At 69.2% G+C, this 57671-nt stretch carries 34 protein-coding genes and 4 pseudogenes (1 of these 38 running past the window's edge); 22 read left to right on the top strand and 16 right to left on the bottom strand.

What is annotated here, in order from left to right:
• A protein-coding gene (locus ACWDYJ_RS14740; RefSeq protein ID WP_451565899.1) for a tetratricopeptide repeat protein crosses the window boundary here: on the top strand, window positions 1-3270 show its 3' portion. 801 nt of this gene lie to the left of the window's left edge; 3270 of the gene's 4071 nt are visible here — the last part of the coding sequence; its start codon lies off the left edge, out of view; the stop codon is at window positions 3268-3270.
• A 47-nt stretch (window positions 3271-3317) separates the two neighbouring features.
• Here ACWDYJ_RS14740 and ACWDYJ_RS14735 read toward each other — a convergent pair whose 3' ends face one another.
• The 3 genes from ACWDYJ_RS14735 to ACWDYJ_RS14725 all read right to left on the bottom strand — a co-directional run bounded on the left by ACWDYJ_RS14735 (window position 3318) and on the right by ACWDYJ_RS14725 (window position 8292).
• Window positions 3318-5030: a protein kinase domain-containing protein gene (locus ACWDYJ_RS14735; protein ID WP_451565898.1), complete on the bottom strand. Its 1713-nt coding sequence runs from the start codon at window positions 5028-5030 to the stop codon at window positions 3318-3320.
• Between the two features lie 781 nt (window positions 5031-5811).
• Window positions 5812-6213 carry a hypothetical protein gene (locus tag ACWDYJ_RS14730; RefSeq protein WP_451565897.1) on the bottom strand — a complete coding sequence of 134 codons (402 nt, stop codon included), beginning with the start codon at window positions 6211-6213 and terminating at the stop codon, window positions 5812-5814.
• 309 nt (window positions 6214-6522) lie between these two features.
• Window positions 6523-8292, bottom strand: coding sequence for a hypothetical protein (locus tag ACWDYJ_RS14725; RefSeq protein ID WP_451565896.1), 1770 nt, complete (start codon window positions 8290-8292; stop codon window positions 6523-6525).
• Between the two features lie 156 nt (window positions 8293-8448).
• Between ACWDYJ_RS14725 and ACWDYJ_RS14720 the strand changes: the two are divergent.
• Window positions 8449-9012 (top strand): annotated as a pseudogene (locus ACWDYJ_RS14720) (CE1759 family FMN reductase); the annotation flags it as partial.
• Between the two features lie 486 nt (window positions 9013-9498).
• On the opposite strand, the pseudogene ACWDYJ_RS14715 reads toward ACWDYJ_RS14720, so the two are convergent.
• Window positions 9499-9684, bottom strand: a pseudogene (locus ACWDYJ_RS14715) (CorA family divalent cation transporter); the annotation flags it as partial.
• A 1426-nt stretch (window positions 9685-11110) separates the two neighbouring features.
• Between ACWDYJ_RS14715 and ACWDYJ_RS14710 the strand changes: the two are divergent.
• The 13 genes from ACWDYJ_RS14710 to ACWDYJ_RS14650 all read left to right on the top strand — a co-directional run bounded on the left by ACWDYJ_RS14710 (window position 11111) and on the right by ACWDYJ_RS14650 (window position 24235).
• Window positions 11111-12184, top strand: a complete 1074-nt coding sequence (locus ACWDYJ_RS14710; protein ID WP_451565895.1) for a lytic transglycosylase domain-containing protein — start codon at window positions 11111-11113, stop codon at window positions 12182-12184.
• A 59-nt stretch (window positions 12185-12243) separates the two neighbouring features.
• A complete protein-coding gene (locus tag ACWDYJ_RS14705) occupies window positions 12244-13254 on the top strand; it encodes a sigma-70 family RNA polymerase sigma factor (protein WP_451565894.1) in 1011 nt (336 codons plus the stop codon).
• 85 nt (window positions 13255-13339) lie between these two features.
• Window positions 13340-14452 carry an ABC transporter ATP-binding protein gene (locus ACWDYJ_RS14700; protein ID WP_451565893.1) on the top strand — a complete coding sequence of 371 codons (1113 nt, stop codon included), beginning with the start codon at window positions 13340-13342 and terminating at the stop codon, window positions 14450-14452.
• The gene (locus tag ACWDYJ_RS14695; RefSeq protein ID WP_451565892.1) at window positions 14449-15219 is read left to right on the top strand and encodes an MlaE family ABC transporter permease; all 771 of its coding nucleotides are present in this window, start codon (window positions 14449-14451) and stop codon (window positions 15217-15219) included. Before ACWDYJ_RS14700 ends, ACWDYJ_RS14695 begins: the two co-directional genes overlap by 4 nt.
• A gap of 2 nt (window positions 15220-15221) precedes the next feature.
• Entirely contained in the window at window positions 15222-16064 is an 843-nt protein-coding gene (locus ACWDYJ_RS14690) for an MlaE family ABC transporter permease (RefSeq protein ID WP_451565891.1), read from the top strand.
• Window positions 16065-16068: 4 nt separating this feature from the next.
• Window positions 16069-17328 carry an MCE family protein gene (locus ACWDYJ_RS14685; protein ID WP_451565890.1) on the top strand — a complete coding sequence of 420 codons (1260 nt, stop codon included), beginning with the start codon at window positions 16069-16071 and terminating at the stop codon, window positions 17326-17328.
• Window positions 17325-18380 (top strand): MCE family protein, encoded by a 1056-nt coding sequence (locus ACWDYJ_RS14680; RefSeq protein ID WP_451565889.1) that lies wholly within the window; start codon window positions 17325-17327, stop codon window positions 18378-18380. The genes ACWDYJ_RS14685 and ACWDYJ_RS14680 overlap by 4 nt, the downstream gene beginning before the upstream one ends.
• Window positions 18377-19360, top strand: coding sequence for an MCE family protein (locus ACWDYJ_RS14675; RefSeq protein ID WP_451565888.1), 984 nt, complete (start codon window positions 18377-18379; stop codon window positions 19358-19360). Before ACWDYJ_RS14680 ends, ACWDYJ_RS14675 begins: the two co-directional genes overlap by 4 nt.
• Window positions 19361-19368: 8 nt before the next feature.
• The gene (locus ACWDYJ_RS14670) at window positions 19369-20580 is read left to right on the top strand and encodes an MCE family protein (RefSeq protein WP_451565887.1); all 1212 of its coding nucleotides are present in this window, start codon (window positions 19369-19371) and stop codon (window positions 20578-20580) included.
• A 5-nt stretch (window positions 20581-20585) separates the two neighbouring features.
• Window positions 20586-21923 carry an MCE family protein gene (locus tag ACWDYJ_RS14665; protein ID WP_451565923.1) on the top strand — a complete coding sequence of 446 codons (1338 nt, stop codon included), beginning with the start codon at window positions 20586-20588 and terminating at the stop codon, window positions 21921-21923.
• On the top strand, window positions 21920-23107 hold the full coding sequence (locus ACWDYJ_RS14660; RefSeq protein WP_451565886.1) for an MCE family protein: 1188 nt from the start codon (window positions 21920-21922) through the stop codon (window positions 23105-23107). The genes ACWDYJ_RS14665 and ACWDYJ_RS14660 overlap by 4 nt, the downstream gene beginning before the upstream one ends.
• Complete coding sequence (locus tag ACWDYJ_RS14655) at window positions 23104-23568, top strand: hypothetical protein (protein ID WP_451565885.1); 465 nt, start codon at window positions 23104-23106, stop codon at window positions 23566-23568. The genes ACWDYJ_RS14660 and ACWDYJ_RS14655 overlap by 4 nt, the downstream gene beginning before the upstream one ends.
• Before the next feature lie 13 nt (window positions 23569-23581).
• A complete protein-coding gene (locus tag ACWDYJ_RS14650; protein WP_451565884.1) occupies window positions 23582-24235 on the top strand; it encodes a hypothetical protein in 654 nt (217 codons plus the stop codon).
• A gap of 251 nt (window positions 24236-24486) precedes the next feature.
• Here the strand turns inward: ACWDYJ_RS14650 and ACWDYJ_RS14645 are convergent.
• From ACWDYJ_RS14645 to ACWDYJ_RS14625, 5 genes and pseudogenes are all read right to left on the bottom strand, one after another.
• A pseudogene (locus ACWDYJ_RS14645) lies at window positions 24487-24672 on the bottom strand (CorA family divalent cation transporter); the annotation flags it as partial.
• A 526-nt stretch (window positions 24673-25198) separates the two neighbouring features.
• Window positions 25199-28219, bottom strand: coding sequence for a pPIWI_RE module domain-containing protein (locus ACWDYJ_RS14640; protein ID WP_451565883.1), 3021 nt, complete (start codon window positions 28217-28219; stop codon window positions 25199-25201).
• Between the two features lie 82 nt (window positions 28220-28301).
• Complete coding sequence (locus tag ACWDYJ_RS14635; protein ID WP_451565882.1) at window positions 28302-31973, bottom strand: pPIWI_RE_Z domain-containing protein; 3672 nt, start codon at window positions 31971-31973, stop codon at window positions 28302-28304.
• The gene (locus ACWDYJ_RS14630) at window positions 31966-33195 is read right to left on the bottom strand and encodes a pPIWI_RE_Y domain-containing protein (RefSeq protein ID WP_451565881.1); all 1230 of its coding nucleotides are present in this window, start codon (window positions 33193-33195) and stop codon (window positions 31966-31968) included. Before ACWDYJ_RS14630 ends, ACWDYJ_RS14635 begins: the two co-directional genes overlap by 8 nt.
• Window positions 33192-34844: a PD-(D/E)XK nuclease family protein gene (locus ACWDYJ_RS14625; protein ID WP_451565880.1), complete on the bottom strand. Its 1653-nt coding sequence runs from the start codon at window positions 34842-34844 to the stop codon at window positions 33192-33194. The genes ACWDYJ_RS14630 and ACWDYJ_RS14625 overlap by 4 nt, the downstream gene beginning before the upstream one ends.
• 160 nt (window positions 34845-35004) lie before the next feature.
• Here ACWDYJ_RS14625 and ACWDYJ_RS14620 point away from each other — a divergent pair, with 160 nt between their 5' ends.
• Complete coding sequence (locus ACWDYJ_RS14620; protein WP_451565879.1) at window positions 35005-36552, top strand: serine/threonine protein kinase; 1548 nt, start codon at window positions 35005-35007, stop codon at window positions 36550-36552.
• An 8-nt stretch (window positions 36553-36560) separates the two neighbouring features.
• Here the strand turns inward: ACWDYJ_RS14620 and ACWDYJ_RS14615 are convergent, their stop codons facing one another.
• A complete protein-coding gene (locus tag ACWDYJ_RS14615; RefSeq protein ID WP_451565878.1) occupies window positions 36561-38642 on the bottom strand; it encodes an N-6 DNA methylase in 2082 nt (693 codons plus the stop codon).
• A 760-nt stretch (window positions 38643-39402) separates the two neighbouring features.
• Here ACWDYJ_RS14615 and ACWDYJ_RS14610 point away from each other — a divergent pair.
• Window positions 39403-40539: a hypothetical protein gene (locus tag ACWDYJ_RS14610; RefSeq protein ID WP_451565877.1), complete on the top strand. Its 1137-nt coding sequence runs from the start codon at window positions 39403-39405 to the stop codon at window positions 40537-40539.
• Window positions 40540-40623: 84 nt separating this feature from the next.
• Here the strand turns inward: ACWDYJ_RS14610 and ACWDYJ_RS14605 are convergent, their stop codons facing one another.
• Window positions 40624-41103, bottom strand: coding sequence for a very short patch repair endonuclease (locus ACWDYJ_RS14605; protein ID WP_451565876.1), 480 nt, complete (start codon window positions 41101-41103; stop codon window positions 40624-40626).
• A gap of 517 nt (window positions 41104-41620) precedes the next feature.
• Here ACWDYJ_RS14605 and ACWDYJ_RS14600 point away from each other — a divergent pair.
• Window positions 41621-43828 (top strand): hypothetical protein, encoded by a 2208-nt coding sequence (locus tag ACWDYJ_RS14600; protein WP_451565875.1) that lies wholly within the window; start codon window positions 41621-41623, stop codon window positions 43826-43828.
• 113 nt (window positions 43829-43941) lie between these two features.
• Window positions 43942-50106, top strand: coding sequence for a hypothetical protein (locus ACWDYJ_RS14595; protein WP_451565874.1), 6165 nt, complete (start codon window positions 43942-43944; stop codon window positions 50104-50106).
• A 182-nt stretch (window positions 50107-50288) separates the two neighbouring features.
• On the opposite strand, the pseudogene ACWDYJ_RS14590 reads toward ACWDYJ_RS14595, so the two are convergent.
• From ACWDYJ_RS14590 to ACWDYJ_RS14570, 5 genes and pseudogenes are all read right to left on the bottom strand, one after another.
• Window positions 50289-51349: pseudogene (locus tag ACWDYJ_RS14590) on the bottom strand (serine hydrolase domain-containing protein).
• Between the two features lie 87 nt (window positions 51350-51436).
• Entirely contained in the window at window positions 51437-52534 is a 1098-nt protein-coding gene (locus ACWDYJ_RS14585) for a glycosyltransferase family 4 protein (RefSeq protein ID WP_451565873.1), read from the bottom strand.
• Window positions 52531-53067 carry a dCTP deaminase gene (locus tag ACWDYJ_RS14580; protein WP_451565872.1) on the bottom strand — a complete coding sequence of 179 codons (537 nt, stop codon included), beginning with the start codon at window positions 53065-53067 and terminating at the stop codon, window positions 52531-52533. Before ACWDYJ_RS14580 ends, ACWDYJ_RS14585 begins: the two co-directional genes overlap by 4 nt.
• Window positions 53064-53600 carry a dCTP deaminase gene (gene dcd, locus ACWDYJ_RS14575; protein WP_451565871.1) on the bottom strand — a complete coding sequence of 179 codons (537 nt, stop codon included), beginning with the start codon at window positions 53598-53600 and terminating at the stop codon, window positions 53064-53066. Before dcd ends, ACWDYJ_RS14580 begins: the two co-directional genes overlap by 4 nt.
• Window positions 53597-53905, bottom strand: a complete 309-nt coding sequence (locus ACWDYJ_RS14570; RefSeq protein WP_451565870.1) for a hypothetical protein — start codon at window positions 53903-53905, stop codon at window positions 53597-53599. Before ACWDYJ_RS14570 ends, dcd begins: the two co-directional genes overlap by 4 nt.
• Window positions 53906-54185: 280 nt before the next feature.
• Between ACWDYJ_RS14570 and ACWDYJ_RS14565 the strand changes: the two genes are divergently transcribed.
• The 3 genes from ACWDYJ_RS14565 (at window position 54186) to istB (ending at window position 57452) form a co-directional block, all read left to right on the top strand.
• The gene (locus ACWDYJ_RS14565; RefSeq protein WP_451565869.1) at window positions 54186-54839 is read left to right on the top strand and encodes a hypothetical protein; all 654 of its coding nucleotides are present in this window, start codon (window positions 54186-54188) and stop codon (window positions 54837-54839) included.
• 127 nt (window positions 54840-54966) lie between these two features.
• Window positions 54967-56616 carry an IS21 family transposase gene (gene istA, locus ACWDYJ_RS14560; RefSeq protein ID WP_451565868.1) on the top strand — a complete coding sequence of 550 codons (1650 nt, stop codon included), beginning with the start codon at window positions 54967-54969 and terminating at the stop codon, window positions 56614-56616.
• The gene (istB, locus tag ACWDYJ_RS14555) at window positions 56613-57452 is read left to right on the top strand and encodes an IS21-like element helper ATPase IstB (RefSeq protein ID WP_451565867.1); all 840 of its coding nucleotides are present in this window, start codon (window positions 56613-56615) and stop codon (window positions 57450-57452) included. Before istA ends, istB begins: the two co-directional genes overlap by 4 nt.
• Window positions 57453-57671 lie beyond the last annotated feature (219 nt).

The raw sequence follows: 57671 nt of genomic DNA, 5'->3' as shown, positions 1-57671 counted from the left end.
GAGATGGCCCTCACCCTGCACATGACCGCTCTCGCCGACCTGCTGGATGCCGCCCGCGACGCGGCGGCACCGCCCGGGGCCGGACGTACCGGAACCGGAACCGGCACAGGCACAGGAACCGGAACAGGAACCGGCACAGGAACCGGCACAGGAACCGGAACCGTGGAGGAACGGCTGCTCAGCCACGAGCGCGTCTACTGGCGGGCCGTCGGCGAGAGGCTTGGCCTGAAGCGGGCGAAGGCCATCGACGACGCGCTGGCCGCCGCGTTCCTCTGCGGTGCCGCCGACGCTGACCAGGCCGATGCCCTCCTGGCCCGTGTGCCAGGCCTCGAGGACCAGAGCGCCGACACCCGGGGCGCGTTGGCCGGCTGGATCGCCACCCTCTACCCCCCGCCCGATGACGCGCAGGTCTGGGGCAGCCTGCATCCGGACCGGTTCGCCGAGTTCTTCGTCGGGGAGCACCTGCGCAACCGTCCCCGCCTCCCCGACCGGCTGCTGGACGGAGCGACCGAGGCGCAGGCCACACGCCTGCTGACCCTTGTCACCCGCGCCGCCGCCCACCCCGCCCACCGTGACCGTCTCGACGCGCTCTTGACCGACCTCTGCGTCCGTCACCCGCGCGTTCTGGGCCCGCTCGCCGTCGATGTCGCCACCCAGGTGGAGCGGCCGGAGCCGTTGGTGGCGGCCCTGTACCGACTCACTGATGACCCCGCCATGGAGTTCGTGGACCTCACGCGGCTGGCCGACCGGCTTCCCCGGACGACCCACCACCTTGCCGCCTGGGCCCTGCACGTGACCCAACGGCTGACCGGCCTCCACCGTGCCCGAGTCCAGGAGGACCCGGCCTCTGCCCACGTGGCCGACCTGGCCAAGATGCTGCGCCAACTCTGCCTCCGGCTCGGCGGTATGGGGAAGAAGCAGCAGGTCTACGCCGTCTCGGCCGAGGCCGTACGGATGCTGAGGCCCCTGGCGCGGACCGAACCCGACACGTTCCTGCCGCACCTCGCCGCCTGCCTGCACAACCTGTCCATGGGACTCGATGACCTGGGGCGGTGGCAGGAAGCGGTGGGAGCCGCCCACGAGGCCGTCGCGCTCTACCGTCGGATCACCTCCGGGCCGGCCCGCGGTACGTACCTGCCCGAACTGGCGTACAGCCTGAGCAGGGTCGCGCAGGCCGAGGGGCAACTGGGCCGGGCCGAAAGGGCACTCACGCCGCTCGAGGAAGCCGTCACCATCCGGCGCGATCTGGTGGCGGACCGGGGCGAAGCCCACCGACCGGAGCTGGCGGACGGCTTGAACAACCTGGCCTTGTGGCGGAGGGAGTGCGGACGGCTCCGGGAAGCGCTGGAGGCGAGCCGGGAGGCGGTAGGGCTCTACCGGACCCTGGCCGAGGAGCGCCCGGATGCCTTCCGCCCCGGCCTGGCCATGGTTCTGAGTACCCACTCCTCCTGTCTGGGGAGAACCGGACGGCGCCTGGAAGCACTCCGGGCGATCGAGGAGGCCGTCCACATCCGACGCGACCTGGTCCGCAAACGTCCTGACCTGTTCCGCCCCGACCTGGCCAGGTGTCTGAACTCCCTCGCGATCGCCCTGGGAGGGCTGGGAGCGCTGGGACGGCACCAGGACGCCCTGGCCGCCGTCGCCGAGGCCGTGGAGCTCTACCGGTCGCTGTACGACGAGGACAACGCGGCCTTCCGGGACGAGCTGGCCATGACGCTGAACACCTACGCGAACGACCTCCAGGAAGCCGGACGCACACCGGAGGCGCTGGAAGCCGCCCGCGAATCCGTCGGTCTCTACGGAGGCCTGGCCGATGAGTATCCCGAGGCGTTCACGGCAGACCACGCCATGAGCCTGCTGACCTATGCCAGCCAGCTTTCAGAAGCCGGACGGGAGAGCGAGGCCCTGGAAACCAACCGGCGAGCGGTCGCCCTCTACCGGCCACTCGCCGAGGCCAGGCCGGACGTGTTCCTTCCTGCCCTGGCCAGGAGTCTGAACAACCTCTCCGGGCCCTTGAGGAAGGAGGGACTGATCGATGAATCCCTTGAGGCCCTGGACGAGGCCGTCACCGTCAACCGCCGGATCCTGGCCGCCGACCCCGATGCTCCCGTGCGGCATGACCTGGCCATGAACCTGATGAACAGAGCCGTGGCACTGAACGAGGCGGGCCGGCCGGACGAGGCGGTGGACGCACGTGGGCAGGCGGTGGACATCCTGCGGGAGCTCGTGCGGTCGAGCCCGGAGGGCGCGACCGTGTACGCGCCGCAGTTGGGCGCGGTCCTCGTCGTTCTCGGCGAGCAGCTCACTGTGGCCGGACGACCGGATGAGGCGGCGGACGCCGTGCTGGAGGCCGTGGTCATCACCCGGCAGTTGCGAGCGGATGATCCCGGCGCGCACCTCGGGGACATGGGCTTTCGTCTGGCCTGCCTCTGCGAGTGCATGCTGCGGGCAGGGCGCCGCCGTGAGGCTCCGGCCCTCTTCGAAGAGCTGATCGCCCTCCTGGAGGGGCCACTTCAGCAAGACGGCTTCCAACCACCGATGCTGGCCCAGTCGTTGGCCGTGCTCGGTACCCTGCGGCACACCGGAGGGCACCCGGACGCCCGGAGCATCCTGCGACGTGCCGTCGAGGCGGCCCACGACGCGATCCGCGAAGACCCCGCGCACGAGCCCTCCCTGGTGTGGGCACTGCACGCCCAGGGCATCGAACTGGCCGAGACCGGAGAGCACGACCAGGGTGTTTCCGCCGTCGCCCGGGCCGTCGGTATCGCCCGTCGACTGGCGGGCGGCGATCCCGCGCACGAACCCGTCCTGGCCCAGACGCTCGACTCCCTCGGCCGGTACCTCGCGGAAGACGCCGCACGCCATGACGAGGCCCTCGAAGCCACCGCGGAAGCCGTCACCCGCACGCGCCGTCTCGCGGATGCCGACCAGGCGTCTGAAGGCAACCTGGGCATGGTGCTGGCCAACCACGGCCTGCGGCTCGCCGAGGCCGGAGGCTTCGAGGAGGCCCTGAGCGCCACGGAGGAGGCACTGATCCTCTGCCGCCGCCAGGCCGACGTACACCTCGCGGCGAACGAGCCGGGCCTCGCGTACGCGCTGTACGCGTACGCCAAGGTACGGCTGCTCGCGGACGCCGAACTGCCCCTGGCGCGGGAGTGCATCACGCGAGCCCTCGAGATCTGCTACGACCTCGGCCGCCACGAACCCGGTCTCGTCGCCTATGGCCTCCGTGATGCGGAGAGGACTCACAGCCTTCTCCGCATCCCCTGACGGCACCGCCACCACCGCCAACCCGGCGCATCATCGCCGTCAGAGCACTAGCAGCGGACCAGTGTGCCGCTCTCCCGGGTGAGGTGGTTGCTGGACATCCAGCCTTCGGTGTCCGTGCCCTCGATACGGGCGTAGATCCACTTGTTGCCGTAGGCATTGGTGACGTAGCAGTGGTAGAAGAGCTTCCCGCCGGACTTGGCCAGGGTCACGTAGGAGCACTCCTTGTACGGCCCGGTGAAGAGGTGGTAGTCGCCGGCCAGGTAACCGTAGCCGTTGCTGCGGTTCTGGTGACCCCAGCCGGTGCACGCCGTCGACACCGGCGTGGGCTCCTTCACCGTGGAACTGGGCTTGGCGTCCGGCGAGCCGGGCGGGGCCGCGGCCGGCGTGCCACCGCCGTTGTCGGGCGTCTTCGTGGGACGCACCTCTGTCTTCGCGGGAGACGGCTGCGAGGACGCGCCGCTTGAACCGGCGGACGACGGGGTGCTGCCTCCATTCGGCTGGTGGCGGCCCGCCGGGGAGCTGACGCCGGGCGGCGTCCCCTGCGCGCCGTCCGTGGTCGTGCCGCCCCGCTGGGCGGTCAGGGCATACGTGATGCCGCCTGCGGCGAGGAGCACGACGGCGGTCGCTGATGCGATGAGGGTGGTGCGGCTTCGGTGCCGTGCGCGACGGGCTGCCGATCGGCTCGTTTCGGGAGCGGGGATTCCGGCGGGGCCCGCGACCGGCGCGCCGGGCTGCGGAAGCGTCGGCGGCAGGTTGGGCTGCGCATAACCGGCATGCGGAGGCTGAGGCTGAGGCTGGGGGAACAGCGGGGGGCCGAACCCGGTGGGCGGTGCGACGGTGGCCGCAGCGCCGGGAACCACCGTGGGAGGGGAAGGCGGGCCGGCGGACGCGGGGTGCACCGTCCGACCCGAGGCGACGCGCTCCAGCATGCCGCGCGCCTGGTCCGCGGTGGGCCGGTCCTGCGGTTCCTTCGCCATCAGCGCCTGGAGCACCGGCGTGAGCGGTCCGGCCCGGCGGGGCTCCGGCAGTGGATCGGTGACGATGGCCGACAACGTGGACCACGCGGAAGTGCGGCGGAACGGCGAAGTGCCCTCCACGGCCGCGTACAGCGTCATGCCGAGCGACCAGATGTCCGACGCGGGACCGGGCTCCCTGCCCTGCGCGCGCTCCGGTGGCAGGTAGTCGAGAGAGCCGACGATGGCACCGCTGCGGGTCAGCTTGGCCATGGCGTCGTCGCCGGAGTCTTCCATGGTGGCGATGCCGAAATCGGTGAGAACGACCCTCCCGCCGTGCTCCATCAGCACGTTCGCGGGCTTGACGTCCCGATGCAGTACGCCGGCCCGGTGCGCGGCGTCGAGCGCGTCCATCAGCTTGGCGCCGATCGCCGCGGCCTCGTGCGGCTCCAGGGTGCCGCGCTCCGTCAGCACGTCGTCGAGCGAGGGCCCGTCGACGAGTTCCATGACGATGACCGGCAGGCCCTGCTCCTCGGTCACGTCGTGCACGGTGACCACACCGCCGTGCCGGATACGGGCGGCGGCCTGCGCCTCCCGCTGCATCCGGGTCCGCAGATCGGCCAGTTCGGCTGCGGAGGCGTCGGTGAAGGCTCGCAGAACCTTGACGGCGACCTCTCGGTTCAGCAGTTCGTCCACCGCTCGGGCGACCACTCCCATGCCGCCGCGCCCGACGATGGCGGTCACCCGGTAACGCCCCCCGAGTACCTTGCCTATCAGCTCTCCGCCATTCGCTTCCCCCGCGGTCACCGCATGCTCCGTTCCATCGCTGTTCGTCGTCCATCAACCGGCGGCCTCAAGAGTAGAGGCAGGAGCGTGGGGCAGAGCGGCGGCCGGACTCAGCGACCCTGGATGCCGCGTGCGCCATGGCATCGGCCTCTCACCGCGGCATCGGCGAAGGCCGCGCGCGGGTATGCGGCTGCCTGCCCGATGGCCGGCCGCCTGCGTCGAGGGCTCCCGCCATGACGAAGAAGCAGTGGTGCGCGCCTGGTTGGCAGCGGCGGGACGCCATGTCCGCGAGATGGCCCGCGTTGGAGGTGGACGAGCAACTGGGCCGGCATCGGGAACCGCCCGCACCCCGGGGCGCAGACCCGCGAAACAGTCAAGGTCCTGCTTGTCGCCGACAGCCAGTCGCGCTTCTTGAAGGTGACGTACAGGCTGACGCGGACCACTGCCATCAGCAGGATCGCGAAAGGTACCCGTCCGCCGACAAGCTCCGCCGACTCTTGGTTCTGGAGGACAAGGAACACATGGAGCAGCCCCTCCGCGAGCCAGGCGTTTCGCTTGGTGTCACGGAAGAGGACCTCCTCCGGAGTCACGAAGGAGTCAGTGACTCAGATCAATTCGGCAACATCGCACGTCAGTTGTGTCCGATCGTCGATCCCATCCGCGAGAAGTGCGACCGCAAGAGCGACGTTGCACTCCACCGCTCCAACGAGCAGACCGACGAGCACCCTGCCCAAACTCCTGGTTACCTTCGGCGACTCGATTCCGGACGCCCACGACGGTGTTTTCTCGCTCGAATGTCCGATCAGGGGCGTGGGCGCGAGTACCGCTCTTTCAGCTGGCGGAGCTGGTCGACCCAGAACTCCTCCTTCCGCTCGCGGGACGCCTTCACGGACAGCAAGCCCAATTCCTGGGCCAGTCCGAAGAAGCCGGGTCCGGCCTCGTTGCTGTTGAGGTAGAAGACCAGGGCGGAGAGCATCAGGCCGGATTCCGGGCGGTTGCGCTCGACGATCAACCACAGCAGGTGGCCCATCGCCGCCCGCTCGTCGGCCCGGGAGAAGTCGAACCCGGACGCGCCGACGCGCTGGACAAGGGTCGTGTTGAGCTCTGTGTAGGAGGTCGGCCTGTTCAGCCTGGCCCGCTCGATAAGGAACTCCAGGCCGGCTTCGGTGAGCTTGGCCCACTCCTCTTCGCTGCGTCCGTACACCGAACCCTCCCCTTGTACGTATCAGTTACCCGAAGTCTATGCCGACCTACCTCGTGGGACGGGGCATCGGGGCAGCAACGAGGACCACGGCGACGGTTGTCTGCCCGTGCCTCGTCGGGAGGAGGCGCACCGTCCGAGGTCGCCAGCCGCTCGAGTCGGGCGGTGGGCGACTCGGTGTCCAGCGTGACTGCCGCCCGGCGGAACTCGGTCAGATTCGCCAGTACGTCGAACAGCGTGAGCTCGGCGAGATGGGAGGCCGGACTCGCTGCGAAGTTGGTCCAGGCGTAGGCAGTCCTGGCCCTTTGCGCTTCAGCTGTCCGAATCAGCTGTTTCTGGTACGAGCACGGTGACCATCTTGGCTGCGATCCATCTGCCCGAGGTGGTCTGTTCCGCCCCGACGCTGACCGGGTGGAGCAGCATCTCTGTGGCCGCCAGGACGGATAGTGCCGCGTTGCGGGTGCCGATGGCCGATGTCAGGCGCTGGTACAGATCCAAAAGTTTGGCCGCTTCCCTGGCCAGAATCCTCCCTTCGAACCAGTCCTCGTCGTTGCGTGCCTGCTTGAGGCCGTCTAGGACCTTGAGGACGTCCTCAGGGTCCCAGGTCTCAGCCGTCGATAGCCACACAAGTAGCTGCGCGAGTGGGTCATCGGCCGCCGCCTTCGAGGGCGGCGAGTTCACGCCCTGGGCGGACACTCCATGACGGGGTTCCGGCAGGTTTTCTTCCAGCTCCACCAGGCTGGTCTCAACGGGATGCACGCTCAGTACGTTGTAGAACAGCGTTCGAGTCATCGCTGCCAGGCCTAGCCCTTGGATCTCGCCGAAGGGTTTGATCTCCCACTCCGGCTCGTCCACCGCCCGCTGGACATGCCCTTCGAACTGGTTGAGGGCGTGGGTGCTCAAGTTGGCGCGCGGTGCCTGAGGGTTCTTCTGCGCAGCTTCTGCCGCGGCTCGAGTCACCCGCCACACGAGGTTGTAGACCTCTCCAAGGGGCCGACATTCAGCTACCTTTCCCATCGCTGTCCTGAGTCGGGCCATGTGATTCTCTGGTACCGGCGGCAGGCGTACCTCCTCAAGCCGATGGGTGAAGTAGCGCATCCCTTCGGCAACCAGCAGTTCGTGGGCAACCGTCAGAAGCTCGCCCTGCCCGTCCGCCGTCATGTCCATTGGGGCCAGCGAAGCGGCGAGATGCCCGTCGAGACCCTCCACGGCCTTGCCCATACTCGTTCCGATGGGCGCGAAGTAGTGAGCCAGTGTGGGATAGAACTGGTGCGTCAGCTTGGGCTGTGGGATTTCGCCGAGGTCACCCTCAGCCTCACGCACGGCATCCTCGAAGGAAGTCGGCTGCCACACCACCGCACTCGCAGGGGTGGACGGATGAATGGCGATGAGGGATGCCCGCACCAACGACCCGAGGAGCTTGGAGATCTCTTCACTGTCCGGGTGCAGCGGCACTGGCCACGAGCCCACACTCCTGATCGGATCCGATGCAGGCGCGTATCGTAGGAGCGCGAGAGCCCCAACCATCTCTCGGATCCCACTCACCGGCAGTTCCTGTGAAACGGAAGGGAACGTGACCGGATACTCGGCGGCCATCTCGTCCAACTGCTGCTGATGCCACCGGGATCGAGCCTCAGCGATGACACGCTGTGCTGCCTCCGCCTCGCGCTGCTTCTCCCGCTTCTCCTTACGCGCCGGATTCAGCACCACCTTCACAGCTGCCAGCAAAGACTCATTGCAGTCGACACATACCTGCTCCTCGCCGTCGAGCAACTGCTGGAAAGCAGTACGCGAAGTAAGGCTCAGTGGCCTTCCACACTTCGCACAGGCCACTCCTTCCACCACGGCTCGCACACCCGCAGCGGCGACAGCATAGATCTGCCGACCCCAACCGGATGTGCCGATCTGCGCCGTCTTCTCACACCACACCGCCGTCCCGAGCTCAGCGTGAAACCCGGCCAAGGCCCAGTAGCGCTCGCCAATTGAGACAAGCTCAGTATCAGCACCTGCTACAGGCACCACGGTGGGAATGAGCGCAGCATGCGCGTCGGTCGCCGACCGCACGTCGTGGGAATCAGTCACGACACTCACCCTATGCAGCCGTGGGTCAGCTCGTCTCCGGATCAGCCTGCCCCGAGCCACCCGACTGCCGGACGCCAGCCAGCCCGCATCGTCCACGCAGCCGATCGAACACGAGCAGTTCATCCACAAGCGGCGGCAGAAGGAAACGGCTGACCCCGGGGGCTCGCCGCCCGGTTGGCCGAGGCGGCCCGCGACGATCTCGCCGACCAGGGCCACACCGTGTCGATCGAGGTCGTCGAGTTGCGCGCACTCGCCGGCGACGTCGCCAACCATTTCGTGACCGGTTTCGCACCGCCGCGACTGGCGGCTGCCATCGACGCGATGACGGGAGCCGACGGGCTGATCGCCGTGACTCCGGTGTTCACGGCTTCCTGCAGCGGGCTGTTCAAGTCCTTCTTCGACGTGATCGCCCCGGACGCTCTCACCGGGCAGGCGGTCCTGGTCGCGGCGACGGGCGGTACCGCTCGCCACTCCCTGGTCCTGGAGCACGCACTGCGCCCGCTCTTCGCTTATCTGCGCGCCGCCGTCGTTCCCACCGCGGTGTACGCGGCGTCCGAGGACGCGTCAGGGGGAGACGAGTACACCGACGGCCTGCCCGGGCGGATCCGGCGGGCAGGCGGCGAGCTGGCCGCGCTCATGGCGGCCCGCCCGCCCCGCGCCGAGCCCGCGGACGACATCACCGCGCTCGAACGGCAACTCGCCGACCTGCGCTTCGACTGAGGCCGCGGGGTCCGCACCTGAGCGAACGCGCCGTGCTTGAACGTGAACGGATGGACGACAAGGCCCCATCCCGAGGATTCCCGCGGACCGGCGCGAGGGCGCCGGTCCGCGGGAGGGACGGAAGCGGGCCCGCTGTCCAGACGGTGACACGGGGATTCGCCGAGGCCAGACGCGGCACGGTGACGCGGAGGACACCCAAGGAGGAGGCCGCCCATGAAGATCAGCCTGTGGACGGCGGAGGGCGCCCCGCCTTTTCACCCCGCCGCGGTGGTCGAGGCAACGACGTGGATCTGGCCGTTTCGTGCGGGAGGTACAGAAGCAAACCATGCGCGCTGTGCCGTGGGGGCCCAGCCGCCTCCTATAGCCAATAGGCCGTGTCTTTGGGTCAGGCGGGCCAGGTCTGATCCGAAGGCACGGTTTAGCTGAAGCGGCCTTGACGAGGGTAGCGTCGATGCGAAGCCGAGGCCTGTATGAGCATGCCGAGGCTTAGAGCCAGTCGCGCTTCTTGAAGATGACGTACAGGCTCACGCAGACCACCGCCATCAGCAGGATCGCGAAGGGGTAGCCGACGGCCCACTTCAGCTCGGGCATGTCCTCGAAGTTCATGCCGTAGATGGTTCCCACGAGTGTGGGTGCAAACAAGATGGCGGCCCACGAGGAGATCTTCTTGAAGTCGTCACCCTCACGCCGCTGACCTGCAGAAATCGACTGGAGAGGCGCTCTGACCTGCGGCGATCCGTCTTTCCGGCCCTTTCACGATGCTGCCCGTTTGTGCGGCCGATCCTCCCCAGCCGCTCCCCAACCGGGCTTCATTCTCCCCAGCCGAGGCTGCTTCCGAGGTATCTCCGCTGGCCGGGACAGTGATCCGCGTGTCATGACAGGCTACGCGACGTAGTGGCAGCAGGGCAGGAGCCGGCGGCCGCTGTTTGCTTGGCGGTGCTCGTGGTTGGGTGCAACGGCTCGTTCACAGGGAAAACAACCCCTCCTGGATACCCCCGGGACCACCGATCGTTCGGGGTGGAAGAGGCCGAGCAGCATGAAGGTCCTGGGGTGGGCGGCGATGTTGCCGCCGAAGAGGTGTACGGCGCGGTTCGGGGTGACCATGCGCTGGTACCAGCGCTCGCGGACGTCGGCCTCGCCGTACTTGCGCAGGAACTTCCGGTAGGACTGCGGAGGTCCTGGTCCAGAAGGTCCATCTGATCGGCCATGGCGGCTTTGGAGGCGGGCCAACGCTCAGCGGGGGCGAGCCGGAAGCCCGTGATCTTAGCCGGACGGAAGACGCCGAGCGAGGTCCGGTTCGTCTCCTGGTCACGCTTGATGGCGCACAGCGAGGGGGCGACCAGCGGCTCCACGTGTGCGTACCGCTGCCGCCAGCCGTCGGAGGGCGGTATCCGGTCGGCACCTTGAGGGTGTCGAGGTTCGGACGCAGGCTCTCCGGGCGCCTGTCGCCCTGATGGCCGTTGGCCGAGGAGCCCAGTTCGCCAAGTACTCAGTCGTCGAGGTCGACGTCCGGACGCCCGGAAGAGGGCAGGGAAGAGCCGTACGTGCTCACCCAAGGGAGCGGCGCGTCGACAGAGCCCGTCCCGGTTCCCTGCAACGTCATCCCGTTCCGACCACTCACCAGCTGAGCCGCGGCCTGCGGGCCGGGACCCGACGCCAGACGTCGTCTTCGCCTACGTCGTAACAGAACTGATCCGACATCCGGTCCGGTGGCCGGAAACCGTCTGGTTCCAGCAGGGCATTGGCGGGCCGTGCAACGGGCGTGACGTCTCGCGGCGAGCGCCTCGCGTGTCCCGTGAGTCGGTGTGCGGTGCCGTCGTGCGAGACGCGCCGGACGACGAGTTCCTCGGCCCCTCCGCCCTTCCGCGCCAGGACGGTGCGTCCTGTCAGTACGCCCTCCAGGTCGAACAACTAGCTGGCGGACACCACTGGGCGTCGGTGGCCTTGAGTGTGACGAGGTGGCGCCCCTCGGGCCGACGGTCACAGCGACGTGACGGCCTCTGGAGAAATCTCCGTGACTCGCGCGACGGACTCGCCCCCCGGCCCCGTAGAGCAGGTGAAGAAGCCGGAGAAGTGCGATGAGGGAGGGGTCTGACGTATGGCGGGTCGGTTGCCGGTGCGGATGGGCAAAGGCATGCGGGGCACGGCGGTCGCGGCGGCGGCCATGGCGGCGCTGACCGGTTCACAGGCGCCCGGCCTCGCGGCGTCGGCGTCCTCCCCCGTGGAGGCCGCCATGCCACTGAATCAGGGTACTTCGGGCGATACCCACTACTTTCGCGAGCTGCCCCCACGCGCGTCGCACGGCCCGTCCGCAGAGCAGCCGTCCGCGGCCGGCGCCGCCTTCGTGGCCGGCCGTGCGGCGCTGCCCGCCACGGTCCTCGCCGCGTACCGGAACGCGGAGTCGGCGCTCGCGCGGAGCACCCCGCGCTGCGGTCTGCGCTGGCAGCTGCTCGCAGCGATCGGCCAGGTGGAGTCCGGCCAGGCGCGGGGCGGGAGGGTGGACGCGGACGGTACGACGTACGCGCCGATCATCGGCCCGCAGCTCAACGGGCAGGGGTTCGCCCTGATCCGGGACACCGACGGCGGCGCGTACGACGGCGACCCGTCCTACGACCACGCGGTCGGCCCGATGCAGTTCATCCCCTCTACCTGGGCCCGATGGGGCGCCGACGGCAACGGCGACGGCAGGACCGACCCCCATAACGTCCACGACGCGGCGCTCGCTGCGGGCCGCTACCTGTGCGCGGCCGGACACGACCTCTCCCGGCCGCGGGACCTCGACCGCGCGATCCTCTCCTACAACCATTCCCGGGAGTACCTGGGCGTCGTCCTGTCCTGGTACGCCTACTTCAGGGACGGCCACCGGGTGGTTCCGGACCAGGGCGGCGCGGGTTCCGGTACGGAGGCCGGCCCGCCCGGCACCGGGCGGACCGAGCCGGCCGGCCCGCAGCCGGGTACCGAGACCCCGCCCGCCTCCCCGGCGCCCACGCCCCCGCCCGGGCCGAAGCCCGCGCCGACGCCCGCCCCGTCACCGGCCGCCGACCCGCCGGACGACGGTGCGAAGCCCAGGCCGCCCCTGGTCACGGCACCGAGTCCCGCTCCCGGCAAAGGCATTGACGTGCCCGGCGACGGTGTCCTTCCGGATACCGGCAAGCTCCCCGGCAACGGTTAGGACTCACTCGCGCATCCCCCCTCCACAACACCGTGTACCCGGCGGTAACCTCCCGGGTCATGGCGACGGACAGGCATCCTCCGCACCCGGCCGAACCGGGTGACGACTCGGCCCACCTGCGGTGGCAGCGCATGTGGAGCCATCGCGAGCAGCTGCTCAAGGTGGCGCGCCGCAGGTCCATGAGCGCCGAGGACGCCGAGGACGCGGTGCAGGAGGCGATGCTGCGCGGCGCGCAGCACACCCACCTCGACGAGGCGCGGCTGGGCGCATGGCTGACGACCGTGACCATGCGCCTGTGCGTCGACCGGTACCGGCAGGTCCACCGCGAGGCCCAGCTGAGCGGTGCGCCCAAGCTCACCGCCCCCGGCCCGGTCCCCGTCGATGAGGCGGTGTGCGACCGGGCGGAGGCCAGGTGGCTCGCCTTCCGGAGCAGGGAGCTGCCCGCCCGCCAGGCGGAGGCACTCCGCCTGAAGTCGCAGGAGCAGGACGTCGGGCAGATCGCCCGCGAGATGGGGCTGAGCTACGAGGCGGTCGAGTCCCTGCTGGCCAGGGCCCGGCGTACGCTGCGCAACTCGCTGGCCGGGACGCTGGCGCTCGGCCTGTGGCTGATCGGGCGCGGCCGGGACCAGGCGGGTCAGGCGGGTGCGCATGCCCCCGCCCTGGCCGCGGCCTCGGCGGCCGCGACGCTGGCCATGGTGGGACTGGCCCTGCCGTTCGCGTACGAGCCGAGTGCGCCGGTGCCGCCCGCGCCGCGGATGGCGGTGGTGGGGGAGGAGCCGGGCGCGGCCGGTGACCGCATACCGGCTGCGTCGTCCGTACGACCGGACGCCCCTGGCTCCGTACGCCCGACCGGAACGGTGTCGCCCACGGCCCTCCCCGGCGCCCTCGCGGCGATGGTTCCGGAGGTGGCGGCGACCCTGCCGGCCGCACCGGACCTGCCCACCCCGGCTCTGACCGCCCCGGTCCTCCCCGCGCCCGTGTCCGCGCCGCCGCTGCCGTCCACGCCACCGCTCCCCGACAGCACGACCGTGCCGGACCTCCCCGGCGCCCTCTCTACCCGCCTGCCGTAAAAAATCTTGGTCTCGCCGCGACGGACCCGCCGCCCTTCCCCGTAGAGCAGATGTCGGAGCTGCTCCCCGTTGAAGGGTGAACCGGATGGGTGTCGAGATCTGCGTGGAAGGGTTGACCAAATCCTTCGGCCACCAGGTCATCTGGCAGGACGTGTCGCTGACGCTGCCCGCCGGGGAGGTGTCCGTCATGCTCGGCCCCTCGGGTACGGGCAAGTCGGTGTTCCTCAAGACACTCGTGGGCCTGCTCAAGCCGGACCGGGGATCTATACGGATCGCCGGTACGGACATCACCAAGCTCCGCGAGCACGACCTGTACGAGGTGCGCAAGCTCTTCGGCGTGCTGTTCCAGGACGGCGCCCTGTTCGGGTCGATGAACCTGTACGACAACATCGCCTTCCCGCTGCGCGAGCACACGCGTAAACGGGAGAGCGAGATCAGACAGATCGTCCTGGAGAAGATGGACATGGTCGGTCTGATCGGTGCCGAGGAGAAGCTGCCCGGCGAGATATCCGGCGGGATGCGCAAGCGGGCGGGCCTGGCGCGGGCGCTGGTGCTCGACCCGGAGATCATCCTGTTCGACGAGCCGGACTCGGGGCTCGACCCGGTGCGGGTGGCGTATCTCAATCAGTTGATCGTGGACCTGAACGCGCAGATCGACGCGACCTTCCTGATCGTCACTCACGACATCGCCTCGGCCCGCCAGGTCCCGGACAACATCGGGCTGCTGTTCCGGCGCGAACTGGTGATGTTCGGCCCCCGCGAGGAGCTGCTGACCAGCGACGAGCCGGTCGTACGGCAGTTCCTCAACGGCCGTATGCAGGGGCCGATCGGCATGGCGGAGGAGAAGGACGCCGCCCAGGTCGAGCAGGAGCTGGCAGGCCTAGCCGGCGGGGACGACGCCATTCCCGAAATGACCCCGCGCCTGCTGCCCAGCCCCGGGGTCACCCGGCCGCCCCGCTGGCAGGCGATCGTCGACCGCGAGGCGGAGCTGCACCGCCGGGACCCCTCCGGGGAGGCGGCCCCGGCCCCGGCCCCCGCCCCGGCCCCCGCCCTGGCCCCGGCCCTGGCCCCGGCCCCGGCCCCGGCCCCGGCCCTGGCCCCGGCCCCGGCCCCGGGCATGGCGGCAGAGCCGCGCCCGGGGGCTGACCCGGACCGGAAGGCGGCGGAGCCGAGCCCGGCCGAGGGGGCAGACCGATGAGCTTCTCACCCAGCGGAGCGCTTCGGCATTCCGGCAGCCTCTTCGCCATGGCCCTGGACGTCCTGCGGACCCTGCCCCGACGCCCCTTTCAGGTACGGGAGTTCATCCAGCAGGCGTGGTTCATCGCGAGCGTCACCATCCTGCCCACGGCCCTGGTCTCCATCCCTTTCGGAGCAGTCATCGCGCTCCAGATCGGCAGCCTGACCCGGCAGCTCGGCGCCCAGTCGTTCTCCGGCGCCGCCTCCGTCCTGGCGGTACTCCGGGAGGCGTCCCCCATCGTCACGGCGCTGCTCATCGCCGGCGCCGGCGGCACCGCGATCTGCGCGGACCTCGGGGCACGCAAGATCCGGGACGAGATCGACGCCATGCAGGTGCTCGGCATCGACCCGATCCACCGACTGGTCGTGCCCCGGGTGCTGGCCACCATGCTCGTGGCGGTCCTGCTCAACGGCCTGGTCTCCGTCGTCGGGGTGGCCGGTGGCTATTTCTTCAACGTGGTCATGCAGAACGGCACTCCCGGTGCCTACCTGGCCTCCTTCACCACCCTCGCCCAGCTGTCCGACCTCTGGGCGGCCGAACTGAAGGCGCTGGTCTTCGGAGCCATCGCCGCGATCGTCGCCTCGTACAAGGGCCTGAACGCCAAGGGCGGGCCCAAGGGCGTCGGTGACGCCGTGAACCAGTCCGTGGTCATCACCTTCATGTTGCTGTTCGTGACGAACTTCGTGCTGACCGCCGTCTACTTCCAAATCGTTCCGCAGAGGGGATGACGGTGACTCTGCTGAGTCCGCTTAATCGGCTGAACGTGCTCAAACGGTCCGGGCGCTCCCTGGAGGACCTGGGCGCGCAACTGGTCTTCTACGGCCGCTCCCTCGCCTGGACCGGCCGCACCGTGCGCCGCTACAAGAAGGAAGTCCTGCGCTTGCTCGCCGAGGTGACCTTCGGCCGCGGCGCGCTGGCGGTCGTCGGCGGCACGGTCGGCGTCATCGCCTTCCTCTCCTTCTTCACCGGCACCGAGGTCGGACTCCAGGGCTACGCGGCGCTCAACCAGCTGGGCACGTCCAACTTCGTGGCGTTCCTGTCCGCGTACTTCAACACCCGCGAGATCGCCCCGCTGGTGGCCGGGCTCGCGCTGTCGGCGACGGTCGGCGCGGGCTTCACCGCCCAGCTCGGCGCGATGCGGATCAGCGAGGAGACCGACGCGCTCGAGGTGATGGGCATCCCGTCGCTGCCGTTCCTGGTCACCACCCGGATGATCGCCGGCTTCGTGGCGGTGATCCCGCTGTACGTGATCGGGCTGCTGTCCTCCTATTTCGCCGCCCGCACCATCACCACCGGCTACTACGGGCAGTCCACCGGCACGTACGACCACTACTTCCAGCAGTACCTGCCACCGGTCGACGTGCTGTGGTCCTTCGGCAAGGTGATCGTCTTCGCCGTCCTGATCATCCTGGTGCACTGCTACTACGGCTACTACGCGAGCGGCGGCCCGGCCGGTGTCGGTGTCGCGGTCGGCCGCGGCGTACGGACCTCCATCGTGGCCATCAACGTCCTCGACTTCTTCCTCAGCCTCGCCATCTGGGGCGCCAACACGACCGTACGGATAGCGGGGTAGGCGGATGCGCATACGAATACCGGCCCCGGCGCTCACGCGGCCCACCCAACTGCGGCTGTACGGCGTCGTCTTCATCGCAGTGATCGCGCTGCTGCTGTCCCTGACGCTCGCGGTCTACCACCAGGTGTTCACCTCTGTCGTCCGGATCACCCTGGAGGCGGACACCCTCGGCAACCAGCTGGAGCCGCGCGCGGACGTCAAGCTGCGCGGCCTGCTGGTCGGCGAGGTACGCGAGGTCGAGGCCGACGGCGAGAAGGCGACCCTCACCCTCGCGCTGAAGCCGGAGCACGTCCCCCTCATCCCGGCCGACGTCCATGCCCGGCTGCTGCCCAAGACCCTGTTCGGCGAGAAGTACGTCGACCTGGTCGCCCCCCAGAAGTCGTCGGTACGGCACATCCGCGCCGGTGACGTCATCACCCAGGACCGCACCACGGTCGGCATCGAGCTCCAGCGGCTGATGAACGACCTGCTACCGCTGCTGCGCACGGTGAAGCCCGGCGAGCTGAACGCCACCCTGTCCGCCTTCGCGGGCGCCCTCGAAGGGCGCGGCGACCGGATCGGCGACAACCTCACCCGCCTCGACGACTACCTGCGCCGGCTCAACCCGCACATGCCCTCCCTCAAGGAGGACATCGCCCGGTTCGCCGATGTGGCCGAGGTGTACCGCGACGCCGCCCCCGACCTGCTGCGGATCCTGGACAACACCCTCACCACCAGCCGGACGCTGGTCGAGAAGCAGGATCAGCTCGCGTCGGTCCTCACCTCGACCGCCACCGCCGCGAACACCACGGAAGCGGTCCTCGGCGAGAACTCCGACCGGCTCATCACCCTGGGCCGCGTCTCCCGTCCCACCCTCGCGCTGTTCGCCCGCTACTCGCCGCAGTACCCGTGCCTGCTGGCCGGGCTGGTGCGCCAGGAAGCGGCGTCCGAAGAGGCGTTCAAGGGCGGAAGGATGCGCATCACCCTCGAATTCGTCCACCCCCGTCCCCCTTACCGCCCCGGCGAGGAACCGCGCTATGCCGACCGCTCAGGACCCAACTGCAGAGGTTTGCCCCACTCTCACGTACCGGCACCGCCGACCAAGCTCAACGACGGTACGTCGGCGAGCAGTACGGGCCGCAACGTGTCCGGAACCCCGGCCGAACAGCACGCCGTCGCCTCACTCGTGTCCCCGGTCATGGGCGTGCCCGCCGACGAGGTGCCGGCGGTCACGACCCTGCTCTTCGGACCGATGGCACGGGGAACGGCGGTGAGTGTCATATGAGCACGACGAGTCGTTTCCGTCGTACGAACGCGATGGCGACAGCCCCCCAGCTGATCAAACTCAGCATCTTCGCGGTGGTGACCGTGGCGGCGACCGCCGTGCTCGCGGCCACCATCGTCAATCTCTCCTTCACCCCGAAGGAGACCTACACCGCCGTGTTCAGCGATGTCACCAGCCTGGAGAAGGGCGACGACATCCGGGTCGCGGGGGTGCGGGTCGGCGAGGTCGAGAGCATCGCCATCACGGACCGGACGCTGGCCATGGTGACCTTCACCGTCTCCCGCGACCGGCCGCTGCTCACCAGCACCCGTGCCGTCATCCGCTACCGGAGCCTGGTCGGGCAGCGGTACATCGCGCTGACGGAAGGCGTGGGGGAGGGGAAGCGGCTGCGGCCCGGGGGGCGGATCCCGCTCTCCCGTACCGAGCCCGCACTCGATCTCAACGCCCTGCTGAACGGGTTCAAGCCGCTGTTCGCCGCGCTGAGCCCGAAGGACGTCAACCAACTCGCCACCGAGATCATCAAGACCCTGCAGGGCGAGGGCGGTACCGTCCGCAGCCTGCTCGCGCACACCGCCTCGCTCACCACGACACTCGCCGAACGCGACAAGCTGATCGGTTCGGTCATCGACAACCTCAATACCGTGCTGAGCACCGTGGACAAGCGCAGCACCCGCTTCTCCGACCTGATCGCGCAGCTGCAACGGCTGATCTCGGGGCTGTCGGACGACCGCAAGCCCATCGGTGAATCGTTGGCGGGCATCAACGGCCTCGCGGAGGCCACCTCCGGCCTTCTGGGCGACGTCCGGCCGCCGCTGAAAACCGATATCGCCGAGCTGGCCAAGCTCACGGGAACGCTGAACGGCCACGAGAAGACCGTGGAGGGTGTCCTGCAGCGGTTGCCCAACAAGCTCAACGAGCTGACCGGAACCGCCTCGTACGGCTCCTGGTTCAACTTCTATCTCTGCGACTTCGACGGCCGGATCGTGCTGGCGAAGACCAACGAGGTCATCACCCCCGAACTCCATGTCGCCCGGGCGAGGTGCGACCGTTGATTCCCTTCCGTGAACGCAATCCCCTGGGGGTCGGCGCCGCCGGCCTCACCACGATCGCGCTGCTGATCGCCGCCGCGTTCAACGTCGAGAGCCTTCCGCTGATCGGCGGCGGCGAGACGTACAGCGCGGCCTTCTCCGAGGCCGGCGGGCTGCGCTCCGGCGACGAGGTGCGGATCGCCGGCGTCAAGGCCGGCAAGGTCGACGAGGTCGAGCTGGCCGGCGACCACGTCAAGGTGACCTTCCGGATCAAGGGAGACCCGGAGCTCGGGGCCCGTACCGGTGCGTCGATCCGCATCAAGACGATCCTGGGCGCCAAGTACCTCGCGCTGGAGCCGAAGGGTTCCGGCCGGCTGAAGCCGGGCAGCGAGATCCCACTGAGCCGCACGGTCCCGGCGTACGACGTGGTGGAGGCCTTCAGTGATCTCACCACGACCACCGAGCAGATCGACAAGCAGCGGCTGGCCGCCTCCATGGACATCATCTCCACCACCTTCGAGGACGCCCCCGAGGAGGTCAAAGCCTCCATCCAGGGGCTCTCGAAGATCTCCCGGACCGTGGCCTCCCGTGATGAGGCGCTACGCGAACTCCTCGACCACGCCAACGGGGTCACCGGAGTGCTCGCCGAGCGGAAGGACGAGTTCGGCAAGCTGGTCAAGGACGGCGACAAGCTGTTCAAGGAGATCCACGCGCGGCGCCAGGCCATCCACGCGCTGCTCCAGAGCTCCGTCGCCCTCAGCGTCCAGCTCTCCGGCTTGGTGAAGGACAACAAAGCGGAGATCGGGCCGGCGCTCAGCCGCCTGAACACCGTGGTGCAGATGCTGGAACGCAATCAGGCGAGCCTCGACCGCAGCATCCAGCTCATGGCGCCCTTCGCGAGGGTCTTCGCCAACACCCTCGGCAACGGCCGGTGGTTCGACAGCTACATCCAGAACCTGGTCGCGCCCACACCGGTGGTTCCACGGACGGAAGGGTCACGATGAGGATTCCGATGCGGATTCCGAGGCGTATTGCGCTGAAGCTCCCGAAGCCGCCGGCGAAGCTCGCGCCGACCCGCCGTCGCGTCCGCCGCCTCGTCCGCCGCCTCGCGTTCGCCACCGTGCTGGTGATGGCCGCCGCCCTGGCCGTCGTACAGCTCTCCGAGTCACCGAAGGTCCGGGTGACCGCGTACTTCCCGCGTACCGTCGGCATCTACCCCGGCTCCGACGTTCGCGTGCTCGGCATCCCGATCGGCGAGGTCAAGAAGATCACGCCGCAGGGTGAGCGAGTGCGCGTGGAGCTGGAGTACGACGCCCAGTACAAGGTCCCCGAGGACGCTAAGGCGGCCATCATCAACTCCTCGGTGGTCAGCGACCGTTACCTCCAGCTGCTGCCCGTCCACCGCGGCGGCCCGGCGCTGAAGAGCGGCGCGGTCATCCCCGAGGAGCGCACGGCCGTACCGGTCGAGCTGGACCGGGTCTTCGACAGCCTCCGTATGACGGCGGACGCGCTCGGCCCCCAGGGCGCCAACAAGGACGGTTCGCTCTCCCGGCTGCTCGCCGTCGGCGCGGACAACCTCCAGGGCCAGGGCGCGCAGCTGCACCAGACGGTCGAGGACCTCTCGCAGGCCGTCACCACCCTGTCCGACGGCCGGCAGGACCTGTTCGGGACCGTACGGAATCTGCAGGTGTTCACCGCCGCGCTGGCGGCCGACGACGCCGACGTCCGGTCGTTCAACGACAGCCTGGCCAAGGTGGCCGAGCAACTGGCCGGGGAACGCAAGGACCTCGCCGCGGCGATCAAGCATCTCGCGGCCGCGCTCGCCGATGTGTCCGAGTTCGTGAAGCAGAACAAGAAGGACCTGACCGCCAATGTGCAAGGCCTGGCCAAGGTGACCAACGTGCTGGTCACGCAGCGCGCCGCCCTCGAGGAGCTGCTCGAAGTCGCCCCCGCCGGGCTGTCCAACCTGCAGAACGCCTACAACCCCTCGTCCGGCACGCTCGACACCCGCAGCAACCCCGAACAGCTCCACGACCCGGCCGAGCTGCTGTGCTCCCTGCTGAAGACGACCGGGGAGAAGACCGACTGCCGGGATCTGAAGACCCTGTTCGACTCCCTGCCCAAGCTGCCCGCGGCCGACCCGCTCACCGGAGCGGCACTTCCCGTGGCGGGAACGGGCTCGATGGACAAGACGCTCGGCGGAATCCTGGAGGCCCGTACGTGACGTACATGAGAGCTCCGCTCAAGGCAGCCTTGTGGACGGCCGCCGGTTCGCTGCTGCTGACCGGCTGCGAGTTCAAGGGCCTGTACGACGTCCCCCTGCCCGGCGGCGCGGCCGCGGACGGGCGCAGCTACCGGGTCACGGTCGAGTTCCAGGACGTCCTCGATCTCGTCCCGCAGTCCACGGTAAAGGTCAACAACGTGACCGTCGGAGCCGTTGAGAAGGTGGAACTGGACGGGTGGCACGCCCGGGTGCGGCTGCGGATCTCCGACTCGGTCAAGCTCCCCGGCAACGCGGTCGCCGAGCTGCGCCAGACCAGCATGCTCGGTGAGAAGTACGTGTCGCTGTCGGCTCCGGCGGACACCGGGCCGGTGGGCAGGCTCACCGACGGCGCGCGGATCCCGCTCTCCCGCAGCGGCCGCAACCCCGAGATCGAAGAGGTGCTGTCCGCGCTGTCGGCCCTGCTCAACGGCGGTGGAGTGGCACAGCTCCACACCATCACCACGGAGCTGAACAAGGCCTTGGAGGGTCGCGAGGACCGGGTCAAGTCGCTGCTCTCCGAGCTGGACACCTTCCTCGGTGGCCTCGACGCCCAGAAGAAGGAGATCATCCGTGCGCTGGAGGGCATCGACACATTGGCCGCCACCCTCGCCAAGGAGAAGAAGACGATCGACCATGCCCTCACCACCATGCCGCCCGCGCTGAAGGTGCTGGCCGACGAGCGGGCCAAGCTGACCACCATGCTCACTTCGCTGTCGAAGCTGGGTGAGACGGGCACGAAGGTGATCAACGCGTCGCGCGACGATGTGATCGCGAATCTGCGCGCGCTCCAGCCGATCCTGCAGCAGTTGAACACGGCGGGCGCCGACCTGCCCAACGCGCTGGAGCTGCTGACGACCTATCCCTTCCCGCGCAATGTGGTGGACGCGATCAAGGGCGACTACGTCAACCTCGAGGTCACCGCCGATCTCGACCTGCGCAGCGTCTACGGGAACCTGGCCGGTCAGCCTCCGAAGCCGGGCACGCCCGGCACGCCCGTGCCTCCTGGGCTGCCAGGCGTCCCGACGCCCGGGCTGCCCGGAGTCCCCGCGCTCCCGGGCCTCCCCGAACCCCCCGCCCTTCCACGGGTTCCCCAGGCCCCGAAGCCGCCCGGGACGCCAGAACTGCCCGGCGGGTCGGGCGGGTCGGGCGGGTCGGGTGGCGTCGAGCTGGGCTGCCTGCCGCTCTGCCCGTCGGCCAACCAGGCCTCGTACACCGCTTACAGCGCAGGAGACGGCAACGGTGGCCTTCCGCCGGGTGTCGACCTCGCGCTTGCCGAGCTGCTGATGAAGGGACTGGTGCCGTGATCACCCGTACGGTCAAGATCCAGCTGCTCGCCTTCACGCTCATCACCGTGATCGGGGTGTCCTACGTCGGCGCCGAGTACGCCGGACTGGCCGACCGCGTCCTGGACCGCGGATACACCGTACGGGCCGACTTCGCCGAATCGGGCGGCATCTACTCCGGGGCCGAGGTCACGTACCGGGGGGTGCCCGTGGGCCGCGTGGGCGATCTGCGGCTGACCGGCTCCGGCGGAGTCTCGGTGGGGCTGCTTCTGGAGGACTCCCCGAGGATCCCGGTGGACAGCCTGGCCGTGGTGGCGAACCGCTCGGCCGTCGGCGAGCAGTACGTGGACCTGCAGCCGCGCTCCGGCAGCGGCCCGTATCTGCGGGACGGCAGCTCCATCCCCCGCCATGACACCCGGGTGCCGATGCCCACGACCGACCTGATTCTGAGCCTGGACCGGCTGGTCAACTCGGTGGACAAGCAGGACCTGCGGATCACGGTCGACGAACTGGGCAAGGGGTTCTCCGGTACCGGCCCCCACCTGACGCGGCTGGTGGACTCGGGCAACGCCCTGGTCGAGTCGGCCTCCGATTCCCTTCCCCAGACCATCGCGCTGATCGAGGACTCCCGGAAGGTCCTGAAGACGCAGGCCGATCAAGGTTCGGCGATCACGTCCTTCTCCCGGGATCTGGCGGCGCTCACCGAGCAGTTGAAGGCGAGCGACGGTGATATCCGCGCCCTGATGGCCAACGGCACCTCCGCCGCCCAGGAGGTGGATTCCCTCATGAGGGACACCCGTCCCCACCTCCCGGTTCTGCTGGGCAACCTGATCAGCGGAGGCCAGATCACCCTCGCCCGGCTGCCCGGTGTGGAACAGATGCTGGTCACCTTCCCCGTGGTCGTCTCGGGCAGCTACACAGTGCTTCCCGGAGACGGCACGACCCACTTCGGAATGGTCGTCAACGCCGACGACCCGCCGCCCTGCCGTGCGGGGTACGGAACCCAGCGCCGCGACCCCGCCGACACCACCGACCGCCCGGCCAACACCGACGCACGCTGCACGGCCCCGCGCGGCGGCGACACGTCCGTGCGCGGCGCACAGAACGCACCGGGAAGCCGCGTACAGATCGGCTCGACGGGCGGAGCACAGACCGTATTCGGAAAGGACTCCTGGCAATGGCTGCTCGTGGGCCCCATGGCATGACCCTCATACTCGCCGTCCTGGCTGCCGTACTGATGGCTACCTCCGGCTGGCTGGGCTTCCAGCTGTACGAGCGCGATGAGGAGGACCGGCGGCACCAAGACATCCTGGCCGCCGCCCGCCAGTCGGCGCTGAACTTCACGTCGCTCGACTACCGGCAGTACGAGCGGGACAGCAAGACCGTCCTGAACGGCGCGACCGGGGAGTTCAAGAAGCAGTTCTCGGCCCAGACCGCGGAGCTGACGAAGATCGTCGCCGAGAACAAGTCCGTCTCGGAGGGACGGATCCTCGACGCGGGCATCGCCCGGGCCGACGCCCGCACGGCCCGCGTCCTGGTGGTGGCCGACAGCAAGGTCACCAACGTCGCCGCCCCCGAGGGCACGTCCCGCAACTACCGCCTTCAGCTCGACCTCGTCTTCGAGGGCGGGCAGTGGCTGACGTCCGACGTCGAATTCGTCGGCTGACAGGAGAACCACCATGGCGAACCCGACCGTTCGAGCCCGCCAGCGCTCCGTGGCGGCAGCCGCGCGCGCGGCGGCCAAACGCGCCGACCAGGCAAGCCGCCGGCAGGAGGCCGACCTGGAGCCGGCCGCCCCGGAGCCGGCGGAAACGACGCCCGCCAAGCCGGCTCGCAGCCGACCCCGTCGACTCACCGCACTACTCAGCATTGTGGTCCTGCTGGCCCTGGCCGCAACGGCCACGCTCGCCTGGAAGCACCGAGAGGCCGAGCGCACGACCGAGGCCCGCGCAGCGGCCCTGACGGCGGCCCGCAAGGCCGCCCCGGTGATCCTCTCGTACGACTACCGCCACCTGGACCGCGACTTCGCCGCGGCCCGCGGCCACCTCACCGGCCCCTTCCTCGACCAGTACAGCAAGACCACGGAGACCGTGGTGGCGCCCACCGCCAAGACCTACAGCGGAGTGGTGAAGGCCGCCGTCGCGACCGGCGACGCCACCCCGGCAGCATCGGTGATCTCAGCATCCCCGGACAAGGCCGTCGTCCTGCTCTTCATGAACCAGCTCACCACCAGCACCCAGATCGCCACCCCCCGTCTCGACCTCAACCGCGTCCGCATGACCCTCGTCCGCACTCCACAAGGCTGGAAGGTCAGCGCTGTAGACGCGCTGTGACCGGGGCCCGGGGCCGCGTGTCCGCACGACGAGCGGTGTTGGTCACAGGGCGTGACATCAGATCGGCGCGCGGGTGCCTGGATATCAGCCTGTGGGGTGGCGAGTTTGCTGCCCAGCGCTGATCAGTGGCTAGGTAGACAAGTTCGTAGGGATCTATTCTCCCCAGCTGCTCCCCAGAGCGCGCCTCGCGCCCGATTTTCGGTCGCGCAGATGCAAATTGAACAGGCGGGCCGTGTCGTTACTCGCCAGATCTAGAGCCAGTCCCGACGCTTGAAGATGAGGTACAAACTGATGCAAACTATCGCCATTAGGGCCACCGCGAAGGGGTATCCGAACACCCAGCGCAGCTCTGGCATGGCTTCGAAGTTCATGCCATAGATAGTTCCAACGAGTGTGGGTGCAAACAGAATTGCCGCCCAACTTGAGATCTTCTTGAAGTCGTCACCCTCACGCCGCTGACCTGCGAAAATCGGCAGTGCAGGCGGTCTGACCTGCAGGGATCGGTCTTTCCGGCCCTTTCGCCGTGCTGCCCGTTTGTACGGCCGATCCTCCCCAGCCGCTCCCCAACGGGCCTCATTCTCCCCAGATTCTCCCCAGCGGAGGCTGCTTCGGATGGAGGCTTTCCGCTGGCCGGGCGACGATCTGAGCGACGGGAAGGGTGGCGGGGCGGGAGTAGACGGCAGAGGTGGCGCCGGCGGTCTGTTACTTTGCCCACCACTCATAATCTGCTCTGAGCGGCCCCGAACGGCGTTGCTACGTCCTCACGGTCCCGCCCCGCCACCAGCGCGGCCACTGGCCGGAGCTGCAGGACCTCCTGCTTAGACGGCAACGGATTGCCGTCCAACCACCCATATCCCGGACTCTTTCGGATCCGAATCTTCTCCAAAACGTTCCCCGCTCTGCCGTCGCGGAGCGGGGGACCCACCCGGTCGGTTTCACGATGCGGGTGCTGGCCGTGGGTGGTCAGCTGTCGAACAGCGTCAGCTGGTCGGCTGTCTCGACTACGTCCGCCTCCTCTTCGAGACCCGGTGCCTGGCCCTGTGCAGGGTCGGAGTCTTTGACCGGGTCAGAGATCTCGGAGACTTCCGAAGAGGTCTCAGGAGACGCACGATGCGGTAGCACGTAGTCCTGGCCGAGACCCGCCAAGTGCAGTGGGAGCGGCAGGGACAGAGCCTCCGGGTAGTCCGGGGGCTGCCGGAGCAGGTGGACTGCGGAGGCGAAGGACTCCGGGGCGTCGCCGGCTTCGAGGTGGCAGCCGAGGACTGCGATCTCCAGGAAATCAGGAGTCCATCCGACCATTCCGGTGTCGATGGTGGGCTCACCCTTGCGCTTGCCCATCCGGATCGGGCGTGGCGCGAGCTTGTCCGCTTCGACGGCGGAAGACTTGAACTGCACCGGCTTGGAGTTGGCCGAGTGGAAGACCCGCCCATCGGGGCCGTGACCAGCGGGCAGCCACAAGCCGGCTGCAATGCCGTTCGCCCCGCCGCCTGGATGGACGCCCCACCACTGTGGGGTCTCCCTGCCGCGCCCCGTGCGGACGCGCACGAGACGAAGATCGGGGTCGAGGCGCCGGGAATCCGCCTCACCGTCCCGCATACGGTCGGGTTCGGTACGGCCGTCCTGGAGCCAGGTCCAGTGGGAGCGGGCGTTCTGGGCCTCGGCCAGGAGCAGGGTGGGTTCGCGCCGGAGAGAGGCGCGGATTCGCTGCAGCCATTCCTCGGCGCGACGGCGCTGTTCGGCGCGGTCGGCGTGCCAGCTTCGGCGCTTGGGGGCGTCTTCCTCGTCACGTGGCCCCGGCAGCAGAGGACGTACCTCGGCGAGCCGGGTCAGCCTGATCAGCATGGTCGGGTACGGGACCCAGGCCCCTGCGCCGTCGTCGGCATTCGGGTCCCACCCCTGGATCCGGGCCAGCCCCGCGCCCTCGGGGGTCACCAGGACCGCTACCGGTACATCGGTGGCCCACCGGTTCCTGCTGGTGCGGTTCCTACGGACCATCCAGACGGCTGCATGGCGCAGGCCGCCGGGAAGACCACTGGCGATGCCGAGTTCGGGATATACCCGTGCGCCGAGCTGGCGCAGCCCGTCGTCCCAGGCCATGCGGGCGCGGTGGTGCTGGTTGTCGACCGTGTTGTAACCCTTGACCTTCTTGGGGACGGCGAGGAACTGGGTGACGTAGCCCGCGTCGGCGAAGCCGAGTCGCAGTGCGAACTTCGGATCATGTTCGGTGCTCGCGAAATCGTCGGCCCGGTCGATTTCTACCAGCGCGAGCGCGGGAGGCGAGCTCGCCTTCGGCGCGCGTCCCTCGACGCCGTTGAGCCAGTCGGCGATTTCTGCCCGACGGGAGTACAGAGCTGCTGACACGACGGCTTCCGGACGCCGCGGTCCTTCGGGGAGCTCTAGGCCGTCGGTGAACGAGACCGTGCTGTCGTCGGCTCGACGGTGGACGGGCCGGAAGCAGTTCAGCCGGACGGCTAGTTCAGAGGTGACCCATTCCAGGACAACGGGACTTTCGACACGGGCGTCGAGATAGGGCGCCTCGTCGTGTTCGGGCGCTGCCTCGGGCAGACCGAGCAGCTCCACTAGTGCCGAGATCGTGGTCTCCCGCAGCTCGGAGGTCTGCCACACCAGCTGAAGTTCGAGGACGGGCCTGTCGTCTTTGTAGGGGCCGTTGTAGGCAGAGATCGCGAGGGCTGCGGCGCGCCGCCGTTCGGCCGTCCTGCGCGCCTCATCGGCAGCCTTTTCGTCGGGCTTCACGTTCGTCGGAGGGGCGTTGACCGGGCGATTACCAGACAGGATGGACCGGGAGTGGGGCTGTGCGGCGCGGAGACCTTCGGGCACCGCCTGCTTCGCCCATTCCGTGAGCCGGGAGACCTGGTCCGGCATCAGACCGGCTCCCACCTCGTGACGGCCCATCGCCGTGCGGTAGACGATGCTGGCACGCATCCCGTCGGTGAGCCACTTTTCGGGAGAGGTGAGCAGGTCGTCGACACCGGGCAGTTCGTCACCGAGGACGACTCCACCGAGGAGTTTGGCGGGGCCGCCGTGTGACCAGCGCTCCGAGAAGGTGCCCGTCTCGCGGTCGCGGTACCGCTCCAGCTGAGCAACGGCGAAGCGTTCGCTCAGCGGCACGCCGGGGAGGACAGGAACCTTGGGGCGCAGCAGTACGGTCGTGCGGCTGCCATAGGGAAGGTGCAGGCGCCCGCTCTTTCCGCTCACGCGGGTCGCCCAGCGGCGGATGCTCCAGTGCAGGTGGTAGCGGGGGAGGGGGTCGAAGGGGACGGTGTGCAGGGTGATGTTGAGGACGATCGCGAACCACCACGTGCCCTTGGAGCCGCCCGGCTCGTACGGAACCGGCTGAGAGACGAGCTCGGCGCCCTTGTCGCGGGGCCCGCGAGGCATGGCCCGGAAACGGAGCGCACCGCCTTCGAACGGGTAAGGGCCGAGATCAAGCACGCGGCGGGCCAGCCAGTCGGGGGTGAGCGTGAACTGGTGCCCGGCCGGGGTGGCGGTGCCCCCGTCGGTGTGGCCACACGCGACGAGTTCACGTCCTACGGACTCCCACTGCGGCGTGTGTGCCGCGAGTTGGGCACGCACCTCACGGAGCAGGCCGCGGTGCTCGGGTTCGGGACGGATGTCGCGGAGCCAGTGGGCGATGAGAGTACCGAGGACCTCGGTGGGCAGCGGATCGGCAAGGTCGGCGTCCGTGTACAGCCAACGTGCCGAGTCACCTTCGGTGCGAGAGCCGAAAGGCCGTGGCATGGCCAGGACATCGGGGGCGTAAGCCTGGATCGCCTGTTCCAGGGCTCGGGTGGGGGCCGTGCGCCAAGGCTCGGAATCCTTGTCGCGGCCGGCGTTGCAGAGTTCGAGGATGCTGTCGCGCCACTCCTCGGGGAAGGGCAGGGCCCGGTATCGGCCGATGACGGAGATGTCCTGGCGGTCAGGGAGCCAGGCCGTGGTGCGCACGTGGCGGTAGTTCACGGGCATGTCAGGGTCTTCCTGTGAGGTCGGGACGCACGACGTCGGGGAGTCTGCCGTCCGGTGTGGGAAGGAGCCGTGAGTGCTGTTCTCAGGTAGTGCGGTTGAGATGGTCGATCCGACCGAGGGCGCTGTAGAGCGGGGCGTACAGCAGACGGGCGACTGCGGCGTCGGCCGGGTTCGCCGCTCCGGATTCGGCTCCGGGCGACGAAGTGTCGACGAAGTACGGGGCGAGCACGGACCGCACGGCGTGGAGGAGGCCGGGGCTGGGCCGACGGCCGCCGATGGTCCTGACGGCGGGGGCCGAAGCCCACGCGGCGGCCGGGGCGAAGGCCGCGTCCACGAAGAGGACACGGGCGGGTACGCCGCCGCGTACCAGGCGGCCGATGACCTGCCACATGGTGACCATTTGGTCCCAGGCGAAGGCGCGCTGTTCCCAGGGACGGAGGGCGGAGTAGGCGTAGCGGCGGGAGAGCAGCCGACGCCATTCCTTGCGGGCTTCCTGGCGCAGCGCATGGCCTGCCTGGTCCAGGTTCTCCGCATTGCGGACCAGATCGGTGAAAGTGGCAGGGCCCACGCGGTCGTCGTCGCGTGATTGGTCGCGGATGAAGCGGCTGATCCAGTCGTTGAGGGCGTACACGGACAGGGACAGGTCGTCGGGCCGGGGATGCGGCCGGGCGAGGAAGACGGCGGTGCCGAAGGCTGCCCGGCCCTGGCCGTTGAGAATGTTGTGGCCGCGTTCCACGGCCATCAGCGGGGCCACCAGGATCTCGGCCGTGCGGTCCTCGGCGAAGGTGGCGAGGTCGCCCCGGCGGAGGCTTGCCAGCAGAGCCGGGCCATCCACACCGGGCAGGTGACCCAGGTCGGCGTCGTCCGGTACGAGGACGCGGACCCGGCCCTTCCACCGTTCCGAGCGCTGTCCGTCAATGGTCTCGGCCACGGCGTACGCTTCGCGATAGCTGCCGACCAGGACTAGGACGCGCCGGCGGTGGTCGTCGGCGATGCGGGCGAGCTCTTGGTCGAGGACGCTGCCGGCACCTCCGGCGCCGGGCCGGGCGAGCCGGTCGGCCATGGCACGGGCCTGGGGGATCCGAGCTTCGAGCTCGGTGCCGGAGAGCCGCATTGGCTCCCCTGCGGCGTCGTAGAGGAAGTGGGTGGCGAACCGGGTCTGCCCGACACCTTCGAGGGACTTCTTCGACGGCATCAGGACGGCGCCGACAGGAGCGAGAATGTGGGCCCGGGTGGATTCCCCAGCCCAGCTGGTACCTGACATCAGGACGACGTTGGGGCCAGGGCGGCCGATCGCGCGGTCCTCGCCGAGACCGGTGAGGGAGAGCAGCAGCTCGCGGCCGACCCCCGTGCAGCGGAAGAAGCGCAGGGTGCCGCTGGTGCGCCCTACCTCGTCGTAGGTGTCCTCCTGAGGCTGGTACTGATAGCCGAGAACGTTGCCCATGGGGGCTTCGGGGATGATCGGCGCGTAGTCGAGCGGTGCGCGGCGGGCCAGTTCCTTGCCCTGCCGGTCGAGACGGAGAGCGGCTTCCACCATGGGCCACAAATAGGTCAGCCGGTCGAGGCGCTGATGGAGAACGGAAAGGAGGAGCACGAACTCCAGGCGGTCGCGAGTGATGCGCTGCCACTCGTCCCGGTGTTCCGGAGTCAAACTGTCGAGGACTGGCGTTCCTACGAGGAGCGCGTCGAGCAGGGACTGGACCCGGGTACGGGAAGCCACCGGCGACAGCGTGTACAGCAGGTCCTTCGCGACGGCGGACAGAGTCGTGGAGAGCGGGTCCGCGAAGTCCCCGTCGCCAAGCGGATCATCCCGGAAGTCGTCGAGTGCAGCGGTGAGTGCGGCACGGCGAGGATCGGGCTCCGGCACCGCAGTTGTGAAGTCCTCCGCTCCCTCCGAGTCGTCCTCGTACCCCTCGTAGAGGCTCCGCTCGTCTTCGACGGCCCCTTCGACGGGTTCGGGGCGCTCCGGATGGCGTGGTAGCCCGAACCATTCTGCGATCAACTTCTCCTGCAAGGCCCAGGGGCTGAAGTACTCCTGGTCCACCCACTCGCGGAGAGTGGTGTCCGAGATGAGGCGCTGGTAGATCCGATCGGCGGCGGTGGCGACCACGGAGAGCGCCGCGTTCCACTGCTCCACGTCCCGGTCGGCGAGCAGTAGCCTGCCACGCCTGCTCAACTCCTCGATCTTGTGCGTGTGCAGTTGGTCGAGCCAGGACTCGGTGCCCGGCTTCACCAGGGTCGCGGAGGGAGCGAAGAGTTCGTCGAAGCGCATCTGGACGGAGTCGGCCTCGTCGACGAAGACCAGGTTGCTGCGCAGACAGGCGAGTTCCAGCTGGCGGAGCCGTTCGTCGTTGAGGTGCGCGGGCACAGGGCTCTGGACGAGGCTGGACGGGTTGGCGACCCAGATGAGGCCGTCGACCTGGTGGCGGGCGGCCCGGTGCCGGGGGCACCGTGACCACAGGGGGCAGCCGTGCGGAGTCGCCAGGGCGGTGCCGTTCTGGCCCCGGTTGGCGGGTTGGCGGACTGGTGTCGACTGCACGCCCGAAGGGCGCCATGGCGCGGGCAGCGATGCGGCTTCCGTAGTCGTCCCGGCCTCCTGCGTCTCCTTCTCCGGGTGGAGTCGAGTGCACGGCGCATCGCTGTAGGCGAGTGGTTCGACCGCCTCGTTGCCCCGCAGGGCGTCGGCGATGCAGATGGTGCTGAGATTGTCGAAGGCGGGCGCGTGGTGGTCGAGAAGGTTGTCGTGACCGCGGGAGGCGAGTCTGCGGTGGAGGCGCTGTACATGGGTCTCGCGGGTGGAGACGCCGAGCACGGGGACCGCCGGCAGCCCGACGGTTTCGAACAGTTCGCAGAGCCTCAGCTGTTCGGCCGCATCACCCACTACGAGGGTGGTCCGCATACCGCGTCGGGCCGCGGTGGCGGCGGCCAGGACCATGAAGGTGCTCTTGCCCGCCCCGACCATGCCGACCAAGTGCAGTGTGCCGTCCAAGACGATGCGGTCGTGCTCGGTGAAATCTCGGCCGTCGGCGTCACGCGGGGCGATGCGCACCTCGGTGAGTCGTTGCTCCCAGCGGCCCGGCCGCTCGACGCCCTCGTCCTCCTCTACCTCGTCCATCCACCGTGCGGTGTCGCGGAGTTGTTCGCGGGTGATCTCGATCGGGCCCGATCGGACAGGAGGCCCGGCGCTGAGCTCGTGCCCCTCGAGGCCGTCCTCGATCAGGTCGGCCGGAAAGCGCACCGACGCCGCCCGGTTGCCCTCCTGGAACTCGCTGCGTCCTGCCGGCGCGAGTGGCAGCGGGCGGCGCACGAAGTCAGGTACCCCCGAGAGCGCCTCGCCGTAGACCGCGTGGCGGCCGGCCGCCACGGTGGGGACGATGCGGCGGGGCGGGGTCCGCGCACCGGGTTCCGGCAGCTGGTACGCCCGCAGCCGGTCAGGTACGCGCTCGTATCGGGAGAGGGCCTGACGCCATGCGTGGCTGCGGCGCAGTGTCCACAGCAGATGCCGGGCGGCGATGAGGGCCGTCCGATGCTCCTCACTGGCGACCAGGCCCGCGGCCTCGGCGTACGGGTAGCCGCCAAGGAGGACGTACGCGCTCTCGGCGGGCTGGTCCGGGGCGATGAGTTCGAGGAGATGCAGGGCCAGTTCAACCTGGCAGAGATGGGACGGTTTGAGGCCTTCGAGGCCGGGCTCACCCGACCAGAACCTCTTCAGTTCCTTGACGAGGGACCGGTTCCACTCGATCTGGTCACGCATGGCGGGCTCCGTCGGGGGTGGTTCGGTTCGTGCGGGTTGTGGTGAGTCCTGCGGCCCGGGGGCGCGGGGTCCCGATCTCGCGGAGCCGGGCTGTGGCTCGTGAGACCAGGGCGCGGTCGGTGAGCAGAGGCAATCCGCGGGCGCGGGCCGGCCGGGCACGGGCGAAGGCGGCCAGATAGCCGGGCCGGGCGGTAACCCGGTACTGGGGAACAACCCAGAACCCGTCGTCGTACGGCGGGTCGGCGGGGACCGGGCGGGCGGAGCGGCCTAGGAATACGGGATGGGCCCAGTCCTTGACGTCGATGGCCCAGCGGTGCCCGTCGGGGAACGTGACCAGCAGGTCGTAGGCGTCGTACCCGGGCCACATCCGCACATCGAGACCCAGGTCGAGCAGCTGTCGCTCCAGATCGGCCTCGGCCCGTCCCGGCCCGGTGACGAACTGCCTCAGAGGGCGCTCGAGTTGGACGGGCCGTCCGGTCGTCGCCCGTTCCAGTCGCCGTCCCAGCGGCGCCGGCCCGGTCCGGCGGCAGCGGTCCCGTTCGCACCACCATGAGCCGTCGCGGACGGGAACCAGCAGGGTGAGGCAGCGCCCGCAGGTGGTGTAGTGGTCGTTGCGGAGGTAGCTGTCGGGCACGTCCTGGTAGATTCGCATGATCAGTTCGTGGACGGGTTCGAGGACCAGATCTCCACCGAGAGCGGACAGTTCGGCGACGGTGAGCACCGGGCGCCGCACGAGGAGTCTCCTGAACTCTGTGTACGCCTCCTCCTCGCCGTGCTCCCGGCACAGCCTCAGCGCGGTGTGCACGATCATGCGGTCGCGGAACCTGGCGGCGGTGTCGGGACAGCGCTCGGCCCACTCGTGGCACAGGTCACCGGGCCTCCCCGACACCGGGTCGAGAAGCATGTCCTGCGGACCTGCCGCGTCGGCGGGCAGGTCGAGGGGCCACTCGGCGAGGGGCAGGGTGCGGCAGCGGTCGATCAGCTCGGCGAGCGACGCGGGTGGTTCCTCACCGCGCACGAGGCAGGCGAGAGCCGTGCGGTCCAGCGCACGCTGGGCCTCGGCGGGATAGGGGAGGGTGAAGGACTCCAGGCCGGCGGTGTCCTCCAAGATGAGCAGCGCCTGGGCGAGCGTCTTCAGCAAGGGGACGCCCTCGTGGGCGGCCCACTCCTCGGCGGGCAGTGGCAGGAAGTCGTCGCTCATGGGGGCGTTCGGGCGGGTCATGCCGCACCGTCTACGGTTTCGGTGCGTTCGCGGCCCGTGGCGCACCAGCCGTGAACGACGCATGCACGGCAGTCGGTCCCGGAGGAGGGCGCGGCCTGATAGCCGCGGTCGGCGGCCCAGTCGGCAACGAGCTCGCGGAGCAGCGCACGGGCACGGTCGGCGGTACGCGTGTCGTGGGGGTCGAGCTCTTCGAGGCGGGCACCGTCGGGCCGCAGCACCTCCAGTTCGATGCGGGAGCGGAGGGCGTCGCCGCCGAGGACGCCTCCTTCGACAAGGAGGACGGCGAGAGCCAGCTGTGGGTACTGCCGCATCAGCCCTCCGGCGTGGGTGTAGGTGCTCCTGGTCGTCTTGGTCTCTCGGACCACCACGCCACCCCGGTCGGTGTGGACCAGGTCGCAGTCCGCGACGAGCACCACGTCGGCTTGCGGGTCGTAGGCGACGATCCGCCGTTGCGGTTCGACCGTCTCGTGATCGGCCAGTCCGTCGAAGGGGCAGTGGGCCCGGTGCTGGTGGAGCATGGCGAGGGCTTCGTACTGCTCGTCGGCCGTGAGGCCAGGTAGGTGCTCGGGGAGGGGCACCGCACGGCAGGATCCACGGGCGGGATCTGCATGCCGCTCGTTCAGCCAGGCGTCAACAGCCCGTCCCCGGCGGATGGCGGCGCTCTCAGTGCGTCCATCGCGGAGCTTGAGTACGCGGGTGGCGTGGTACTGCTCGGCGCAAGTTCCGTAAGCCCGCAGGTCGCTGACGGAAAGGCTGCGGCGCTTCCGAGGAGTGGCGGCCACGCCGAGGAGTCCCGGAACCCGGGGGACGGCCCCGCAGTCGGGCAGTCCCACACAGCGGACGCAGTCGGCGCTCGGGCGGGCCTCGGTGGCGTCGGCGAGGTTTGCCATCGAGGCCGCGACCTCGGCTGCCAGGTAGCGATGCTCGGTCTCCTCAGCTGTCCAGTCGGCGAGTGTCTCCGTACTACCGTCGGCGAGCCCCACTCCGACCACACGGATCCGCTCCGGCCGGACGTGCGGTCCGGAGAGGGGGGTTGAAGGGGCGCCGAACGGGGTCAGGGAGGGGGAGCCGGTCAGCAGGACGTGGGCGACTGCCGCGATCTCTACCGCCGGCCTGTCCTGCTTCACGGTGCCCAAAGAAGGAATCCAGATCTCGCGTACGCGGCCGTCCTGCGAGGCGTACCGTCGCCCCCACACGGTGCGTTCGTACTGCGTCGCCCCCCGGGCATCCGGCTGCGCGAGCTTCTTGCTCCCGGCGACCCAGCCAGGGGCGACCGGCAGGAGGGGGGACTGGTTTGCCGCGCCTCGCGCAGCTTCCCGGTCGGTCCTGGCGGTCAGGTAGAGGCGGGCGGCCTCGCAGGCCCAGGCGACATGGACTGGGGTGCACCTGCGGAAGTTCGCCGGATCCGTCGCAGCCTCGACGAGGCTCCGGCCGCGGTGTTCGACAGCGTCGAGGAGAGCGAAGAACGGCTTGAAGGAGAAGTCCTCGACCGGCTTGGCAGGGAGCCGTCCCGGCGCCTTGACCAGGGCCCTGGCCCGCAGCGCGCGGCCCAGGGGGCAACCGGCAGGGTCGGGCCGAACCAGCGAGGCACCGATCCGCAGCAGAGTGCTGTCCCCGATGGAGTGTGGCGGCTTGCGGAACGCGGTCATGGGCCGCTCCTCGTGGCTGGTCGGCGGATGGTCCCTCGGTCGACTCTGGAAGAACCATGGCGCGGTGCTGTGAACAAAGTCAAGCGATGCCATGAGGGTGTGTCAGTTTCCGCTACTCTGTGCCTCGGTCTGGATCACCCAGGAACGGGGAGGCGTCCACGTGGAGCGCGGAAAGATCGTTGATGGACGTTTCCGGATCGACGGAACCCCGTCCGTAGGCGGGATGGGTGCGGTATGTCGTGCGACCGACCTGACGGACAACTCCGTTGTCGCCGTGAAGTTCCTCATTCCCGACGCCGCGAGGTCCGCCCTGGACGGCTGGAGCGTCGAGCCGACGCTCACGGAGTTGCGGCGCTTCGAGCGAGAGATTCGTTTGTACGACCGTCTGGGTGGTGAAGGCGTCCCGTTCCTGGTGCATCACGGCCGTTTCCGGCGCCGCCCCTATCTGGTGATGCAGTACATCGAGGGAACTGACCTGCGGAAATACCTGAATACGAACCGCAGGCACGTCGGAGTGGCGGTCTCCGTCGCTGTCCAGATCCTGGAGACCCTGGCCCGAGTACATGAAGCGGACACGGTGCACCGTGACGTCAAGCCCCACAACATCCTCTTGGAGAATGCCACCGGTCGTGCCTACCTGGGTGACTTCGGCATCGCCCTGCTCACCGATCACGACGCGACCCGGTACACCGAGGGGCAGACCCCGGGCACGATGGGGTACAAGGCTCCGGAGGTCCTCGACGGGGAGGAGAACCCCACGGGTGCGGCGGATGTCTATGCCGTAGCCTGCCTGTTCTTCGAACTGGCGGCAGGCCGGCCAGTCTTCGTCCACCCGGCAAGTGACATCCAGATGGCGCAGGCCCATTTGCATGAACCACCGCCTCGTCTCGACCGGGTTCTGCCCGGCTTCCCCTCCCAGTTGGCAGACCTGGTCGACTGGATGCTCGCCAAGGACCCTGCTCGGCGTCCTTCCGCGCGCAGTGCCGCCGAGGCGTTGCGGCCGTACCTGCCCCAGCCCGACGACCCCGAGCCGGACCCGGCGGTCTACCCCGACCTCACTCTTCCCTTCCGGCGGCCGGTACCTTTGGTTCATCACGAGCCGAGGCGCGCCGCACGTCAGGGGGGCCGCTCCCGGGTTCGGCGCCCCGGGGGTGCAGTCGACCGGGACGGCCTCAGGCACGCTCTCGCCACGGCGTACGACGAGATCCACGGTGCCGGCTCAGGGCCGGGTCCGGTGGCCGAGCGGCTGACGGAGTTGCTATCTCCGGCACAGAGGCGCTGGGGAGTGTTCGATTCCGATGTGCTCACGGCGCGCGTCCTCGTCGCTGACCGGGAGCGGATCCATCATGAAGGAGTTGGCGCGGACAAGCGGTACCGGGACGTCGTCCGTGACCTGAGGGGTGTGGCTCAGCCTGGCGAGCCGACGTTCGCGGCGCTACTCGCGGCCCGCCTGGGGTTGGTGGAATGCCGAGTGTCGTTGCCGGGCCAACGGGACGAGGCTCTCGCCGAGTGGGCGCGGTGCGCGGCGCAGGTCTGGAGTGCACCTGTAGACGGACTCCTCGGGCAGCGCCACCTGCTGTCGCTCATCCGCGAGCTCGGTGCGTTCATGGCCGAGTGCCCGGAGAGGGACTGCTCGCACTCCGAATGTCGTCCGCCGGAACTGATCGAAGTCGTCCTGAACGACTTGCCGGAGGCAGGTCAGGGCTGAGTCGACGCTCAGCGATACTCCAGGCGCCCAGTCACCAGGAGCGCGGACAGCCCGTCGCTCAGCTCTCGTCCGACGCCCCCCAATTCTGCGAGTGCCTTTTCCATCTCGACCAGCTTCCTGTGTACTTGGCCGTACGCCTGCTGTTCCTCCAGCGGCAGCCGCAGCGCGTGGAGTCGGCGGACGTCAACCCGCGAGGTGTTCGAAGCGTGGGTACCGGCTCGCCTGGCATTCGACCTCTCCCGCAAGCAGGCGGCTAGGAACCACGGGTCGAGGCGTTCTGGATCGACTCGGAGGCGGTACACGTGGTGGCCCAGAGCTCGCGGAGCGGCCGTCTCGACCCATGCGTCGAAGCCGTGTGCGGTCGCTACGACGACCACGTCACCGAACGACGTCAGCGGGAACAGACCGTCCTGGTCTGCTTGCTCGGCGGCAGCCCGGTCGAGCCACTGCTGTTCTTCCGGGCCGATCGCGACGAGGCCTGTGACCAGTCCGACCCCGTCGTCCGGGACGTCGCCCCGCCGTACCGTTTCCTCCGGCAAGGCGCTGCCGGAGAGGATGCTGAGGGCCTTCGCCTGTTCCAGTTCGGCGACGCTCACGGTGCCGTGACTGACGGCGTCCTGCACCGCAGAGAGTTCGCGCAGGGACCTCCCCGCGTCCTGGGTGGCGAGCAGCCCCTTCTCGTACCGGGTCCACAGGCGTCGCAGGTCCACCGGCCTCGTCGGTCCAGCAGCCGCGGCGTGCCGGGCCGGTGTGAGGTCGGTTTCCTCGCCGAGCAGGTCGGTCACTGGAACGGACACGCTGCCAGGCCGTTCACCGCCCCGAAGTGCGGTGAGAACCCGGTCTCCTATCGCATCCCAGTCGATGGCCGGTAGGCGGGAAGCCGAAACTGTGGATGGTGTGTGGCGGCAGTCCGACGTGTCCACCAGGACCACCGAGTCTTGGGAGCGCGGCGCGGGTGCGGCGAGGACCCACAGGTGCAGTCCAATTCCGTAGGGCGGCGCGGCCCCGGCAGGCAGAGCGACCACCGCGCGGATCACACCAGCCCGGAGCAGACCTGCACGGATGCGCCGCCCGGCCCGGCGGGCGGCCACCCCCGGAGGCAGGAGGACGACCGCCACACCGCCATAGCCGGTGACGCTGGCGCCTTTGCCTTCATCCAGCATGGAGACGACGTGCTGGACCCAGGCCAGTTCCGATTCCGTGCGCGGTGGTTGTCCGTACGTCCAGCGCTGGTCCGTGGCGAGTTCCGTGTGGCCCCAGTCGCGTTCGTTGGCAGGCGGATTGCAGAGTACGACGTCGACCGGTTCGGACGGCGAGCCGATTGTGTCCCGCAGCGTGTCCGTGGCGGTGACCGAGACCAACGCCTGCTGTCCGACCTCCAGGATCAGCCTGGTGTCTGCGACCGAGGATAGAACCGGGTCGGCATCGTTCCCCAGAAGCCCAAGAGGGCGGAGCTCGCTCCCGCCCGCTTCTGATTCGGACCATTTGCGGGCCGCGGCGAGCAGCAGTGTGCCGGTGCCGCAGGCGGGATCGGCCACCGTCCGCACCGGGTCCGCGCCGCGCACCTCAGCCGCGACGGCAGCCATCAGGGTGGCGAGCGGGGCCGGCGTGGTGGCGATCTGCCGGACGTGCGTGCCCAGCCACCGGTCGAGCAGGAACCGGAAGGTCTCGGCTCCACCCTCGACACCGGCCATGCGCACGGCCTCGTCCACGAGCGCCTGCTCCGCCGAATCTAGCGGTACGTCTTGGTCCGCACGGTCAGCAGCAGCATCCCCATCAGCCGCCGACGCGTCGGCGAGTTGTTTGCCGAGACCGGCGACGACTCGGCCCATCCTGTCTCGGTCGCCCAGGTCCGCGACCCGTGGCCACAACCGTTCCAGCGGACCCGCCGTTGGCGCGATCTTGTCGTTCCGCTTCAGCCATTCCTCGACCGCCTCCAGGGCGAACTGCGGGCTGGCATCCGTGCCGCCGACCGGTTCGGGGAAGTCCGGGTGTCTGCGCCTCCAGTTGCTCACCGCCGCGCGTCCGACCCCCGCGAGACGGGCGATCGCCGCCAGGGTTACCGACACTTGATCCGTACGTTGGGCCATCTCGCTCCTCCCGGAACGCCAGGTGTCGACAGCCCGCCCCGCATGAGCGAAGAGGCCCGGCATGCAATTTGCAGCTTGACTTTGTTTTCAGTGTATCGATCCAGGTTGCTGAGCACATCCACCGGATCTGGTGGTCCGACTCGACCGCCCGTTGCACGACATGTGTCTTTCTCGCGCGAGTGCACGCAATGAGGGGCAGACGCCGCTCAGCGGCCAGGTCGGCGTCTTGAAACCGGCGCAGACTGTGATCTTGGACGTGCCACACCTGCCGCCATCGGGTCGGGCGCCCCGCCGGACACGGCGTCGGCCCCTGCCGGTTCGGTGAGGTGTCCCTCGGTCAGCGGCTGTGCTCCGTGCAGCAACGAGCGGTGACCGGCCGGCCTGTCGTCCTTGCCGCCGGTCAGGTCGGCGATCGGGAGCACCGTGCGCAGCGAGCAGGCGATGGCGGCCGTGTAGATGATGAGCAGGATGCGGGTTCCGAGGGAGCGGCCGAGTAGGTGCCTTGACCCAGTGCAGGGTTACGACGGTCTTGCCGGTTCCGGGGGCTGCCGGTGATCTGGGCGATCCGGCGTAGGAGCGCCGGTAGGCAATCCGGCGCTGCCCGGGAAGCTCCCGCCGCCGTTCCATCGGCTCCGTGGGCCGGCCCTCTCCTGCGGGTAGTGCAAGTATTCGGAGCAGGGGCAGACTCTTCGTGGGGGCAACGGCTTGACGAACCGATCTGATTCTCCTCCGCTGCGTTCCGTCTGTCAGGCTCGGACACGTGACGTACGTAGTGACCGTAGACATCTGCATCCCGGAGGGAACTCCGGAGATGGACCCGCTGCAGCGTGCCGGGGCCGTCGCGCTGATCGAGAGCGGCTTCGCCTCGGTCGACGGCATCGACGGGCCGGACGGCATGGAGGTCGAACTCCTCGACACGATCGTGGGCGTGTATCCGGGCGGGGCACTGCTCAAGGTGTTCATCGACGCCGAGGTGCTCGAATTCGCGGAGGACGCCGTCCGGGACGTCGTGAGCGAAGTGCTTCGACGCTCCGAGCTGCTCGCGGATTGGACGGTCGAGCGGTGCGAAGTCGAACTGCACCCTGAGCTCACCCAGGAGAGCCTCGCCGCCGCCGACGGCCCGGACGGCCCGCCGGACGACCCCGCGGCCCGCAAAGCCCGTCATGCCGAGCCGCCCGCAGCAGCAGAAGGAGGCGAGTACGACGCACAAGCGAAGGCCGAGGAAGTGCGCGCCCGGATGCTCGCGCTGGCGGACGAGCTGCGCTCCTTTCCGCCAGTGATGTTCGGTGTGCAGGACGAGTCCGGGGAGGAGGAAGGCGACGACTACGGCTTCGCAGCAGCGCCCGAGGACGCCATGCTGGCCGCCGGCGCACTGATCTACGCCACCGACGTCTTGATCGACGAGCTGTTCGAGGACGTGCACACCCTGGAGCAGGAGGGCACCAACGTCGGCGAGTGCGACGGCCCGCTGTGGCACCTGGAGGACCTGCCGGAGAGGTATGTCCTCCAGTACGACACTCGATTCGCCCGCCGCTTCCTGGTGACCGTGATCGCCATGACCACCCGCTTCACCAACGGAAGCTTGGACCAGCTGAGTTGCGTCGCCGAGGAACTTGCCCTGAGGCTGCTCTTGAACCAGACGACCGTCACCCTGGAGTTGTTCGGGTTACTCGAGGACGGCGTCTCGAACGCTCTAGAAGTGTTCGCCGACAACGTCTACGAGGACATGGACCACGAGTGGCTGTATGACGGCTCGATGGACGGGATCGACGAGGGCGCGGTGGGTTCGACCCTCGGCATTGCACCCATGGCGTTCGGCGCCTGGTTCACACCGTTCAACCCCGGTAGACACGTGCACCCATCGGCTGCAGACGAACCGGACACCGCCGCAGTGTGATCCGCCCCGTTCCCTGATGCGACAGAAGCACGGTGGACGCGGAGGTGTTGTTCGGACCGATCGAAGTGGCCCCACCAGGTCACGTCACTTGGCCGTGCCCTGGCCCCCCAGACGTAGGGCCCGGGGATGGTCATGGGTCGCCAGTGCCGCAGTCACCCTGCCAACGGCGTCGTCCACGCCTTCGTGCTCCCAGATGCGCAGCGGCAGCCAGCCCAGGTGTACGAGGTGGGCGTCGGTCTCCTCGTCGCGGCGGACATTGCCTTCGAGTTTTCGGCGCCACCATTCGGAGTTGTGCTTCGGAGCGTGCAGATGCTTCTGGCACGCGTGCCAGAAGCATCCTTGGACGAAGACTGCGGTTCGCCATCTGGTGAAGGTGACGTCAGCGCGGCGGCGCGGCATCCCGGGGATGGGCATGTTCACGCGGTAGCGGAAGCCCAAGGAATGGAGGGCGCGTCGCAAAGCGAGTTCTGGCGCGGTGTCCCGCTTGCGTTGGGCCACCATCACCCTCCTGGCATTCGCGTCCCGTGGGCTCGGTACGCCTCTGCGGCTGTTTTTGGTCTCCACTCCTGATCAACTAGTGGCTGCCGATTCGGTAACCCCAGTTGCCCGGCGCGGTGCGCCCCGGCTGGATCTGTTCGATCGCGAAGGTGGAGTCGGCGCAAGGCATGACGGTCCTGTCGAGGTGGAAGGAGACGGGGCCCCGCCTGGCATCCCAGGAGTCGATGGGCCAGGAGCCGCGGGGGCACGGCCTCCGTGGCGGTACTGCTCAGGCCTTGCCGTGCCGGAGACGGTGGAAGAGGGCCTCCGCCAGGCCGGAGAACGCCTCCACCTGGACGCGGCAGGTGTGACGATCCGTACAAGTCGGGTGCAGGTGGCCATCGACAGTCGCAATGTGGGGAAAGTGTCACAGGCAACCATGCCTCGGCGTACTCTGCGGGAACTACCGCAGGCGGGCCGGGGTGGTCGGCAGTGCGGCGGAGGTGCCATGGGTGGGGACCCGAATGTGTCAGCAATCATCCGCAATCACGGGCGAACGGGGGTGCCGGATCCGTATGGTGACCAGGCTCTGCTGACTCCCGCCATGACGAAAGGCTACGACGCCGTACCTGCCGGGGAACTACATCTGCTGCTGCGCTATCTCGAGGCGGTGGTTGCCACCCGTCGGGCACCGGTACACACCGCCGTCGCCTTCAACGCCGTGTACTTCGGCTACGACCTCGGGGGCGATGGCTACGGAGGTAGCCCGCTGCGCCTCGACGACTTCCCTGTGATCACCCTCGGCGGGTACGCGCCTACGCTTCCGGTCGGTGCCATGGTGTGCGTGGCGACGGGATCGGACCCGCTCTACGCGGAAATCGTCCACCGTGAGGGCGCACACCCGGAAGTGGGGGCCCTCGGGGACGTACCGGACTGGGTCTCCGGGGCACCTGTCGGGGCCACGGGCCCGGGGAGGCCGGCGACCGGCGCGGCCCTCCGGCGAAGAGAGCTCTTGGTCCCGGACCTCGAGGCATTCGGCCCGGCCCTGAGCCTGTCGCCGACTCAGCTCCACCGCCTACGCACGCACCGGCGCTGGATCAACGAAGACGGGCACGTCGTCGTCGACGTCTCCTACCCGTCCCCGGAAGCGGCCCGGTATGACGACCTGACGGCCTACGCGGACCACCTCCTGACCACGGCGAGGGAGCAGCTGCTCAGTCCCTACGTTCCCGTGTCCCTCGCCGAACTCGTGGGCGCTACAAGCGACGACGAACTGAGGGCTGGCCTCCTTGGTCTGCTCGACACGGTGAGGGGCGTTCTCGCCTCCAGCCCGTCGCTGCGCACGTGGGGCCACTACGCCGTGACCCGGACTTCGCTCGCGCGGTGTTGGGGCGATACCGGACCACTGGGAGGCGACGACCTCCGGACTCTCGCTGCCGCGGTGGAACATGCGGTCACTCCGGCGAGGCGGCGCCATGGCCTGGCCGTCCCCGTCACGGTGTACACGGCGGTCGGGCCGCGACTTCGCCAGTTCCCCGGTGCGACGGAGCTGCTCAGGGGAGTGGGGTACGCCGCAGCGGTCTGCCGCGCGAACATGACACTCGCCGATGTGGTCCGACGGGACAGCGAACAGGGCCTGTTCGAGAACGGATCCCGGATCACGCTTGACGACATGTTCGAGAGCGGGGGCGTCTGGCGGTCTCATCATCCGGGTGGCGCCGAAGCGCCCGGCGACCCCCTGGCCCCTGCGGGGCTCGGCTGGGCATCGACGCTCCCCGCACCGTCGGAGCCGGAATCAGAGACGGATGCGGAGGCGGAGATCGAACCGGTCGATCTGCCCCTCGCCGACGATGCCGTCCTGGGGCCTGGCGAACTCCTGCGGAACGACGCGGAGCAGATCGTCTGGCGGTCGCCCCTGCGGCTTGCCCATCTCATCGACGGCTGGTTCCCTCTGCATCCGTACGTCGCACACGCACTCCGCCGGTCTCACGGCCCACGCCTCGCTTCACACCTCGAACTCGACCATGCTGGACGGCCCCTGGCCAAGCGTGAGGCAGCTCAGGATGCCACTGCCGAACTCGATGACGAAACAGGCCGGTTGACTGGCATCCACTGGCCCCGCGACTTCTTTCCCGGCCTCATGCTCGAACTGCGCTGGCTCCGCGGCGAAACGGTGATCCGCGCGACGACGACCCCGCTCACAGATCCGGTGCAGGTTGACGACCGCGCGATCGGGCACTGCTACGACTCCCGCGTGCTCACCAGGGAGGACGCTCCGGGCAGCGATCGCCGTGGCGACAGCGCGGTCGGTCTCGGCCCCCGGCTACTGGTGATGCGCACCGTGCGCCGCTGCGGTCTGCTCACCCTGGACGGCCACGCCCTACTGGACCGCTCGGTCCTGCCGAGCGCGGTCTACGGGCGCTGGCCGGCACGGTCTCAAACCGCGGTCCTGGAGTCGGCGGTTGCGGAACTGCTGGCGGAACGAATCCTGGAGCCGGCCCTCGGTAGCCGGGACGCGTGGGGTCAACCGCACTACCCGGCACGTGACGGGGAGCCGGTCATCCCGCTCCTCGGCTACCGCCCTGTACGGCGAAGGGTGATACGCCCATGGGGCGGCACGGAGCCGGACGGCCCGGGGCTGCTGGCCCTCCAGTTCGTCGCCGGTCATCTGCGACGCCTCCGGCCGGGAGCCTCGCCCAGCGAGGCGCAGCGAGCGGCTTTTCGCGCACACTGCCGCAGGCTCGGCAAGGCGGACGGCTGGGAACTTCCCTACGGCTACACGTTCGTCACCGACCACACACGAGGTCACTGAACTGGGAATCTACGGTTCCCACCCCTCCCGCCGCTGTCTTGTTCCTCCCTGCCGGCTCATCGGCGTCGAGCGAGCCCTTTCCCACTGAAGGCCACAGAACGGAGTAGGCGTACATGCACGACCGCTACCGCGTCATCACGGGGCCGCCGCTGTCCCCGCCGACCGTCTCGGCCGAGGACTTCGAAGGTCTGGCCGCCGCACTCAACGCCTTGGACCACCCGGTCGGCGCTGCTCTGAACGAGCTCACGGTCGACATGGTGGAACTCGCCTTCAACTCCCTGCCGCCCAGGGAGCGGCAGAAGCTGCTGGGCGGCCTGGGCATCCGCATGGCGGCTCCTCGCCGGGCGGGTAGGGCCCTGTGCCAGGACCTGCTCTCCCGGATGCGGCGCGACGCTCGGCAGCACACCCGCAGCTGCGGCATCAGGGACCTCACGACAACCGTGCTGGACCAGATCATCGAAGTCGCCTTCGTCCAGGACGGCAAGACCGTCTCCGAGCCCGTTTCCCGATGGGGCACGACACTGCTCCGGGCCACGGTGTTCGCTTGGTGCAACGCCTCCGTCGCCGACGCCTACCTTCTCGCCTGGGCGGCCGACCAGGACTGGTTCATGGAGACGGCCGATGAGGAGGAGACCGTACGCCTGGCGGCTGTGGCCGATGAGGCCCGGTCCGTCATGGCGGCGTACCCGGACTTTGACGGCCGGCGGGAAGGCGCCGAGCGGCTGTCCGCGGGTGTGGGTGTGGGTGCGGGTGCAGGTGGGGGTACGGGGCCTGGCAGGACGGCCGTCGCTTCCAACGGCGCCGCAGCATCGGACTCGGGCGCCCCGCACGACGTTCCCGTGATCGCGTCCGAAGAAGCCGGAGCCGAACAGAGGACGGACCCGGAGGAGGCCTGCCGACAGCTGGAGTCGGCCCTCGCGGGGGCCCGGCGAGCCGCGGAGAACGTGACGGGTGCGGTGGCCGACGGTCTTCCGCCGCATCATGGGGATCTGGCCGTGCTGGACGCGCTGGGCGCCGTCTTCGACAGCGCCGACGCGGCGTTCCGCGCGGCGGGAGTGAACGGAGTGCCCCGCAGCCTGAAGGACATGACACGGGCTGCACGTGAGTACCGGACGGCACGCGACCATGACGACCAGGTTCGGGGGACGCTGCGGGACCTGCTGGATGTCGCAGGCCGGCTGGACGGCCCTGCCGCCGTTGCCGCCGAAGCCGTAAGGGGAGCGACCAGCCGTCTGCTGGACGCACCGGTTTGGGAGCTGACACAACGGCAAGAAGGCGCCGTCCTGGCTGGCCTGGCACGGCTGATCCGGGTGGGGCGAGAGGCGTACGCGGCGACGGAGATCCTGGCCCTGCAGGACCAGATGGTGCGGGTGCTGCCCACGTGTGCCATGGCGGTGATCATGGCCCCTGAACTGGTGCTGGCCCAGACGCAGGAGACCTTTGCGCAACCCGCCGAGGCGGAGGCCACCGTAGGCGATGTCGGGGGAGTCGAGGAGCTCGCCGCTGACGACACGACCGCCGAGCACGGCGAGCAGGTCGCCGAGCAGGAGGACGAGTGGCTGTCGGAGAGGCCTGACGGCCGCGCCACGGGGGGCTCCAGGCCTCACGCCGTACCGGAACCGCAAGCCCTTGCCCAGACGGCTACTGCAGGTCCGATCGCGATCGTCGACGTGCCGACCGCAGCAGCCTCGAGGATCCCCACCACGGAACCGGAAGCGGAACTGACGGCCTCGCCCGCCGCCGCCTCCGGCCCGGTCGCGGCATCCGTGCCCAGTGTCCCCGCGGCGCGCGATGAGCATGATCCGCCCGCTGAGCCCGCCCTGGAGGCTCTCGCCTCCGCCACCACCGAGGACCATTCCGACGAGGTCGCGACCGAGCGGGTTCTGACGAGGCTGGTCGCGGAGCGGCGCTTCGGACTCGCCCACCACGTAGCGAGGGCGTCCGGCCACCCCGAGCCGCAGGTGACGGCGCTCCGTCTGGCTGGTTCCGCCGGGTTGCTGACGTCCGGTGACACCCAGGGGGCCCGGCTGACCGCGGACCTGCTCCAGCGGTACAGCGGACACGATGGCCGGGACGCGGAAGGCAGCGAGCTCCTTCTGCTGCCTGCCCTGCTGCGTACTGCGTTGATCACCGGGGACCATCTGGCGGGCGCCCAGCTGAAGTCTCTGGCGCCCCGGCTGCCGGAACAGCTGGCGGAAGCGGCGACCGCGGTCGCGGACCGTACCCTCAGCGGCGCACTGATGATGGCCTCGCCGCTGGCGGTCAGCGCCGATGTCTCCGGCGCGGAGGCGCGGCTGCGGGAGTTGCGGGAGCAGTGCCGTGTCCTGCTCCAACCTCCTAGGCTTCGCTTCGCGCGGGCAACGGAGATCGCGAAACGCTGGCTGTCCGACGACGGGCTGCTCGCGTCGCTACTCATGCCAGTTGCCGGTGACCACCGCGACGGGCTGGCCCAGGTCCGAGAGCAGGCCGAGAGTCTGTCCAAGCTGCCCGAGATCAGCAACGAGATCGACCGCATGGACCGCAAGCACCGCTCACCCAGTGGCAAGCCTCTCCAGGGCTCCGGGCGCCAGGACCTGGTGCATCTCGTGGAGCGAGCCGTCGGTCTGGCCAAGGAGTGGTGTCTGGCGGTCGACACCATCCGCCGTGGCGACCGCTCCGACGGCAACCGGGCGGTCAAGGAGATCTCCTCGCTGCGGCGGTCCCTGCTGGACGGCCGGGAGACGGCTCTGGGTGAACTGGAGCAGATGGCGCGGGGCTCGGGCGGGGTCAAGGCCGCATCGGCCTGGGCGGCACGCGACTCGATGGAGGAGCTGTTCGCCCTGCTGGCCGGTGGCAATGCCCCGGCCACGCGTCCCGGCCTTCCCGTGGACCCCGAACTCGTGCTGGACGCGGAACTGCTGAAGGTATGCGACCGCCGCGGCGAGCAGCCGTCGCTCGACGGGCTGTTCACCGCCGTCGACCGAAGCTGGCAGGACGCCCTCGCCGAGCGGCTCGCTCACGACGCCTTCGCCGCGGCGCGCGCGCTCGTCGAGTTGGCGGGACGGGAGCTCCTGTCCGGTGCACGGGCCGAACAGTTCGCTCCACCCTCGCTCGCTGAGATTGAGTCCCAGGCGGCCGTCCGACGCGGGGAGTTGCGTGGGAACCACGACGACCTCGTCGCCGAACTGCACCGTGCACAGGCCGATGGAGCGGTGACTGACGACCAGGACCTGCGCCTTCAGGAACTCCTCGCCGACGCCAGGGGTCGGCTCGACGGCGCCGACATGTACGACTTGGTGGACGTACGACGAGCGCTCGACGCCGTGCGGAGCGACCTGCCGGCCTTCCGGCGGCAGGCGGCCGACCGGATCCGGGCCCGGCTCGACGCCCTGGACCCCAGCGAGGAGCTGCGTGCGCAGGCCCTACGGCACCTGGACACCGGTGGTCTGGCCACGGCCGCCGACCTCGTCTATTTCCTGGAGATCGGCGAGGACGTCCCGGAGATCGACGGTGGTGAGTCCCACCTAACGGATTTCTTCCCGGCCGTGCCCGAGGGGCTGCCCAAGGGCGTGGACCATGCCCTCGTCGACCTCGTCCGGTCCGGCGGAACGCACCCGGGCATCGCCGTCCTGGACTACAGCACGCTGTCGACCGACGAGGCGGCCCTGGCAGCTGACGTCCTCGACGAGTGGCGGGTGCTGGGCGGGACCGAGCCCAAGGACCGTCTCGACGTGTCCGCCAGGCGGCAGTTGCCCCCGCTCCTCAAGCTCCTTGGCTACGAGGCCAAGAGTGCCAGGCCACTCGACGAGCGATCCCCGCACCTGCGCCGGCGCGAGTACCGCCTCTTCGAAGCGACTGAGGTGGAGATCAACGGCAGGGCGAAGGCGCCCGCGTTCGGCTCGCAGATCCGGGAACAGGGCGGCAGCCTTCGTGTACTGATGCTCTGGGGCCGTCCGCCCGCGAAGGTCGTCATGAGCCTGGCCGAGCGTGACAACAGCGCAGCGAGCCTCCTCGTCCTCTACTTCGGCACGCTGAGCGGTGAGGCACGCATCCAACTCGCCGTCGGCTCTAACCGGCTGCAGCCGATGATGGTCGTGGACGACGCCGCCCTGGCCTATCTTGCGGCACGGGGCAACCGCCAGGTCAGCACGGCTACGCAGACGCTGCTGCCGTTCTCCGGTGTCAACCCGTACATACGGGAGAAGCGTGGTCGGATCGGCGGCGAGATGTTCTACGGCCGTGACGCCGAGCGCCAGAGCGTTCTGGACCCGCACGGCACGCAGGTCATCTTCGGAGGCCGGGGACTCGGCAAGTCCGCCCTGCTCAGCGATGCCGGAGAGCGGTTCGAAGAGCAGCGCCCCGGATACCAGATAGCGGTGTACGTGAACCTCGACCAGGAGAACATCGGCAAGGGCAGCTCGCTGGGGCCGGAGGCGCTGTGGAGCGTCCTCGACCGGGAGCTCCGGGCGGCCGAGGTGCTGGGCGGGCAGCCGGGACGCAGGTCGCGGCAGGACATCTCCGAACGGGTCCGCGCCGGAATCCGGGCCTGGATCGACGGGGACTCCCGCCGGCGTCTGCTCATCCTGCTCGATGAGTGCGACCAGTTCTTCGAAGCGGATGCTCCTCGCTTCGACCAGACCAAGAAGCTCAAGGGGCTGGGGTCCGACACCAAGGATCGGGCCAAGGTCGTCTTCGCCGGCCTGCACTCCGTGCAGAGGTTCTCCAAGCTCGCCAGCAACGGGCCGTTCGGCCACCTCGCACAGACTCCGAAGGTGATCGGCCCGCTCGCGCCGCAGTCCGCCGCCGAACTGTTGGTGGAGCCGATGCGGGCGCTCGGCTTCGAGTTCCAGGACATGGATCTCATCAACCGTGTGCTCGGCTACTGCTCCTACCAGCCTTTCCTGCTCCAGATGTTCGGCCACCGGCTGGTCGAGGTGATGCACCGCAAGCGGGCACGACGCGGAGTCGAGGGACCCCCGTACGCCGTGGAGAGCGCCGACATCGAGGTCGTGGAGTCGGACACCGGTCTCAGGGACGGCATTTCGGCGGCGTTCAAGGACACCCTGAGCCTTGACCATCGCTACGACGTCATCGCCAACGTGCTCGCCTATCACGCGCGCCATCGCGGCCTTGAGGTGCGGCTGAGCGACGCCGAACTGCGCGAGGAGTGCGAGACGTTCTGGCGCAAGGGCTTCGAACAGCTCGACACCGAGGGATTCCGCGCCTATCTCTCCGAGATGGTGGGCCTCGGCGTACTCGCCCCCAACCACGACGGGCAGGGCTGGCATCTGAGGGGTCCGAACGCCCTGCGCATGATCGGGACCTCCCACGAGGTGGACGCCCGCCTGCTCAGGGCCGAACGCGACTGTGAGCTCCAGGAGAGCATCGTGCAGGACGGTCGTCCCGAGCTGCACGACAAAAGGCCGGCTCCGCTCACCGTCACCCAGCTCGACGACCTCCTCGGGGAACGGTCGAATCAGACGAGGGTCGTCCTCGGCACCACGGCGACGGGTGTCGGAGACGTCGGCGACGCTCTCCGCGAGATCGCCGGAAGCATCGCCGACTGGACACTGCCGCCCGTCGGTAAGCCCAGCGTCTATAAGCAGGAACTCGTGGGCGGCCGCCCCCGTGAACGACGAGTCGTCATCAGCGACTTTGCTCGCTATCCGGACGCCCGGCCCGAGGCTCCCCGGCAGGCCATCGATTTGGCTGAGGAGCTGCTGCCCGCCACGCCGGGGGTGACCCGTGCCGTGGTCGTCGTCACGGATCCCACCCAGCTGGGCTTGTGGCGCCCCCTGCTGACGGGCACCGAACCCACCTCAGCGGCTCCCGTCGTACTGCGTCGACACGACCGCCGCAGCCTGCACAGCTGGGTCCAACGGGTCGAGAAGTTCCACACGGAGGACCGCCTGGACCGTCTCCACGAGCTGACCGGAGGCTGGCCGATCCTGGTCGACCGGGCCCTCCGTCTCCACGGCGAACTGGGCGATCCGGACGCAGTGCTGCACCGGCTGGCGGATCTGTGCGCGGACCGTGCCGAGGCTCGCGCCTTCGCCGAGGCGACCGGCGTGTACGCGGCTCCGCTGCTCGTGACCGGCTACCGGTCTCTCGCCGAGGAGTTCATGGAGGACACGTTCGACCTGGAGAGTGCGGTGACCGCCGTAGCGGTCCGGATCGAGGACGAAGATGAAGCCCGCTGGATAGTTACCTGCCTTGATGCCCTTCAAGTCTTCGACCACCAGGGGAACCAGTTGCGCCTGGAGCCGCTGCTCCGGGGGTGCGTGATGCTCCACGGCTGACACCCCGACAATGGCGTGCTTCGGCCCGACAGCTCCAGTAGCGGCCCCTGCTCGGCCGAGACGGGTTCGTGCCAGGGGGGCTCCTCAGCGCAGCGGGCAGCGAGCGTGGCGAGGAGGAGACCCCGTCCTGGAGGGGTGTGCCCGTGATCTCTTTAGATCAGGCGCATGCGGGCGCGGTGCAGCTAGGAAAGCGAGTCCATGAGCTGACCTGTCCCCGCGAACGCGGTGGCACGGAAGGCGTTGCGGATCTCTGTCAGGGGTTCCCGGTCGCGGTTGAAACGGAGCTTGTTGGTGAGGAGGAGGGCCCATCTGTCTCGCTGCGGGCTGATCCACATGCCCGTGCCGGTGAAGCCGTAGTGGACCCAGATGTCCTGTGCGGGGTTTGTGCCGGGGGCGGGGTGCCAGAAGAGGCGCGGGCGGGGGCGAGGGCACCGGTTTGGATGCGGAGGGATTCCTTGATCCAGTTGGGGTCGAAGGCGGCCGGGGTGGGGTTGAGCATGTGGCGGAGGAAGATGGCGAGGTCGTCCAGGACAGAGAAACTGCCGGCGATGCCGCAGACGCCGTCGAGGAGGCGGGCGGAGAAGTCGTGGGCGGTGCCCTTGAGGTGGGTGCCGGTGGTCTCGTCGTACTCGGTGGGGGCGCAGCGGGACGCTTCGACATCGGGGAGGGGGCCGAAGCGGGTCTGCGTCATGCCCAGGGGGTGCCAGACGTGGTCGGTGGCGAGCTGGTCCAGGGGTTGGCCCGAGAGGTGCTCGGCGAGGTAGCCGAGGACGAGGGCGGCTCGGTCTGTGTACTCGACGGCTTCGCCCGGTGGGCGGTGGAGGGCCTCGTGGAGGACGCCGTCGCGGATGTCCTGGGGATCGGTGCCGTAGAGGTTCTTCAGGTTGGCGCGCAGCGGCAGGCCGGCGGTGTGGGTGAGCAGGTGGTGGGCCGTGGCCCGGGCTAGGGGGTGGCCTGCGACTTCCTCCCAGAAGGTGCCCAGCGGGGTGTGGAGCTGGAGCTTGCCCTCTTCGACCAGGGTGCCGATCGTGGACCAGACGGCGAGGATCTTGGTGAGGCTGGCCACGTCGAAGACGGTGTCCAGCCGCATCGGCTCGTCCGGGTGGTCGGGGTCGAGGAGGCCGACGGCTCCGCTGGCCTGGATGCCGTCGGCGTTCCCGACCGCCCACACCGCGCCGGGGTAGACCTCGTCGCGTACGCCGGTCTGGAGGAGGTCTTCGATCCGGTCGGTGGTGTGGGTCATGGTCTCCCGATCGTCGTGGGCCGCGGGTGGTCCGCTGGCCAGGTTAGTGATGCGGTCGGGGCGGTGCTGGCTGCGCCACGGGTGGTGTCAGGCGAGCCGCCGGCCGAGGTCGGCGATGGCCGTGGCGGTGGCGCTGAGGGGGAAGCGGGCGGCGTTGGTGCGGCCGGATGCCCGGAGCATCTCCAGGAGGCCGGGAGTGGTGCGCAGGCGGTGGAGGTCGTGGGCGGCGGTGGCGGGGTTGGTGAAGTCGGTGGCCAGGCCGGTGCCGGAGAGGGCTTCGCTGAGGCCGGGGACGGGTTGGTAGAGGACGGGGAGTCCGCAGGCCTGGGCTTCGAGGGCGACGAGGCCCATGGCCTCCAGGGTGGTGGAGGGCACGGCGAGCACGTCGTGGTCGGCGAAGGCCTTCCAGAGTTGGGGGCGGCGGAACCAGCCGAGGTAGCGGACGTGGACGCCGAGCTGACGGATGACCGGGGCGAGGTCGAGGAACTGGGCGCGCGGGGCGGCGATGCTCAGCTCGACCGAGCGGGTGGCCGCGACGGCTTGGAGGAGGGGCTCGAGGCCCTTCTCGGAGCTGAGGCGGCCTGCGAAGAGGATCCGCAGGTGGCTGGTGGGACGTCGGGCGGGCCGGGGCGGCGGACTGGTCAGGAGGCGGTCGGGGATGCCCCAGGGGATCTTCTCGATCTTGCGCCTGTCCGTTTTGGGGGCGAGCTTGATCAGGCGGTCGGCCATGGCGCCGGTGGGGACGACGATCGCGTCGGCAGCGGAGGCGGTCTCGCGGAGAACGCGCAGCTGTGTGGTGTGGTTCTCGGCGTGCAGGAGGTCGGTGCCGTGGACGAAGGCGATCCGGGGGTGGGCGGGTAGGGCCCGCAGGAGGGCGGGCGTGGCGCCGAATGTCAGGTGGTGCAGGTGCACGACGCTGATCTGGCGCGGGTCGATGGCGGCCGTCATGGCGAGGCGCAGGTTGGTGACGTACCGGCTGAAGGCGTGGCCGTCGAGGCACTTGCCGGCCGCGTGCAGCAGGTCGATGCCGGCCGGGGTGCGGGGGCGGGGGCCGTCGGGGGCGAGCATGAAGGCGCGGGCGGGGATTGCGGGCTGGGTGCCGGCGTAGAGGTCGAGGAAGAGTTCGACGCTTCCGCCGGGGCTGGGGAACGGCAGGTCGAGGGCGGTGGCGACGACGCGGTTCACCGGCGGCCTCCGGGAATCTCCTCGTAGAGGCGTGACGTCTCGATGCCTTCGCTGGTGCGGTACTTGAGGCCGTGCTGCTGGTAGCTGGCGGGGGAGCCGTGGGTGCGGAGGAAGACGAGCTTGCCGAAGGTCATGCCGGGCCGGACGCGTACGGGGCGAGTGGCTCGGATCTCCAGGGTCCAGCGGATCGCGTGCCCCTGGTGCCCGAGTGGCGCGGAGACGTGGACCCTGATGCCGAGGGAGCCGGTGGTCCGGTCGCCGTTGAGGAGCTGGGCGTACGTCTCGGAGCCGGTCCGTTCCAGGGTGTGGCCGAGGTAGAGGTGGCCGGGCTCCAGGACGTAGCCGTCGACGGGGAGGGCGAGTTCGGAGAAGGTTGTGGGACTGGCGGCGTCGAGGTCGCCCTCGCAGACGCGGAGCGTGCTGCCCAGGCGCCAGTCGTACGCGTTGGGGGACAGGCGATCCGGGTCGTACGGGTCGATGGTGATGCGGCCCGCCTGGCGGGCGGCGGCGATGGCCGGTCCGGTGAGGATCACGAGGTCACCGCCGTGCCGTCGAGGTCGCGCCAGTACGAGGAGGGCTGGGGCCCGGAGGCCGCCTGGTACTTGCCCTCGTACAGGTCGATGGCGCCCTCGGAGACGAAGAACATGATCTGCCCGATCTTCATCCCGGCGTAGACGCGCACGGGGCGGGTCGGGGTGAGCATCAGCGTCCACTGGCCGTGGAAGCCAATGTCGCCGATGGGCGCGGTGATCTCGACGAAGAGCCCCAGTCGGCCGACGGAGGACCGGCCGAAGAGCAGGGGGACGAAGAGGTCGGATCCCACTTCCTCCAAGGTGTGGCCGAGGTACAGCTCGCCGGGCTGCAGGACGTGGCCGCCGTCACCGATCTCTGTGCGGCGGGTGGGGTTCGGGCGGTGGGTGTCGAGTACCTGGTCCGTGTAGGTGAGCAGGGTCCCGCCCAGGCGGACGTTGTAGCTGTTCGGGTTGATCTGGGTCGCCGTGAAGGGGGAGATGCGCAGCCGTCCGTCCTTCGAGGCGGAGGTGATCTCGGGTCCGGTGAGGATCACTGGTCGTCTCCGTTGGTCAGGATGCTCCTGATCGCCGAGCCGAGGCTGAGGCCGGCGGAGTGGGCTCGGCTGCCGAGACAGGTGTCGGCGAGGTAGTCGGTGGTCAGCAGGCTCGTCAGCCCGGCGGGGAGCGGATCGGGGGAGGTGATCAGGGGGCCTGCCCGCTCGGTGAGGTGAGTGAGCAGGGCGGCGGGGTCCTTCCGGAAGGCCGGCGCGACCTGGGCCTCGACCAGCTCGTTGTCGAACGGCTCGATGGTGAGCAGATCCCCGGTGGTGAGGACTTCGCCGAGCAGTGTCGTGCGCACGGCGGTCTCGTTGAGGACGACCGCCTCGCTGCCCAGCCCGCTGCACAACCGGTCGGCCAGCTCGCGGAGCTGTCTAGAACGGTCCGGCTTGGCCCCGCCTAGACGGCTTCCTCTGGCCCCGGCGGAGGAACGGTTTGAAGTGGCCCCACCTGGCTGCCCACGCACCGAACGTCAACGATCCGGTTCAACGTAGGTTGACGCGCCTCACGGAGAGTTCGCGACTTTAGAGGCTCTCGCCGGAGTTGTCGTCGGCATCGCGAAGCCGACGACAATGGGCTGCATGGCAGCTACTTCTCCGGCGTCCCGGCTGGTCGCCTCTGCGGCTCGAGAGCGGCTGCGGCCGCTCGGTCTTAATCAGCGCGGTCGATCCCGCATCTGGGTCGATGACCACACTTGGTGGCTCGGGATTGTCGAGTTTCCGTCACCCACGTGGAGCCAGGGCAGCGGGTTGACCGTGGGGGTGATGTGGCTGTGGCAGGACCTCGGCCACCTGGCCTTCGACTTCACGGAACAGGTACAGCCGAGGCAGGACTTTCGCAACGAGATGCAGTTCGGCACAGTGGCGGCCGCACTCGCAGACCAAGCGGGAGAACGCGTCAAGACGTTCAGGAGCATGTTCGGGGGTCTCGACCAGGTGGCCGAGCGCCTTCTGGAGCGTCCAGTACGGCGCGGTTTCCTCTGGGAGAGCTTCAACGCCGGCGTTGCCGCCGCCTTGGTAGGTCGCCCGGCGGAAGCAAGAGATCGCTTGCTCGCGGTACTCGCTGAGGAGCCTATGGCGCCTTGGGTCCTGGAAGTCCAGCGCGCCGCCCGCCACGTCTATGACATCGCACATGACTTGGCGGCGGTCGGTGATTGGGCTGTGGCTGCGGTTGCTTCTTGCCGAAGGAAACTGGAGCTGGAACCCACACAGTGGACGGTCGCATCCGTCACCTGACGACCGAGCGGCTTCAGGGCCCACCCCGGCCTACCACCCGTTTGGAGTAGTGCGGGATTGACCCGGATTCCGACCCGGGATCACGCTATGTGTGTTCTTGGTTACGGCCGTGTCAGGAGGCCGGATTTTGCAGCGTGTTGAGCTATTCGAGCGGATCCGTCGCGACCGGAGACTGGAGGACGTCTCCGTCCGGGAGCTGGCCCGCCGCTACGGGGTCCACCGGCGGGTGGTGCGTCAGGCATTGGACAGCGCATTGCCTCCTCAGCGGAAGGCGCCGGTGACGCGCCGCACGGCCCTGGACCCGGCCAAGGGCTGGATCGACGAGATGCTGCGGTCGGATCTGACCGCGCCGCCGAAACAGCGCCATACGAACAAGCGGATCCTGGACCGGCTGCGGGACGAGTACGGTTTCGCGGCCGTTGCCTACACCACCCTCAACGACTATCTACGGGTTCGCCGGCCGCAGATCAGGGACGAGTCGGACCGCGCCCGCATGCTGCACGAAGGCATGGTTCCGCAGTTCCACCGGCCCGGCGAGGAGGCGGAGGTCGACTTCGCCGAGGTCTGGGTCCGGGTGGACGGCAAGCCGATGCAGTGCCAGCTGTTCACGCTGAGGCTTTCGTACTCCGGCAAGGCGGTCCACCGGGTGTTCTCCACCGGCGGACAGGAAGCGTTCATGCAAGGCCACGTGGACGCCTTTCGGCTGCTGGGAGGCATCCCGACCAGGCACATTCGCTACGACAACCTCAAGCCGGCGGTCTCCAAGGTCTGTTTCGGACGCTCGAGGGTGGAGTCGCAGCGGTGGGTCGCCTTCCGCTCGCACTACGGCTTCGACGCCTTCTACTGCCGACCCGGCATCGAGGGCGCCCACGAGAAGGGCGGAGTCGAGCACGAGGGCGGACGCTTCCGTCGCTCGCACCTGGTCCCCGTCCCCGAGGTCGACACGCTGGCCGAACTGAACCTCCGGATCGAGGAGATCGAAGCCGCGGAGGACGCCCGGCACATCGACAACCGCCCCACCTCTGTGGGCTTCGACTTCGAATACGAGGCCCCGCTGCTGGCGCCTTTGCCCTTCGAGGAGTTCGACATCGGGCTCACGCTGACGCCGAAGGTCGACAAAACCTCACGGATCACGGTCCGCCTGAACAAGTACTCGGTCCCGGCCCGGTTCATCGGCGAGAACATCCGCGTCTCACTGCGGGCGGACGAGGTCTGGGTCTTCGACCGGCACGAGATCATCGTCCGCCACCCGCGGTTGGCCGGCCGCTACGGGTTCCGTGACCTGCTGGACCACTACCTGGAGATCCTGCGCCACAAGCCCGGAGCTCTGGAGAACTCCACGGGCCTGGCCGCAGCCCGCGAGAGCGGAATGTTCACCCCCGTCCACGACGCGTTCTGGGCAACCGCCCGCGAGGCCAGGGGACGGGCGGAAGGCACCCGGGCCCTGATCGAGGTCCTGCTGCTGCACCGCCGGATGCCCCACGAGGCCGTCGTCGCCGGGATGAACGCAGTTCTCGAGGCTGGGTCGGTCTCCCCTGACCTGGTCGCGATCGAGGCCCGCAAGGCCGTCGCGGCGGCCGGCGGGCCCCCACCAGTCGTCATCACCCCGCCCGCGGACACTCCGCCCGCCGACGGGCCCACCGACGAGGACGCCGACTCCGCTCAGGTCATCTCACTGCCCGAGCGGCGCCCCGCTCTCCCGCCGGACACCCGGCCGGAGCCCTCGCTGGCCGCCTACGGCCAGTTGCTCTCCATCCAACCGAAAGGCTCAGCATGACGCAGAGCACCACCCCCGCTTCCGCGACTCTGGGGCGGTGGGGCTCCTTCGGCCTGCCCGCACAGCGAGGCGCCGACCCGTCGGCCGCGATCGACGCGGCCTGCCGGAACCTGGGCCTGGCCACGATCCGCGACCGCTGGGAGGAGATCGCCGCCCAGTCGCTTCGCAAACACGCCTCCTACGCGGACTTCCTCGCCGATCTCCTCGAGAGCGAGTTCCAGGACCGCGACGAGCGCCGCAAGGTCCGCAGGGTCAAGGAAGCCTGCTTCCCGAGGAACAAGCGGATCGAAGACTTCGATTTCTCCAAGAACCCGAACATCTCCCAGGAGGTGATCAACACCCTCACCCAGCCCGGCTGGGTCCAGGCCGGACAGCCGCTCTGCCTGATCGGGGACTCCGGAACCGGCAAATCCCACCTGCTGATCGGCCTGGGCACCGCGATCGCCGAGGCCGGCGGACGCGTCCGCTACACGACCGCCGCGAACCTGGTCAACGAGCTCGCCGAGGCGGCCGGAGACAAGCAACTGGGCCGCACGATCAAGAAGTACGGGCGGGTTGACCTGCTCTGTCTCGACGAGCTCGGCTACGTCAAGCTCGACCGCCACGGCGCCGAACTGCTCTTCCAGATTTTCACCGAGCGCGAGGAACGGCACGCGATCGCGATCGCTTCGAACAGGCCGTTCACCGAGTGGGATCAGACGTTCACCGACAAGCGGCTCTGCCAGGCCATCGTCGACCGGCTCACGTTCGAAGCCCACATCATCGAGACCGGAACCCAGTCCTTCCGTCTCGCCAGCACCACCGCCAAGCGACAGGCAGCCGCAGCCGCTGCCTGACCTCTACGCAGACCGAACCGTCGACGGGCGGGCGCCCATAAAGGTGCCCGCCCGTTCGCATGCCTGTCAGGGGACGCGCCCGGGCGGGCTCCGTGAACCCACGCTACCGGCCCCTGACGAGCGTCCCCCGCACCTCGCTCGCTCCGCCCCAGGACAGCCCGGAAATGTCACCCGATCGAGGGGTGGGGCCACTTCAACCCGTTCCTCCGGGGCGCCACC

This window comes from Streptomyces sp. NPDC003042 (genome assembly GCF_053591315.1).
This window is presented reverse-complemented; position numbering and strand designations above follow the sequence as displayed.

What these genes read in the sequence shown, in the direction of transcription:
- ACWDYJ_RS14710 (WP_451565895.1), top strand. Translation starts at nt 11,111, where the DNA reads ATGGCGGGTCGGTTGCCGGTGCGGATGGGCAAAGGCATGCGGGGCACG.
- ACWDYJ_RS14705 (WP_451565894.1), top strand. Translation starts at nt 12,244, where the DNA reads ATGGCGACGGACAGGCATCCTCCGCACCCGGCCGAACCGGGTGACGAC.
- ACWDYJ_RS14700 (WP_451565893.1), top strand. Translation starts at nt 13,340, where the DNA reads ATGGGTGTCGAGATCTGCGTGGAAGGGTTGACCAAATCCTTCGGCCAC.
- ACWDYJ_RS14695 (WP_451565892.1), top strand. Translation starts at nt 14,449, where the DNA reads ATGAGCTTCTCACCCAGCGGAGCGCTTCGGCATTCCGGCAGCCTCTTC.
- ACWDYJ_RS14685 (WP_451565890.1), top strand. Translation starts at nt 16,069, where the DNA reads ATGCGCATACGAATACCGGCCCCGGCGCTCACGCGGCCCACCCAACTG.
- ACWDYJ_RS14680 (WP_451565889.1), top strand. Translation starts at nt 17,325, where the DNA reads ATGAGCACGACGAGTCGTTTCCGTCGTACGAACGCGATGGCGACAGCC.
- ACWDYJ_RS14670 (WP_451565887.1), top strand. Translation starts at nt 19,369, where the DNA reads ATGCGGATTCCGAGGCGTATTGCGCTGAAGCTCCCGAAGCCGCCGGCG.
- ACWDYJ_RS14665 (WP_451565923.1), top strand. Translation starts at nt 20,586, where the DNA reads ATGAGAGCTCCGCTCAAGGCAGCCTTGTGGACGGCCGCCGGTTCGCTG.
- ACWDYJ_RS14655 (WP_451565885.1), top strand. Translation starts at nt 23,104, where the DNA reads ATGACCCTCATACTCGCCGTCCTGGCTGCCGTACTGATGGCTACCTCC.
- ACWDYJ_RS14650 (WP_451565884.1), top strand. Translation starts at nt 23,582, where the DNA reads ATGGCGAACCCGACCGTTCGAGCCCGCCAGCGCTCCGTGGCGGCAGCC.
- ACWDYJ_RS14640 (WP_451565883.1), bottom strand. Translation starts at nt 28,219, where the DNA reads ATGCCCGTGAACTACCGCCACGTGCGCACCACGGCCTGGCTCCCTGAC.
- ACWDYJ_RS14635 (WP_451565882.1), bottom strand. Translation starts at nt 31,973, where the DNA reads ATGCGTGACCAGATCGAGTGGAACCGGTCCCTCGTCAAGGAACTGAAG.
- ACWDYJ_RS14630 (WP_451565881.1), bottom strand. Translation starts at nt 33,195, where the DNA reads ATGACCCGCCCGAACGCCCCCATGAGCGACGACTTCCTGCCACTGCCC.
- ACWDYJ_RS14625 (WP_451565880.1), bottom strand. Translation starts at nt 34,844, where the DNA reads ATGACCGCGTTCCGCAAGCCGCCACACTCCATCGGGGACAGCACTCTG.
- ACWDYJ_RS14615 (WP_451565878.1), bottom strand. Translation starts at nt 38,642, where the DNA reads ATGGCCCAACGTACGGATCAAGTGTCGGTAACCCTGGCGGCGATCGCC.
- ACWDYJ_RS14600 (WP_451565875.1), top strand. Translation starts at nt 41,621, where the DNA reads ATGACGAAAGGCTACGACGCCGTACCTGCCGGGGAACTACATCTGCTG.
- ACWDYJ_RS14595 (WP_451565874.1), top strand. Translation starts at nt 43,942, where the DNA reads ATGCACGACCGCTACCGCGTCATCACGGGGCCGCCGCTGTCCCCGCCG.
- ACWDYJ_RS14565 (WP_451565869.1), top strand. Translation starts at nt 54,186, where the DNA reads ATGGCAGCTACTTCTCCGGCGTCCCGGCTGGTCGCCTCTGCGGCTCGA.
- istB (WP_451565867.1), top strand. Translation starts at nt 56,613, where the DNA reads ATGACGCAGAGCACCACCCCCGCTTCCGCGACTCTGGGGCGGTGGGGC.